The following is a 53,575-nucleotide window of genomic DNA, read 5'->3' as shown; positions in this document are numbered from 1 at the left end:
CCCGAAGGTCACCTTCGACGACGTCGCCGGCGCCGACGAGGCGATCGAGGAGCTCCACGAGATCAAGGAGTTCCTGAAGGAGCCGGCGAAGTTCCAGGCGGTCGGCGCGCGCATTCCCAAGGGCGTGCTGCTCTACGGCCCTCCCGGCACCGGCAAGACGCTCCTGGCGCGCGCCGTCGCGGGTGAGGCCGGCGTGCCGTTCTACTCGATCTCGGGTTCCGACTTCGTCGAGATGTTCGTCGGCGTCGGCGCGAGCCGCGTGCGCGACCTCTTCGACCAGGCCAAGCAGAACGCGCCGGCCATCATCTTCGTCGACGAGATCGACGCCGTCGGCCGGCATCGCGGCGCGGGTCTCGGCGGCGGCCACGACGAGCGCGAGCAGACCCTGAACCAGCTGCTCGTCGAGATGGACGGGTTCGACCCCAAGACGAACGTCATCCTCATCGCCGCGACGAACCGCCCCGACATCCTCGACCCGGCACTGCTGCGCCCCGGGCGCTTCGACCGCCAGATCGGCGTCGACGCCCCCGACCTCAAGGGCCGCCAGAAGATCCTCGAGGTGCACTCGAAGGGCAAGCCGCTGGCGAACGGCGTCGACCTCGAGGTGCTCGCGCGCAAGACGCCGGGCTTCACCGGCGCCGATCTCGCGAACGTGCTCAACGAGGCGGCCCTGCTCACGGCCCGCTCGAACGCGCAGCTCATCGACAACCGCGCCCTCGACGAGGCCGTCGACCGTGTCATCGCAGGTCCCCAGCGCCGCTCGCGCGTCATGAAGGACAAGGAGAAGCTCATCACCGCGTATCACGAGGGCGGCCACGCCCTCGCCGCGGCGGCGATGAACTACACCGACCCGGTGACCAAGATCACGATCCTGCCGCGCGGTCGCGCCCTCGGCTACACCATGGTGCTTCCGCTCGAAGACAAGTACTCCGTCACCCGCAACGAGCTGCTCGACCAGCTCGCCTACGCGATGGGCGGCCGCGTCGCCGAGGAGATCGTCTTCCACGACCCGTCCACGGGCGCCTCGAACGACATCGAGAAGGCGACGGCGACGGCCCGCAAGATGGTCACCGAGTACGGCATGAGCGCGAACGTCGGCGCGGTGAAGCTCGGCCAGTCGCAGGGCGAGGTCTTCCTCGGCCGTGACATGGGCCACCAGCGCGACTACTCCGAGGAGGTCGCCGAGAAGGTCGACCTCGAGGTTCGCGCCCTCATCGAGCAGGCGCACGACGAGGCGTGGGAGGTGCTCAACGCGAACCGTGACATCCTCGACGTGCTCGCGGCCGAGCTCCTCGAGCACGAGACGCTCGACCACAACCAGATCGCGGCGATCTTCAAGGACGTCAAGCGGCTCCCCGAGCGCCCGCTCTGGCTCTCGAGCGACAAGCGCCCGGTCTCCGACCGTCCGCCGATCTCGTTCCCGACCCAGAAGATGCCGATCGACCAGGGTGCCGTCGACGGCGGCGTCGACTCGGGACAGACGCCCGTCGAGGAGCCGGCCGCGTCGCGTGCACCCCGCACGACGTCGCGCCCCGCGACCGCGTAGCCGCCCGCCGACCCGAAGAGGGGGTGCCATGGCCGGTGTCGACACCGAGCGCATCGAGCGCGCCGTCCGCGAGATCCTCCTCGCCATCGGCGAGGATCCCGGCCGGCCCGGGCTCGAGCGCACGCCGAAGCGGGTCGCCGAAGCCTACGCCGAGTTCTTCGGCGGCCTCCAGCTCGACCCGCTGACCCACCTCGCCGACAGCGTGCCGCTCGGCGCGTCGGAGGAAGGCGTGCCGGCCACCTCCGACGCGGTGGTGCTTCGCGACCTCGCGTTCCGGTCGGTGTGCGAGCACCACCTGCTGCCGTTCGTCGGCACGGCGCACGTGGCGTACCTGCCCGGTGACCGGGTCGTCGGGCTCGGCCGCATCCCCGCCGTCATCGACACGCTCGCGGCCCGCCCGCAGCTGCAGGAGCGGCTCGCCGAGGAGATCGCCGACACGCTCGAGGCGGGCCTGCATCCGAGGGGCGTGCTCGTCGTCCTCGACGCGCAGCACCGCTGCGTCACGACGCGCGGGCCGCGGCAGGAACGCAGTTCCACGATCACGATCGCGAGCCGTGGCACCCTCGCCGAGCCGACCGCACGTGCGGAGATCATCGCCCTGATCGGGGCGCGTCCGGATGCCTGAGGAACGAGAGTTCGCTGAGCCTGTCGAAGCGAACGCCGGGGCTCCCTTCGACGAGCTCAGGGGGCCGACGCTCGTCATGGGCGTCGTCAACGTCACCCCCGACTCCTTCAGCGACGGCGGTCGCTGGTTCGACGCCGACGCGGCCGTCGCGCACGGGCTCGAGCTCGTCGCCGACGGCGCCGACATCCTCGACGTCGGCGGCGAGTCCACGCGTCCGGGCGCCGCACGGGTCGAGCCCGACGAGGAGCTGCGCCGCGTCGTTCCCGTCGTGCGAGAACTGGCCGGCCGCGGCATCCGCGTGAGCGTCGACACCATGCGCGCCGCGACCGCCCGCGCCGCCGTCGAGGCGGGCGCCGAGATCATCAACGACGTGTCCGCCGGGCTCGCGGATGCCGCGATGGCACCGGTCGCCGCCGAGACCGGTGCGACCTACGTGGCCATGCACTGGCGCGGGCACTCCGACCGGATGGACGCGCTCGCCGAGTACTCCGACGTCGCGACCGAGGTGCGCGACGAGCTCGCGGCCCGCGTCGACGCGCTCGTCGCAGCGGGCGTCGAGCCCGAGCGGGTCATCCTCGACCCCGGCCTCGGCTTCGCCAAGCGCGGTCGGCAGAACTGGGAACTCCTCGGCCGTCTCGACGTGCTTGCGGAGCTCGGCCTCCCCATCCTCGTCGGTGCGTCGCGCAAACGATTCCTCGGTGCGCTGCTCCCCGGCGAGGCCGCCGTCGAGGAGCGTGACCTGCCGACCTCCGTCGTGAGCGTCCTCTCGGCGCAGGCCGGAGCCTGGGGCGTCCGCGTGCACGACGTTCGCGGCACGCGGTGCGCGCTCGACGTCCTCGGGGCGTGGCAGAGTGGACGACGTGGCTGAACTGCGCAATCGAACACCGGGCGATCGCATCACCCTCACGGGTGTGCGCGTCCGTGCGCACCACGGCGTCTTCGGCTTCGAGCGCGCCGAGGGCCAGGAGTTCGTGATCGACGTGAGCGTCGCGGTCGACCTCGCCGCCGCGGCATCCGCCGACGACCTCGATCGCACCGTGCACTACGGCGAGCTCGCCGAGGCCGTCGCCGCCGCCGTGCGACGCGACCCGGTCGACCTCATCGAGACCGTGGCCGAGCGCGTCGCGGCCGTCGCTCTCGGGTACCCGGCCGTCGAGGAGGTCGAGGTCACGGTGCACAAGCCCGAGGCGCCCATCTCGGTGCCGTTCACGGATGTCGCGGTCACGATCGTGCGGGGGCGGGCATGACGCACGCCGTCATCGCGTTCGGGGCGAACCTGGGCGACCGCGAGGCGACCATCGCGTCGGCGACGCGTGCGCTCGCCGGCACCGAGGGCGTCACCCTCGTGGCGGTGTCGCCGGTGTACGAGACGCCCGCCATCAGAGGCGACGGGGTCGACCACGACGCCCCCGGCTACCTGAACGGCGTCCTCGCCGTCGACACGACCCTCGAGCCGCACGACCTGCTCGACGTGCTGCAGGCGATCGAGACCGAACACGGCCGCGTCCGCGCCGAGCACTGGGGCGACCGCACGCTCGACCTCGACCTCATCGACTTCGGCGGTCGCGTGCTCGCCGACGATCGGCTCGTGCTGCCGCACCCGCGCGCCTGGCAGCGGGCCTTCGTCCTGCAGCCGTGGCTCGACATCGAACCCGATGCGGTGCTCGCGGGTCGCGGATCCGTGGCCGCGTTGCGGCTCGCGGCCCACGACGAGGTGGTGCGCCGATGAAGCGCACACACGCGTCGTCGATCGTCGCCTTCGCGCTGGCGGGTTTCGTCGCCGGCTATCTCGGCGACCTCGCAGCGGTGTCGGCGGGTGGCAAGGCGATCGTGCCGCCCCTGTCCTTGCCGGTGACCCTCGTGGGCGTCGCGGTGATCGTCGTGGCGCTCGCGTGGCCCGTCCGCCGCGCGGTGAAGGGCAAGACGACGAAGCACCTCGATCCGTTCCGGGCGATGCGCACGGCCGTGCTCGCGAAGGCGTGCAGCCTGAGCGGCGCGCTCGTGTTCGGCTTCGGCCTCGGCATCACGATGTTCCTCCTCACCCGGAGTATCGTGCCCGCCACGGTCTGGCTCGCGCTCGCGACCGCGATCGGCGCGGGGCTCCTGCTCGCGGGCGGACTCATCGCCGAGCGCTTCTGCACGCTTCCGCCCGACGACACCGAACCCGAGAAGGAGGAGCAGGCGCATGCCTGAGGTTTTCGACGACGCAGAGCGACATGGGTCGGAGTCCACTGCGCCGGATGCCGCGGCGACGCCCGGGCCCGCCGCGGTGGCGCCCGAGCCCGCCGCCGCGACGCCCCGGCCCGCCGCCGTGACGCCAGGGGCCGACGCGGTGACCCCCGAACCGCCCGCCGCGCCATCCGACACCGGGTGGCTGCGCGTCTCGCCGAAGTACGTCGTCGTCGAGGTCGTCGGGTCGATCGTCGGCATGGCGATCTTCGTCGGTGCGTTCGTGATCGCGTACCTGCTGTGGGGGCAGTGGTGGGCGCTGTGGGCCGCCATCGCGGTCGGCGTCGTCTCGATCGTCGGCATCGCTCTCGAGCCGAGGCGCGTGCGTTCGATCGGCTACCGCCTGCGTGAGGACGACCTGCTCTTCCGTCGCGGCATCATGTTCCAGCGGCAGGTCGCCGTGCCCTACGGCCGCATGCAGCTCGTCGACATCACTCGCGGACCCGTCGCGCGCGCGCTCGGACTGGCCGACCTCAAGTTCGTGACGGCCGCGGCATCCACCGCCGTCACCGTGCCCGGGCTGCCGATGGAGGAGGCCGACCGGCTGCGCGACGAGCTCGTCGCCCTCGCCGAGACCCGCCGGGCGGGGTTGTGAGCGCAACCGTGCGACCCGACCTGGTCACGAACCTCGCCGACGGCGAGTGGCACCGGCTGCATCCGGCGAGCCCACTGCTGCGCGGCGGACTCGTGTTCATCGCGGTGCTCGGCTTCATCATCGCGAACCTCCGCGAGCGGCTCGTCGACATGTTCCTCGTGATCTTCGCACCCGAGGTTCGCGGCGACGTCGACGAACGGTTCGGGGCCTGGCGGGGCGACTGGGCCAACGACCCGATCGGCGGCATCGTCACGCAGGGCCTCGTGGGCTGGGCGATCGCCGGGCTCGCCGTCGTCATCGTCGCGGTCATCGTCGGGTTCTGGCTGTCGTGGCGCATGCACACCTTCCGCGTCACGCACGAGGCAGTCGAGGTGCGCAGCGGCATCCTGTTCCGCTCGCACCGCAGCGCTCGGCTCGACCGGATCCAGGGCATCAACGTCACCCGGCCGGTGTTCGCGCGGCTCTTCGGAACGGCGAAGCTCGAGGTGTCGGTCGCAGGGCAGTCCGCGAACGTGCAGCTCTCCTACCTCGGCTCCGCGCTCGCCGACGGGTTGCGCGCCGACATCCTGCGGATGGCCTCGGGTGCCCGGGCCGAGAAGGCCGAGAAGGCGGCGAAGGCGGCGGATGCGGCGGATGCGGCGGATGCCGCAGGCACCCCGCATGGCGCCGGCGCCGACGAGGCAGCCGCTCGCGAGGGCCGCACGCCCGTGTCGGCGGTGATCGGCCACCGCGTCGACGAGTTCCTCGCGCCCGAGCTCGATCCTTCGCTCGCGCCTCCCGAGTCGGTCGTGCACCTGCCGCTCGGTCGCGTGATCGGCTCGACCCTGCTCGGCGGCTCGACGGTGTGGATCGTCATCCTCATCGCCGTCATCGCGGTCGGCCTCTCGACCGGGCAGCTCTGGGTGCTCTTCTCCTTCGTGCCCGCCGCGATCGGCCTCGTGAGCTACGCCTGGAACCGCATCACGAAGTCGCTGCGCTACTCGATCGCGGGCACCCCCGACGGGGTCCGCATCGGACACGGCCTGCTCTCGACCGGCAACCAGACCATCCCTCCGGGACGCATCCACGCGGTCGAGGTTCGGCAGTGGATCCTCTGGCGGCCGTTCGGCTGGTGGTCCATCCACATCAACGTGGCCGGCCAGTCGGTGTCCGCGTCCAACGACGCAGCCCAGCGCACGCTCGTGCTCCCGGTCGGCACACTCGCCGACGTGCACCGCGTGCTCCGGCTGCTGCTTCCCGATGCGGCATCCGCCGTCGAACCCCTCGTCGACGCCGGACTCCTGGGCGGCGACGGCGACGGCGGCTACTCGCGCACGCCGCAGCGTGCGGCATGGATCCGCCCGTTCTCATGGCGCCGCATCGGCTGGGCGGCCACCGGCGGGGTCGCCCTGCTGCGCCGCGGCTGGCTGCTGCGCAGCCTCACCCTCGTACCGCTCGCGCGCATGCAGTCGGTCGCGGTGACGGTCGGCCCGATCCAGCGGATGCTGCGGCTCGCCGCCGTGCGCATCCACACCGTCACCGGGCCGGTCACGGCCGTGCTCCCGGTCGCCGACCGCGCCGAGGCGGCCGGGCTGTTCGAGCGGCTCGCCGGCGAAGCGGTCGAACGGGCCGCGAACGACACTTCGCACCACTGGGGCGCGGGCGTTCGAGCGGAGTCCGCCGATGCCCGCTGAGCGCGCGGGGCGCCTGGGCGTCGGCACCGTCGGCGCAGGCCGGGTCGGTGCGGTGCTCGCGGCGTCGCTCGCCGGCGCCGGGCACGCTCTCACCGGGATCGCGACCGTGTCCGAGGCGAGCCGCGAACGCGCTGCGGCCATTCTCCCGTCGGTGCCGGTGCTGCCGATCCCCGACGTCGTCGAGCGCAGCGAGCTCGTGCTCCTCGCCGTGCCCGAGGCCGAGCTCGAGGCGCTCGTCGCCGGCCTCGCCGACGCCGGCGTATGGCAGCCCGGGCAGATCGTGCTGCACACCGCGGCGCGGTACGGCACGGGTGTGCTCGGGCCGGCCCTCCGCGCCGGGGCGATCCCGCTCGCGGTGCACCCCGCGATGAGTTTCACCGGAACGAGCATCGATCTCGCCCGCCTGCCCGGCACCTGGTTCGCCGTCACGGCCCCGGCGCCCGTGCTGCCCATCGGACAGGCGCTCGTCGTGGAGATGGGCGGCGAGCCGTTCGTCGTCGCCGAGGGCGACCGGGAGGCCTACGGCGAGGCGATCGACACGGCCGTGTCGTTCTCGAGCGCGATCGTCGATCAGGCGAGCGGCCTTCTCGATGGGATCGGCGTGCGCCGCCCCGGCTCGGTGCTCGCCCCACTGGTGCGGAGCGCCGTCGAGAACGCGCTCTCACGACACGACCCCGGCCCGCTCATCGATGCGACGGGTACGATCGACGAGGCCGGCCCGATCGACGCGGCCGGCACGATCGACGAGGCCGGCCCCGATCGGCCCCTGGGAGGTGGCGTGTGACCGAGGTCGCCGCGGGCACGCGCGTGGTGCCGACGATCGCAGCACTCCGGGCGACGCTCGCCGAGCGGCGTGCGGGCGGGGCATCCGTCGCCCTCGTTCCCACCATGGGGGCGCTGCACGACGGCCACCTCGCCCTCGTGCGCCGTGCGCGCGAGCTCGCCGACGTCGTCGTCGTGTCGATCTTCGTCAACCCGCTCCAGTTCGGTCCCGGCGAGGACCTCGCGCGGTACCCCCGCAGCCTCGACGCGGATGTCGCGGCACTCACGGCGCTCGGGGTCGACACGGTGTTCGCGCCGCACGTCGACGAGATGTACCCGCGCGGAGGCGCCGGCGGCACGACCGTGCACGCCGGTCCGATCGGCTCTCGCTACGAGGGCGCGTCGCGCCCGGGCCATTTCGACGGCATGCTCACGGTCGTCGCGAAGCTCTTCGGCATCGTGCTGCCCGATGTCGCGGTCTTCGGCCAGAAGGACGCGCAGCAGGTGTTCCTCGTCTCGCGCATGGTCGCCGATCTCGACCTGCCCGTGCGCATCGAGACCGTGCCGATCGTGCGCGAGCCCGACGGCCTCGCCCGCTCGAGCCGCAACCGCTACCTCGACGCCGAGCAGCGCCGAGCGGCGCTGGTGCTCGTGGAGTCGCTGCGCGCAGCGGATGCCGCGGCATCCGCCGGCCCGTCCGAGCTGCTCGCCGAGGGGGTCGCCGCGTTCGGCGACCACGACGGGGTGACCCTCGACTACTTCGTCGTCGTGGACCCCGATACCCTCCTGCCCGTTCCCGACGACTACCGTGGCCGCGCTCTCGTGCTGGTCGCCGCCCTGGTCGGCTCTACCCGCCTCATCGACAACGCCTTCGTCGAGATCGGCTGAGCGCCGCTGATCGAGTAGCGCCGCCAGGCGACATCCGGTGATCGAGGAGCGCCGCCGGGGCCCGACATGTATCGGGATCCCCCAGTCGGACTGCCCGCGTCGCCGCACGCTTGTGCAGGACCAGAGCAGGATCACCCCTCCAGCACGCGGTGATCCGGCTCTCATCCTGCGTTCGGTGGGCGGGTTGTCGATGCGGTCGACCGCGATCTTCCGGACGCACCGAACGGAGGGCCGGTGAGACCCGGCTGGGTAGGCTGGTGCACGCACGTTTTCCCGAACCGAGAGTGAAGCATGGCCGAGATCACGACTGATGCCGCAGCCGAGCCGACCGCCGAGGAGATCTCAGAGCAGAAGGCCGTGCGCCTCGCCAAGCGCGAGCGGCTGATCGCGGCATCCGACGACCCGGGGCTCGGAGCGTACCCGGTGCGCCTTCCGATCACGACGACGATCCCGAAGGTGCGCGACCGCTTCGTGGGCCTCGGCGTCGATGAGGCGAGCGGCGTCGAGGTCGGACTCGCCGGCCGGGTGGTGTACTCGCGCAACACGGGCAAGCTCTGCTTCGCCACGCTGCAGGCGGGCGATGGCAGCCGCGTGCAGGCGATGGTCTCGCTCGCCGAGGTGGGCGAGGATTCGCTGGCCGAGTGGAAGGAGCTGGTCGACCTCGGCGACCACGTGTTCGTCGCGGGTGAGGTCATCACGAGCCGCCGCGGCGAGCTCTCGGTCATGGTGAACCAGTGGCGCATCGCCTCGAAGGCGATCCTGCCGCTGCCGAACCTCCACAACGAGCTGTCAGAAGAGACGCGCGTGCGTTCGCGGTACCTCGACCTGATCGCCCGCGAGCAGTCGCGCCGCAACGTCATCGATCGCGCGAAGGTCAATGCGAGCCTCCGCCGCACCTTCGACGGGCTCGGGTTCATCGAGGTCGAGACCCCGATGCTGCAGGTCATGCACGGCGGGGCATCCGCTCGGCCCTTCGTCACGCACTCGAACGCATTCGACACCGAGCTCTTCCTGCGCATCGCACCCGAGCTGTACCTGAAGCGGGCCGTCGTGGGCGGCATCGAGCGCGTCTACGAGATCAACCGCAACTTCCGCAACGAAGGCGCCGACTCGACGCACAGCCCCGAGTTCGCGATGCTCGAGGCGTACGAGGCCTACGGCGACTACCACTCGATCGCCGACCTCACGCAGCAGCTGATCCAGGATGCCGCGACCGCGGTGTCGGGCTCGCACGTCGTGACCTGGGCCGACGGCACCGAGTTCGACCTGGGCGGCGACTGGGAGCGCATCTCGATGTACGACTCGCTGTCGGCAGCCGTCGGGGAGCAGATCACCGCCTCGACGCCCATGTCGCGCCTGAAGGAGCTCGCCGACGTGGAGGGCATCGAGATCGACCACCCGCTGCCGGGCAAGTACGTCGAGGAGCTCTGGGAGCACCACGTGAAGGGCTCGCTCGAGCGGCCCACGTTCGTCATGGACTTCCCGCTCGACACGTCGCCCCTCGTGCGCGGGCACCGCTCGATCCCGGGTGTCGTCGAGAAGTGGGACCTCTACGTGCGCGGCTTCGAGCTCGCCACCGGGTACTCCGAGCTCGTCGATCCCGTCGTGCAGCGCGAGCGGTTCGTCGAGCAGGCGAAGCTCGCCGCGGGCGGCGACCCCGAGGCCATGCGCCTCGATGAGGAGTTCCTGCGTGCGCTCGAGTTCGGCATGCCCCCGTCGGGCGGCATGGGCATGGGCATCGACCGCCTGCTCATGGCGCTCACGGGTCTAGGCATCCGCGAGATGATCCTCTTCCCGCTGGTGAAGTAGCTCGCGTTCCGGGTGCGGGCTCGGCGCGTGCGCCTGTTCTCGTGTCGCTTTCCGAGGAAATCACCGTATTCTGGGGGGACTATGGACGAATTCTGGGCGAACGCGATCTGGTCGCTCGCGCCGACGGTGCTCATCGGGCTCATCTTCTGGTTCGTGATGCGCGCGATCATCCGCGCCGACCGCGGTGAGCGCAAGGCGTACGCCCGGATCGAAGCCGAGGAGCGCGCGAAGCTCGGTCGCGAACGCCCCGCCGGATGACGATCGACATCACGGCGACGCAGCTCACCGCCGTCATCGCCGCCGCGATCATCGTCATCGACATCATCATCCGCGTCATCGCGGTCATCGTCGTACCGCGCAACCGTCGGCCCACCGCGGGCATGGCGTGGCTGCTCGCCATCTTCTTCATTCCGATCATCGGGATCTTCGTCTTCTGGCTCATCGGCGATCCCAAGCTCCCCAAGCGGCGCCGCGAGAAGCAGGCCGAGGTCGACGAGTACATCCGGGAATCGACCCACGGCATCGAGCGCGTGAGCGACAGCGACCGTTGGCCGAGGTGGTTCGAGGGGGTCGTGAAACTCAACCGCAACCTGGGCGCGATGCCTCTCATCGGTTCGAACAGCGCAAGGCTCATCGGCGACTATCAGGGCTCGCTCGACTCGATGACCGAGGCGATCGGCCGGGCCGAGCGCTACGTTCACGTCGAGTTCTACATCTTCGCCTACGACCGCACCACCGCGGCGTTCTTCGACGCGCTCGGGGAGGCCGTCGCACGCGGCCTCGAGGTGCGGGTGCTGCTCGACCACATCGCGTCGCTTCGGGTGAAGGGCTATCGGAAGACGCTGAAGCGGCTCAACCGCATGGGCGTGCGCTGGCAGCTCATGCTCCCGGTGCAGCCGCTCCTCGGCAGGTACCAGCGTCCCGACCTGCGCAACCACCGGAAGATCCTCGTGGTCGACGGCGAGGTCGGCTTCCTCGGCTCGCAGAACATCATCGACCGGTCGTACAACAAGCGCGGCAACATCCGACGCGGCCTGAAATGGAAGGAACTCGTGGCCCGTGTCGAGGGCCCGATCGTCTCGGGCCTCGAGGCCATCTTCGCGACGGACTGGTACCTCGAGACGGGCGAGCCGCCCATGCGCGAGATCGTGCCCTTCGGCCAGGAAGGCGAGGCGCAGAACCTCGACTGCCAGGTCGTGCCGAGCGGCCCGGGCTACCAGAACGAGAACAACCTCAAGCTCTTCCTCGCCCTGATGTACGCGGCTCGCGAGCGCATCATCCTCACCAGCCCGTACTTCGTCCCCGACGAGGCCATGCTCCGCGCGATCAGCGGGGCGACGCAGCGTGGTGTCCACGTCGAATTGTTCGTGTCGGAGATCGGCGACCAGGCGCTCGTCTACCATGCGCAGCGCTCGTACTACGAGGCGTTGCTCAGGGCCGGTGTCAGGATCTGGCTCTACCAGGCGCCGTACATCCTGCATTCGAAGCACTTCTCGATCGACGACGATGTCGCGGTGATCGGCTCGAGCAACATGGACATCCGCTCGTTCGAGTTGAACATGGAGGTCTCGCTCCTCGTGCGCGGTGGCTCGTTCGTTCGCGAGATGCGCGCCGTCGAAGACGGCTACCGTCGCGACAGCCGCGAGCTCACGCTCGACGAGTGGATGCGCCAGCCGATGCACTCCACGGTGCTCGACAATCTCGCCCGGCTCACCTCGGCACTGCAGTAGCGCTCGCTGAGATCGTCGAAGCGAGCGGATGCCGCGGCTATCGCCGGGGCTTCAGCCGCACGGTCGGCAGTTCGGGCGCAGGCAGCGCCGACCCGTCGTAGCCGGCCACGGTGCCGAAGCGGCCGTCGGGGTTGTCGTGGCCGATGACGTCGGCCTGCCACTGGCGGCGGAAGTCGGCGATCTCGTCGTGGGTGCGGCCGATGAAGTTCCACCACATCACGATCTCCTCGCCGAACGGGACGCCGCCGAGCAGGATCGCGCGCGCGGGCTCGTCGCCCGCACGAAGGGCCACCCGCCGCCGGCCCGGCCCGAGGTACGCGAGCTCCGACCACGCCACGTCGGTCGCGGCATCCGCCCCATCGGCCTCGACCGTGATCGTTCCGGAGTCGACGAGCACGCCGTGTTCGAAGGCCGGGTCGACCTCGAGCTCCACGAGCCCGCGGGCGGGCAGGTCGACCTGCGCGCCGAGGAGGGGCGAGAACACCGTGACGTCGACCTCGCCCCCCGCGAGGGAGCCGACGAAGACGCGGAGCGTCGCGTCGCCGACCGCGACGGGCGTGGTCTCGGCGTGCTCGAAGAACGGGCCGATCCCGCGCGAGGCGTCGGGCAGCACGGTCCACAGTTGCACGCCGTGCAGCCGCGTCGTCGCCGGCGTCGACACCTCGGAGTGCGAGATGCCGCGACCGGCGGTCATGAGGTTCACCGCGCCGGGGCGCACGAGTTCGTGGCTGCCTGCGCTGTCGCGGTGCTCGATCTCGCCCTCGAACAGCCAGCTCACGGTCTGGAGCCCGGTGTGCGGATGCGGCGGCACGACCATGCCGCCGGACGCCGCGACGTCGTCGGGCCCGTAGTGGTCGACGAAGCACCACGCACCGATGGTCGTGCGGCCGCGCTGGGGCAGGGTACGGCGCACGTGCATCGCCCGGGGCCCGCCGAGCGGCACCTCGCGCGGCGCGAGCACCTGCACGACCGGGCCGGGCGGCCGCTCGGGCGGGCAGAGGAGCTCCACCGGATCGCGTTCCAGGTTGCTCATGACCGGCATGCTACCCGCCGTGCGTGACGGCGCCCAGACGCGCATCGACGCGAGGACCGGGCCGATCGAAGTGGCGCTCCCGTCGCCGCCGAACCGGGCGCTAGCATGGCGGCATGGCTCACTCCGTGCGTGTTCATCGTGCCGGCCTCGCGGTCGTGGCACTGGCCTCCGTCCTCCTGCTCACGGGCTGCAACCCCGGCGGCGGTGCGGCCGAGAGCTACAGCGGGCTGCCCGTTTCCGACAGTGCTGCCGCGGCCGAGGGCGAGGGCGGCGAAGCGGAGGGCGAAGGCGAGAGCGCGGGTCACGCGGGCGACGCGGTGCACATCGACGAGGAGGCGCTCGCCGAGGGGAAGCCGCAGGTCACGTGGTTGAACGAGGGGACGCAGATCGCCCTCGTCATGGGCGGCAGCTCGTCGTGCCCCCCGGTGGGCGAGCAGATCCGCGTGCTCGACGAGGCGGGCGACGGCAACCGGGTCGCGATCGACCTCGTCCAGCGCCCGGAAGATGAGATCTGCACCGCCGACTTCGTGCCGCACACCACGGTGTTCTGGACCCCGACGTACGTGACCACGACCGAGCCCCTCGAGGTCGAGGTCGCCGGCAACACGGTCACCGTCCCGGTCAAGTAGTCGGCGACCCCTGAGCCGCCCCTCTGCGCACCACGAGCAGGTCGCCGACCTCGCAGTCGAGCGCGTCGCAGATCGCCTGCAGGGTCGAGAAGCGGATGGCGCGTGCCCGATCGTTCTTCAACACGCTGAGGTTCACGACGCTCACGCCGACGAGTTCGGCGAGCCGGGTGAGCGTCATGCTGCGTGCCTCGAGGAGTTCGTCGAGCCGGCAGTGGAGATCGGATGCCTCGTCGGGCTCGGCCGGCGCCATCAGACGAGTCCCTCGGTGTCGCGCTGCAGGCGCTCGCCGATCGCGAAGACCGTGCCCATCAGGGCGACGACGAAGGCCGCGAGCACGAGCACGAACGGGTCGAGTGTCATGATGACGTTGTCGAACGTGTGGTCGCTGAGCGCCGCGAAGGCGCCATTCGACGCCATGTTGCCGAAGAACGGCACGGCGAAGTACCCGAGCAGGCCGACGATGCCGGCGGTGGACACCAGCACCGTGTTCGTGCGGGAGAACACGACACCTCGTGCCACATTGCGGCTGAGCCAGATGAGGGCGGCGACGACCGCGACCACGGCCACCACCAGCACGACCTGCTGGATGGCGATCGCCCACACCGACGCGATCGGGAGTTCGGGTACCGTCAGCACCGCGTGGTCGAGTTCGACGGTGACCGGCGCGCCGTCGGGGCCGATCGGCGCCTCGGCGAGCGTGTTCGCGAAGGGGGCGAGCACGGCGACGTCGCGACCCGGCAGCACCTCGATGATGCGGACCACGGCCGTCCACGTGACCCACACGGCGATGGCCGCGCCGGCGGCCATGAAGAGCCAGAGGCTCGCCGCGTCGGCGCGTTTGATCGAATGTGCGGAGGTCGGATGCGACGCTGTGGTCATTGCTGGGATCCTAACGATTATCGATAATAACGATAAACGATACGTTACGGATGCCGCGGCGCGCTGTCAACCGCGAGCGCCGCGCCGCGGCATCCGTCACCGAACGAATCGTCAACCCCTGCCCGCAGCGCTGCGCCCACGGCGAACACACGCCCATGCGGCATCCGCAGTGTTTACGCTCGATGTATCGACGCCCCTCACCAGCGGGGTCGTGAGGAGTAGAGCATGTTCGAGAGATTCACCGACCGAGCCCGTCGGGTGGTCGTCTTGGCACAAGAAGAAGCCAAGATGCTGAACCACAACTACATCGGCACCGAGCACATCCTGCTCGGTCTCATCCACGAGGGTGAGGGCGTCGCCGCCAAGGCGCTCGAGTCGCTCGGAATCTCCCTCGACGCCGTGCGCGAGCAGGTGCAGGACATCATCGGCCAGGGCCAGCAGCAGCCGACAGGGCACATCCCGTTCACGCCGCGGGCGAAGAAGGTGCTCGAGCTCTCGCTCCGCGAGGCGCTGCAGCTCGGCCACAACTACATCGGCACGGAGCACATCCTGCTCGGCCTGATCCGCGAGGGCGAGGGCGTCGCCGCCCAGGTGCTCGTGAAGCTCGGCGCCGACCTCAACCGGGTGCGCCAGCAGGTCATCCAGCTGCTCTCGGGGTACCAGGGCAAGGAGCAGGTGCAGGTCGGCGCGAACGAGCAGACCGGGCAGCAGGGCGGCTCGCAGATCCTCGACCAGTTCGGCCGCAACCTCACGCAGGCCGCGCGCGAATCGAAGCTCGACCCCGTGATCGGGCGCGAGAAGGAGATCGAGCGGGTCATGCAGATCCTCTCCCGCCGATCGAAGAACAACCCCGTGCTCATCGGCGAGCCCGGCGTCGGCAAGACCGCCGTGGTCGAGGGGCTCGCACAGGCCATCGTGAAGAACGAGGTGCCCGAGACCCTGAAGGACAAGCAGCTCTACTCCCTCGACCTCGGCTCGCTCATCGCCGGCAGCCGCTACCGCGGCGACTTCGAGGAGCGGCTGAAGAAGGTCACCAAGGAGATCCGCACCCGCGGCGACATCATCGTCTTCATCGATGAGATCCACACGCTCGTGGGCGCCGGCGCCGCGGAGGGCGCCATCGACGCGGCGTCGATCCTCAAGCCGCTGCTCGCCCGCGGCGAGCTGCAGACCATCGGCGCGACCACGCTCGATGAGTACCGCAAGCACTTCGAGAAGGATGCCGCGCTCGAGCGCCGTTTCCAGCCGATCCAGGTGCAGGAGCCGTCGCTGCCGCACGCGATCAACATCCTCAAGGGCCTGCGCGACCGGTACGAGGCGCACCACAAGGTGTCTATCACCGACGGCGCGATCGTCGCCGCGGCGAACCTCGCCGACCGGTACATCAGCGACCGCTTCCTGCCCGACAAGGCCATCGACCTGATCGACGAGGCCGGCGCGCGGCTGCGCCTGTCGATCCTGTCGTCGCCGCCCGAGCTGCGCGAGTTCGACGAGAAGATCGCCGTCGTGCGCGCCGCGAAGGAGACCGCGATCGAGGAGCAGGACTTCGAGAAGGCCGCATCGCTGCGCGACGAGGAGAAGAACCTGCTCGGCGAGCGCCTGCGCCTCGAGAAGCAGTGGAAGTCGGGCGACGTGAAGACGACCGCGGTCGTCGACGAGGGCCTGATCGCCGAAGTGCTCGCCCAGGCCACCGGCATCCCCGTGTTCAAGCTCACCGAAGAGGAGAGCTCGCGGCTGGTGTTCATGGAGAAGGCGCTGCACGAGCGCGTCATCGGCCAGGAGGAGGCCATCTCGGCACTCTCCAAGACGATCCGCCGCACACGCGCCGGCCTGAAGGACCCGAAGCGCCCCTCGGGCTCGTTCATCTTCGCCGGGCCCACGGGCGTCGGCAAGACCGAGCTCGCGAAGGCCCTCGCCGAGTTCCTCTTCGACGACGAGGCGGCGATGATCTCGCTCGACATGTCGGAGTACGGCGAGAAGCACACGGTCTCGCGCCTGTTCGGCGCCCCTCCCGGATTCGTCGGCTTCGAGGAGGGCGGCCAGCTCACCGAGAAGGTGCGCCGCAAGCCGTTCAGCGTCGTGCTCTTCGACGAGATCGAGAAGGCCCACCCCGACATCTTCAACTCGCTCCTCCAGATCCTGGAGGAGGGCCGGCTCACCGACGGCCAGGGCCGGGTCGTGGACTTCAAGAACACCGTCATCATCATGACCACGAACCTCGGCACGAAGGACATCTCGAGCGGGCCGGTCGGCTTCTCGATCGAGGGCGACACCCGCACGGGCTACGACCTGATGAGCGGCAAGGTGAAGGAGGAGCTGAAGAAGCACTTCAAGCCCGAGTTCCTGAACCGCGTCGACGAGATCATCGTGTTCCCGCAGCTCTCGAAGCCCGAGCTGCTGCAGATCGTCGACCTGTTCATCAAGCGGCTGAGCGAGCGCATGCTCGACCGCGACATGACGGTCGAGCTCACGGTTCCTGCGAAGGAGCGGCTCATCGAGGTCGGCTTCGACCCGGCGCTCGGCGCCCGGCCGCTGCGCCGCGCGGTGCAGCACGAGGTCGAAGACCGCCTGTCGGAGAAGATCCTGCACGGCGAGCTCAACTCGGGCGACCATGTGCACGTCGACTTCAAGGACGGCGAGTTCGTGTTCACCACGACGCAGCGGGCACTGCCCGTCGGCGTCGGCGTGAACACGAGCGCCGCGATCGGCACGGGTCCCACGACGCCGGATCTGGCGGCGTCGGGCCAGTAGCCCCCTCGCGGGACGGACGGCGGATGCTGCGGCATCCGCCGTCCGTCATTCCGCCCCTGACTGTCGCCCTGACGTGCTACCGGATTCGGGGACTCGGGCGACACGCCGGATCGACCGCGACCGTGGTCGGCATGTCGCGCAGAATCCCCGAATCCGGCAACAGGCGAGCGCGCAATACGATGAACGGATGACCGACTTCTCGGTGCGCCCGGCGCGCACGAGCGATGTGCCGAAGATCATCGCGCTCGTGGAGCCGCTGGTGTCGCGACGCATCCTGCTCGGCAAGGAACGCGTCGACCTCTACGGTTCGGTGCAGGAGTTCCGCGTCGCCGAGGCATCCGACGGCCGGCTCATCGGCGCGGGCGCGCTGCACGTCATGTGGGAGGATCTCGGCGAGGTGCGCACGCTCGCGGTCGACGACGCATGGCTCGGCCATGGCGTCGGGCATGCCCTGCTCGAGAGGCTCGAGCACGACGCCCGCGAGCTCGGGCTCAACCGGCTGTTCTGCCTGACGTTCGAGGTCGCGTTCTTCGGGCGGCACGGCTTCGAGGACATGGGGGCCGAGACCGTCGATCCCGACGTGTACGCCGAGCTCGTGCGCTCGCACGACGAGGGTGTCGCGGAGTTCCTCGACCTCGCACGCGTGAAGCAGAACACGCTCGGCAACACGCGCATGCTGAAGCTCCTCTGACCAGGCACCGGCACGCCGAGCGGATGCCGCGGCCGGGCGTCCTCGCGGCCGTACCCTGTGTGCATGTCGATGAACACCGCACCGGCACGGCGGCAGTCGCCGCAGGTGTACCGGCGTCGTCGGCTCCTCGTGCTCCTCGGACTTCTCGCGGTCGCCATCGCGATCGTGCTCGTCATCGTGCGACCCGGGTCGAGCGAAGGCGGTGAGCCGGACGCCGCGGGCGCGACCATACCGTCGGCGTCGCCGGCCCCGACCGACGGTGCCGGCACCGCGCCGACCGTGACCCCGAGCGAGCAGACCTCGATTCCGACCGAGCCCGCCGTCGCCGACGGCGACCCCTGCGCCGAGCGGGACGTCACCGTAGAAGCGGTCACGGACAAGAGCGTCTACGAGGCGGCGGAGCAGCCGCAGCTCTCGGTCACGATCACGAACACGGGCAAGAACGTCTGCGTGCTGAACGCCGGCACGAAGGCGCAGGTGTTCACGATCACGAGCGGCGACGAGGTGTACTGGCTCTCGACCGACTGTCAGTCCGAGCCGATCGACGCCGAGGTGTCGCTCGCCCCGGGCACGCCGATCAGCTCGAGTGTGCCGATCGTCTGGGATCGCACACGCTCGAGCGCCGACACCTGCGATGGCCCACGTGAGGCGGTGCCGGCCGGCGGGGTGTCGTACCACCTGTCGGTCGCGGTCGACGGATTCGAGGCGAATCCGACGAAGCAGTTCCTGCTCTACTGACGTCGGCGGTGCCGACGGCCTCGTCGGGATGGCGGGTCGCCGCGGCATCCGCTCGATACGCTTGAGCCATGGCGCAGCGCAAGAGACCGGGCAAGCCGAACGAACCGGTGGAGTTCCGCTCGCAGGCCCTCGCCGAGGCGCTCGAGCGCCAGGACATCGCGGCGGTGGCGCTCGCGCTCCGGCACGGCAATACGGTCGTGCCCCTCGTGAAGCCCGGGCCGCGCGACAAGCCGCTCGACGGCGGCGAGGTGTGGACGTACCGCGATCCCAAGACCGGGGAGGTGGCCCTGCTGCTCTTCAGCGACGCCGCGAACAAGCCCGCGAACCTGCCGCCCGCGGTGGGGTTGCAGAGCCCGGCCTGGCTGCGGTCGTTCCTGAAGCGCTACGAGTCGACGATCACGACCGTGTTCCTCGACATCGCCGGCCCGCACCCGATGCAGGCGCCCCCGGCCGAGTTGCTGCGGGCGCTCGAGGCGTAGGTACGGACTGATCCGCGCGCGGGCGCTCGAAGCGCCGGCGTCAGAACGCGGCGTCGAGTTCGCGCTCGCGGGCGCTCGACGAGGCGATCATCGCCCGCTCGACGGCGGCGCGCACGCTGCCGGCCTCGACGTCGAGGATCGTCGTGTAGCCCAGGCGGCGCGCCTCGCTGCCGCGCTGCTTCGCCGAGGCGACCGGCCGCACTTCGCCGGCGAGGCTGATCTCGCCGAACGCGGCGAGCTCGTGCGGCACGGCCCGATCGCGCATGGCCGACGCGATCGCGACGGCGATGGCCAGGTCTGCGCCGGGTTCGACGAGTCGCATGCCGCCGACGGTCGACACGTACACGTCGTGCTCGCCGAGCCGGCCGAGGCCCGCACGGCGCTCGAGCACCGCGAGGATCATCGCGACCCGCGACGGGTCGACCCCATTGACGACGCGGCGCGGTTGCGGCGCCTTCGTGGCGACGACGAGCGCCTGCACCTCGACGGGCAGCGCACGCCGGCCTTCGAGCGCGACGGTGACGCACGTGCCGCTCACGGCGTTGCGTGATCGGCTGAGGAAGAGACCGGAGGGATCGGGCACCTCGGCGATGCCGTCGCCGGTCATCTCGAAGCATCCGACCTCGTCGGTGGGCCCGAAGCGGTTCTTGAGGGCGCGCACGAAGCGGAGCGCGGTCTGCCGGTCGCCCTCGAACTGGCACACGATGTCGACGAGGTGCTCGAGCAGGCGGGGGCCGGCGATCGTGCCGTCTTTCGTGACGTGCCCGACGAGGAGCACGGGCAGCTGCCGCTCCTTCGCAATGCGGATGAGGGTGGACGCCACCTCGCGCACCTGGGTCGGCTGGCCGGGCAGCCCGTCGGAGAGGGAGCTCGACACGGTCTGCACCGAGTCGACGATGAGCAGCTCGGGTGAGACCTGGTCGACCTGCCCGAGGATGGTGGCGAGGTCGGTCTCTGCGGCGAGGTACAGCTCGCCGTGCAGCGCACCCGTGCGCCCGGCACGCAGTCGTACCTGCGCGGTCGACTCCTCGGCACTCACGTAGAGCACACGGCGGCCCGTGGATGCCACGCGTGCCGCGACCTCGAGGAGCAGCGTGGACTTGCCGACGCCGGGCTCGCCCGACAGGAGGATCGCGGCCCCCGCGACGATGCCGCCGCCGAGCACCCGGTCGAACTCGAGGATGCCGCTCGGCCGGTGCGCGGCGTCTTCGGTCTGGATCTCGGCGATGGGCCGGGCGGCGCGGGCGAGGCTCGGGGCCACCGCCTGGAGCGTGCGCACGATGCCGGTCGGCTCGGCGACGTCGACGACCGTGCCCCACTGCTGGCACTCGGCGCAGCGGCCCACCCACTTCGCGGTGCTCCACCCGCACTCGGTGCACCTGAACGTGGACGCGGGGCGGGGCATGGGTCGAGGCTAACGCGCGCCGCCGACATCGGGCGAGCGGCACCCCGCGTGCGAGCGGCATGCGCCCCGTGGCATCCGTCGCCGGCGTTGGCAAGGGGCTTCTGCGACGTCGCACGCCGTGCTTGATTGTAAGAGTGCATCGAGCGCGAGAGAGGGGAGTATCGCCATGACCAGCCGGAATCGCTCACGTCTCGGGGCCGTCGTCGTCGGCGTCGCGCTCGCCGTCGGGCTGGGCGGATGCAGCTTCGTGACCGCGCCACCCGTGCCGTTCGACGACCGCGAGGCGGTCGCCGTCGGCACCAACATGGACGTGGGCGAGATCAAGATCCGCAGCCTGCTGCTCGTCACGACAGGCGAGGGGCAGCCCGGGCGCTTCCTTGGCTCGATCTTCAATCCGACGGATGCCGCGGTCGAGGTCACCATCGCCGACGACGACGATTCCGTGACCGTCACCGTGCCCGCTCGCGACGTGCTCGGGTTCGATGAGGAGGAGACCGTCATCGATTCCGTTGCAGAGATACCGGGCTCCTACACTCCCGTGACCGTGACCGCGGAGGGCGTCGAGGTGGAAGACCGGATTCCGGTCGTGGACGGCAGCCTCGACTGGTATCAGCCGTACGTTCCCGGCGGCTCCTGACGAGCGTCCCGCTCAGGCGGATGCCGCGGGCACGCGCCCTCAGGTGCTCGCGCCGGCCGCCACCGTCGCGCACCGCTCGGCGAGCCGTGCCGCGACTGCGGGCCGGAACGCGTCCGCCCACACTCGGTAACCGTGGTCGTTCGGGTGGAACATGTCGCTCGCGAACTCGGTGAGGATGCCGCGCAGGCCTCGGCGTTTCGTGAGCTCGTGCAGCGGCACGACGGTGAGTCCGTGCTCGCGGGCGATGGCACGCAGCATCCGGTTCGCATCGGCGACCTTGCGCTCGTTGTGCCGCAGGTGGAAGCACGGCAGGTCGGCGACGATCGCGTGCGAGGGCAGTTCGGCGAAGATCGAGCGGATGTTGCGCTCGAACGCCGCGGGATTCCAGTCGGCGATGTCGTTCGCACCGATCGCGACCGTGACGAGATCGGGCGCGAGCGCGCGGAATCGGGGAAGCTGGTCGCGCACGGCGAGTTCGGTCGTCGCACCTGAGACGCTGAGATTCACGACCCGGATGCTGCGACCGGATGCCTCGCCGGCGTGCTCGGCGATCAGGCCGACGTAGCTCCGGCCCGGGCTCGAGGCGCCGATGCCCTGCGCAGCGCTGTCGCCGATCGCCACGTAAAGAAGCTCGCCCTCGCCAGTGCCGTGGTCGCGCCACCACTTCGAGTGCACGGGCAGCGTGTCGTTCAGCGTCGATCGTCGTTCGAGCACGCGCTCGCGGAACGGCCGCACACCGAGGCTGCCGAGCACCGTCGACGCCGCCAGCAGCGAGCCGGCGGCGAGCGCGGGCGCCGACGATCGCACCGCGCGGAGCGGTGCGGCAGAGTCGGTACGAACGGCGGTCATGGGGCGAACCTATCCGCGGCCGCTTCGAGGCGGCTGCGCGGCGGCTGGGTGCGCGCTGGGTACGCGCGCTCATTTTGGCCGTTGCGTGCGCGTCGTCTAAGATCGTCCTCGGTACCGTGTCCGAGCGGCCGAAGGTGCAACTCTCGAAAAGTTGTGTGGGTGAAAGCCCACCGTGGGTTCAAATCCCACCGGTACCGCCACGTGAAACGCCCCGCGATCCCAGTACATGAAAGGGATTCGGGGCGTTTCTCTTCGTTCCTGCTCACTACTTCCGACGGAAGTAGTCCTGGATCGAGTAGCCCGACGGGCGGCGAACCGTCTTCTGCTTCTTGCCGAATCCGTACGGCTCCTTCGTGACTGCCGAATCACGGAGCTTGATGTGGACGTATTCGCGAGACTTGGCGTTCGTTCGCCGCGCACGAGATCGGGTCGAACCGGATTGCTTCGACTGACGAAGAAGAGCTTCGACATCGGTGGATCGGACCTTCGATGCTTCGCCTTCGCGGCCCAGGTCGTCGAGGTACTCGGCGCGCAGGTTCAGCAGCGCTTCGACGAGCTCTCGGTCTGCATCACGCACGTTATCGTTCCCCTTACTTCTTCTTCGATTCTCTCACCACTTGATCGATAGCGTCATCGAGAGCGCCTTGGATCAGCTCGTTGTCCTCCTTGGTGAGCCAACCCGCGCCACGCGTGGTGGTGAGGATTCTGATGCCTTCCTGCTTCGTTCGCTTGTTCTTGCTCTCCAGGTAACCGATAGCGGTGGTGTAGCTCAAGAATCCGCGTTGCTGGTCGTGGAACACCTGCGCCTGCTTCTGCTGCTGCTCATGGATCTCGCGGGCCTGCTCCTGCTGCTCTTCGTGCAGCGCCTTCACCTGTTCGTCCTGCTTGCTGAGCCGACGCGATTGAAAGATCCAGGCCATACCCGAAACGACCGCAGCGACGAGTGCGGCAGCAAACGCTCCATCCCACGGAATACCCCACAAGGTGACCTGCTGTGAAGCATGAAGCATAGAAGTGAGGGTAGAGCACCGAGCCGAGGTTGAGACGAACCGACGCGGAGCCGTTCCGATCCGAGTCGACCCTCACTCCACGATCTTCCAGAACGAGTCCTTGCGGGTGATCTTGCCGCCGTCGTCGAATTCGAGCAGGTCGACGCCGCGCACCTCGATCCGCTGACCCGAGGTCGACGTTCCGGTGAGCGTCCACTCCGACACGCCGAACCCATCGCCGACCCAGTGCCGGTCATCGCCGTAGTGCACGTCGGGAATCCCCTCGAATCGCTTCGCGAGCCCGGCCCGCACCTCCGTTTTGCCGGTGAACCGGTCGCCGCGAGGCTTTGCGCCGCGCGGCATGTAGAAGACGCAGTCGTCGGCGAAGTAGCCCATGATGGCATCGAGGTCGTGCTCGTTGAACGCCTCCAGGAACCCCTTCAGCACGTCGCGGGTCAATTTCTCTCCCATGTCGATCGGCTCCTCTCTGTCTCGTTCGACTGTCTCTCTCGGTCGGTGCAGGCGGTCGGTGCGCGGTGATTCACCAGCCGCTGCGCGTCGGCGTGTGCCCATCGCGAGCATCCTCGGGCATGGTCATCTCCGCGCGCAGGCCGAGCAGGCGGATGGGTCGCTCGGGTTCGAGCCGGTCGCGCAGGAGTTGGATCGCCCGCTCCACGACATCGTCTCGATCGAAGGTCTCGGCGATCTTGCGCTGGTAGGTCTTGGTGAAGAACGGGGCATAGCGCACCTTGAGCGTCAACCCGATCACGGGACGCCCCTCGGCGGCGACATCCTCGAGCACCCGGGCGGCCAGCTCCCGAACGGCCTCCTCGACTTGCGACGGTGACGTGAGGTCCTGTTGGAACGTCGTCTCACGGCTGTGGCCGCGGGCGACCCAGGGCGTGTCGTCGACCACCGTTGCCCCGTCGCCGCGGCCGAGCAGGATGTACCACGGACCCATCTTCGGTCCGAACTCGGCCGCGAGAACCGTCGGGTCGGCGGCGGCGAGCTCCGCGACGGTGGTGATGCCGTGCCCGGCCAGGCGCTGGGCGATCTTCGTGCCCACGCCCCACAGGGCGATGGAGGGCCGCTCGCCCATCACGTCCAGCCAGTTCTCGGCCGTGAGCCGGAACACGCCGCGCGGCTTGCCGAATCCCGTGGCGACCTTGGCGCGCACGAGCGTGTCGCCGATACCGATGCTGCAGTGCAGACGGGTGCGCTCGAGCACGGCCCGCTGCACGCGGCGGGCGTACTCCTCGGGGTCGTCGGTTCGCACCCCCACGAAGGCCTCGTCCCAGCCCAGCACCTGCACGGTCGCCCCGGGTTGCGCACGAAGGGTCCCCATGACCTCGTCGGATGCCGCGGAGTATGCCTCCGCGTCGACCGGCAGGATGATGGCGTCAGGGGCCTTGCGCGCGGCGATGCGCAGCGGCATCCCGGAGCCGACGCCGAACTCGCGCGCCTCATAGGAGGCAGTCGAGACAACCGCCCGTTCGGTGGGGTCGCCACGCCCGCCGACGATCACGGGCAGGCCCGCGAGCTCGGGGCGCCGCAGCACCTCGACGGCCGCGACGAACTGGTCGAGGTCGACGTGCAGCACCCACGAGTCGCGAGGTCGGCTCACTCGACCAGTCTGCCCCGCCGGGGCGCCGGAGGAACAGCGCACCTACCGCGATTCCGACACGCGCATCAAGGGGTTGCGGCGAATTCACAGCGTGTGGTTTCGTGAGTCACCCTGAAACGAAGGAGCACCAATGGGTTTCCTCGCATTTCTCATCCTCGGCCTCATCGCGGGGGCCATCGCCAAGCTGATCCTGCCCGGCAAGCAGGGCGGCGGGTGGCTCGTCACGCTGCTGCTCGGCGTCGTGGGCGCGTTCCTCGGCGGCTGGCTCGGCAGCCTCATCTTCGGGGTCGGCCTCGAGGAGTTTTGGGATCTGAGCACCTGGCTGCTGGCGATCGCCGGCGCGATCATCGTGCTGCTCATCTGGGGTCTCATCACGCGCAACCGGAGCCGGTCGGCGACCTGACCGGCATGACCGGATCGGGCGGATGGCGGAACTCCCGTCATCCGCCCGATCGCGTTCCGGGGGCCCGATCGCGTTCCGGTGCACGATCGCGTTCGGGGGCACGTCGAGCCGGGCGCCAGGCGCCGAGGCCCGTCGACCGCGCGGTGCTAGCGTGGGTCTCGTCGACGGATGTCGGCTGAGAACCCCACGGAGACCACGTGATCGAGCTGCTCACCGCCCTGCTGCGGTACACGCAGGCCTCGCTCGAGATCGCGCTCGCCTCGAACGCGCAGGTCACCGTGCTCCTCGTCGGCGTGCTGGGCGCCGCCGCCGTCGCGCTCGTCGTGACCGCGTGGCGCGCGATCCCGGGCCTCGTCGCCGCCGATTCCAGCGGCGCGTCGACCCGGCTCCGGCAGACCGCGGATCCTGGGCGTCTCACCGCGCAGAGCGACCCCGACGCGGCAGGGCGCCCCCGCCCCAGGGCGCCCGGACGCGGCATCCCGGCCGCGTAGCGCAGCGACATCCGACCGACAGCCGCACCTCCCGTCGTGGAGGCGAGTCGGTCGACGCATCCGCCCTTCGCGGCCAGACGGATCCCGCATCCCTCGACCGCAAGGACACCCACACCCTCATGGATCTCTACGCCTTCCCGCCCATCGCCGCGCTGCTCGACGGCGCGCAGGACATGCTCATGGCACTCGTCGGCCTGCTCGAACCGCTTCTCGGCGTCTCGAGCGCGGCCGCCGCCATCGTGCTCGTCACGCTCCTCGTGCGCGCGGCCCTCATTCCCGTCGGCATCTCGCAGGCGAAGGCCGAGCGCACCCGCGCCCGGCTCGCGCCGAGGCTCGCCGAACTGCAGCGCAGGCACCGCAAGAACCCCGAACGTCTCCAGCGCGAGATGATGGCGCTCTACGCCGACGAGGGCGCCTCGCCGCTCGCGGGCTGCCTGCCGATGCTCATCCAGGCGCCGATCGTGGGCGTCATCTACGCGCTCTTCGTCCTGACCACGATCGCGGGCCATCCGAACGCGCTGCTCGAGCAGACGCTGGCCGACGTGCCGCTCGGCACGAGCTTCGCCGGGTCGATCGCCGCGGGCACCCTCACGCCGGATTCGCTCGTCGTCTTCGGCGTGGTCGTGGTCTCGATCGCGCTGGTCGGCGAGGTGACCCGCCGCGCCTTCCGCATACAGCCTGCGAACCCGGCGGATGCCCCGGTCGCATCCCCGCTCGCAGCGCCGGGCGTGGCCCGCAAGCTCGGATTCCTGCAGTTCATCACCGCGGTGATCGCGATCTTCGTGCCGCTCGCGGCCGCGCTCTACCTGCTCGTGACGGTCGCGTGGTCGCTCGGTCAGCGGGCCGTGCTGCGTCGCCGGTATCCGCCGCACCCGCCGCAGCAGGGCCTCAGCGCCGCGCCGGCGTGACGGGTCACGCGTCGGCGAGCTCGGCGAAGCGGCGGAGCATCCGCTGCGGTTCCGTGACGGATGCCGCGGCGAGACGCTCGCTCACCGCGCGAAGCTCGCTCGCCGGGAAGTAACCGTGGTGCCGGTACACCCGAGCGCGCGCGACGAAATCGTCGGCCGAGACCTCGGGGTGGAACTGGGTCGCGTAGACGCGGCGGCCGACGCGGTAGACCTGCACGGGGCATCCGCCCGACGACGCGAGCAGCACCGCGCCACGCGGGAGCCGTTCGGTCGCCTCCTTGTGCCCGACCAGCGCGTCGAACCGCTCGGGCAGCACGCCGGTGAGCGGGTCGGCGAGGCCGTCGGGGGTGAGGGTGATCTCGACCGCTGAGGCCTGCTCTCCGTGCAGCGTGCCGACCGTGCCGCCGAGCACGCGGGTGAGCACGCCGATGCCGTAGCACGTGAAGAGCAGCGGGAGGTCGCGTTCGAGGGCCGACTCGGCCAGGCGGGCGAGGTCGGCCTCGACGCGGCGCTGCACCGGGTGCTTGTGCGCGTCGGGCGTGGTCACGTTGTAGGGGCTGCCGCCGACGACAACGCCCGCCACGTCGAGGCGCACGTCGTCGAGCGATTCGGCGTCGAGCCGAAGGAGCTCGAGCCGACCCGCGTCGACACCCATCGCGCGCCGGACCGACTCGTACTCGGGCCCGACCGCGTCGACCTCGGGCCGCGCCGAGAGGAACAGGAACGGCTTCATCGGCCGCGCCCGCCGCGCTTGCGCACCGAACGGCCGGTGCGAGCGGATGCCCCGCGGCGCGGCTTCCGTGCTGCCGCCGACTTCGCGCGGGTGTTCGGCTTCGCCGGCGCCGACTCGGCGTCGTCGGCGGCGCCGCGTGAGCTCCGCGCCGTGCGACCGCGCACGATGCCCACGAACTCCTGGATGTCGTCGTCGTCGCGCGCGACGCGCCAGACGAGCGCGATGCGCGTGGTCGGGGCATCCGTCACCGGAACCGCGACGACGTCGCGACGGTGGTGGAGGCGCGCGACGCCGTGCGGGAGGATCGCGTACCCGGTGCCCGCGGCGACGAGCTCGACGGTCATCGCGGCATCGGCATGCACGGGGGCGAGGGGGTCGGCGTCGAGGTCGGCGAGGGTGAGCGTCTCGGCCTCGGCGAGGGCGTGTTCCTCGGGGAGCACGGCGACGGCGACCTCCTCCCACAGCGGGATGGAGTGCAACCCCTCGAGGTCGATCGGGAGCCGCACGAACGCCAGGTCGACATCGCCTGCGATGAGCTCGGCGAGCTGCTCGGCCTGATCGACGCGAGCCGCTTCGAGCGGCAGGTCGGGGCGCCGCTCGTTCCAGACGCGCAGCCACTTCGCCGGACTCACCCCGGCGACGTAGCGCAGCCTCAGCGTCACCCGGCCCCCGTTCGGCCGCCGAGCGGCGGCTGAGATCAGGCTATCGGCTACGGTGTGAGGGTGAGCCAGTCCCAGTCGATGAAACCGCAGTCCATGAAGGCCGAGACCGCGGCCAGGAAGCTCGGCATCCTCCTCGACGCGGCGCCCGAGGAGTTCCGCGATGGCGTCGTCACGCGGGACGAGCTGAACGCGCTCATCGCCGACCCGCCCGAGTGGCTCCAGGTGCTCCGTCGCGAGGGGCCTCACCCGCGCAGTGTGGTCGCCGCGAAGCTCGGCGTCTCGAACTCGGGCCTCGCCCGCGGCGGGGTCACGGAATCCCTGACGACCGACGAGATCAAGGCGCTCCTCGCTGCGCCGCCGCAGTGGCTCGTGCAGGAGCGGGCGACCCAGGCCTCGGTTCGTGCCGAGAAACGCCGCATTGCCGAGCGCGACGCCGAGCGCCGAGCGCGCCCTTCGACCGGCTCAGGGACCAGCGGCGGGGGAGGCGGCGGCACTGGCGTGTGATCCTCGAGGTGCTGCGGTGATCTACGGGGCAGATTCTTCAGCGACGAAGTCGAAACGCTGCTTGAGGCTGTGACCCCACGCGTAGTCACCGGTCTCGCGTTGCGCGCGGCCGAGGACGATGCCCGGTGCGACGCCGAGTTCATCGGCGAGCGCTCGGACAGCAGCGAGATCGCGGCGACGGGGGAGGCGAGCAAGATACGCGGGTGGGATCAGGGCGTCGGCGGCGAACTGATCTGCTTCCTCCTCGGGCGTGCCGGCGTCGCCCGTGAGGTACAGGCCGTTCTGGCTGTGAAGCAGGATGTGGCCGAACTCGTGGAATAGCGTGAACCAGAGTTGGTCATCGGTCTTTTGGCGGAGCGACAGCTGCACGATCGGTCGGCCGCGAACCCATCGGGTCGCTCCGTAGATGCCGAGCCCCGGGATCGGCGGGACGAAGCGGAGTGCGACGCCGACTTGCGCGAGCGACCTCACGCACTCCGGGATATAGCTCGCCGGGTCGGTTCCGCTGAGTACCCGAAGGTCGGGAAGCAATCGTTCGAGGCCGGGCCGATCGAACTCCTTGAGCTCGCCGTAATCGACCGTCCGCTCGCCGAGTGTGAGCCAGGTCTCCAACTCCGGCGCAGCCTCCCGCGTCACGGCAACACGCCGGTAGGCGACGCTGCCTTCGGCCCAGGTCGTCTCCAACGCGTCGAAGCTGGCCACGCCGAACAGTGCCAGAAGTTGGCTGACCGTGCCCGCCTTGTCGCCGCGTTTCGCGTGGATGTATCCGAACTTCCGAAGGTACGCGAGTGGATATGCCGTGGCACTGTCGTACTGCGCAGCGAATGCCGTGTCGGCGTCGAGGCGGGCGAGGTCTTCGCGGTAGAGCGCCTCTTACTGGTTCCAGATTCGAGCGCGGATGCCGGTGACCTCCTCGAGCGAGATGGCCGTGCCACGAGTCAGCGGTGCTCTTCCGTTCAGCAACTCGCTGACGTGCTTGCGTGACGTGCCCAGGCGCCGGGCGAGCTCGGCCGCGATCACGTCATTGTCGTCCATCCACTCGGCGAGGTGGTCCCCGGTCGAGACGACATAGTCGGGTTCGCTGCTCATGGTCTTCTCCTGGACCTGGTGGTAGTCGACGAGTTCGATGATCATCACTTCGGTGGTCGTCTCTTCGTGCACGACGAGACGCCGGTTCTTCGTCAGCCGGGCAGACCACTGACCCGCCCGATCTCCGACGAGTCGTTCCCAGCGGCCCGTTCCCAACAACAGGTCATCCACATTCTCTGCTGCGCGCAGCTCACCGATACGTAACTTGAGAGCCCGGCATACCGTTGCGTCGTAGGCCTTCTTCATTTCTCGCTCGACGGTGCAGGTGCGCTCGAGCTTCGTCAAGGAAACGCGAACCTTCACCGCGGATTGTTACCTATATCGCAACAACGATGGTCTGGCGTGGTCAATGGTCGTGGGCATCGCTCTCCTCTTCCGTTTCGAGGACACTATTGGGAGCCGCCGATACTCGGGCGGTTCACGAGACGCATCGCCCTTCGGCGGCGTTCCTCGACATGCGGCGCGCTGTGCGCTCAGGCGCCGTAGCGCGCCCGCAGGAACGCCGCGACATCCGCGAGCTCCTGCTCCGAGACGGAATGGCCGAGTCCCTCGTAGATGCGTTCGTCGAGCGTGGCATGCGCGGGCAACCACTCCTGCGTGCCTGCGACGAACGATCGGTCGATGACCTGGTCGGCCGTGCCGCGGCCCCAGAACACCGGCGGAGCGGTCTCGGCGAGGCGTTCGTCGCCCTCGCGCTCGCCGGGGAGCGCGAAGCCCGCGAGGCTCACCGCGAACGCGAACCGGTCGGGTGCACGCCTCAGGAGCTCGAGCGCCATCGCGCCGCCCTGCGAGAAGCCGAGCACGCCGACGGAACGGCTCTCGGGTGCCACCCGGTCGAGCCAGTCGATGATCGCCCCGGTCGCGGCATCCGCTGCCGTCATCGCCGACTCGACGCCGTCGGCCATGAGCGGGAACCAGGCATAGCCGTACCCCGTGTGGCTCGGGGCGCGCAGCGACGCGATCGCGGGCTCGAGCGGCAGGTAGGGCGCGAGGCCGAACAGATCGCCCTCGTTCGAGTTGAACCCGTGCAGCAGGAGGAGCAGGGGCCGCCCCGCGCGGTCGGCCTCGGACGCCGACCAGAGCACGGCCTCATCGTCGATCTGCGCAGGGAGCATGGGTCAACGCTACCCGGTGGGGCAGAATCGAGGCATGAGCGTGCGCACGCCGGACCCCGACTGGAACCCCGATGACGACCCCGCCGTGCGTCCGCCGGCGAACCCGGGCTGGCTCACCGATCTCGAGCTCGCCGAGGTCCGCGGCCGGCTGCCGCTGCTCTACGTCGAAGCGGTGCCCGTGCGGGTCGACGGCATCGGCCAGGTGACCGAGGCCGGCGTGCTCCTGCGTGCGAACAGCGTCGGCGAGATCACGCGGACGCTGGTCTCGGGCCGTGTCATGTACGGCGAGACGATCCGCGACGCGCTGTTCCGGCATCTCGAGAAGGACCTCGGGCCGATGGCCTTTCCGCTGCTGCCCGCGAGCCCGGTGCCGTTCGCCGTGGCCGAGTACTTCCCGTTGCCCGGCATCTCCCCGTTCACCGACGAGCGGCAGCACGCCGTGTCGCTCGCGTACGTGGTGCCCGTGACGGGTACCTGCGAGCCGCGCCAGGACGCGCTCGAGGTGACGTGGATGACACCCGAGGAGGCCGTCTCCGCGGGCGTCGCCGCCGAGATGGAGGGCGGCCGCGGCGTGCTGCTCACGCAGGCGCTCGCGTCGGTGGGGGCGATTCGCTGAGTGATGCCGGTGCTTCGTGCGCCGACGACCCGGCCGGTCGCTCAGCCCAGGCCCAGCGTGTCCAGGAACAGGCGCGCGATCCGCGGCGCATCGACGTCGAGGGCGATCTCGACGTTCGCCCATTCATCGGCGCCGCCATGCAGCATCTCCTCGCCGGGGAACCGGCGGAGGTCGACGAGGGTCTGCCCGCGCCCGTATCCGGCGAGCTCGACGCGCACTGGTCGCACCTCGGTGCGGAGCGCGAGCGGGTCGACGAGCGAGCACACCGCGCCTGCGTCGCCGATGAGTCCCGTGTACTCGGCGGACTCGTCTGCGGAGAGCTGGATGCGGTGGCCGAGCAGCGTGCCGACCACCCGGCCGAGGGCATCGTCGCCGCGCTCGAGCGACACGGCGACGTCATGGTCGATCGCCACGCGGTTGAAGACGTCGAGGCCGTACATATAGGTCCGCACGTCGGAATCGAGCACGATCGCCGCCGCCTCCGGGTCGTGCCAGACGTTGAACTCCGCGACGGCGGTGGCGTTGCCGACACTGGCCGATCCGCCCATGACGACGATGCGCTCGATGCGGCCGGCCACCTCGGGGTAGGTGCGGAGCAGGAGCGCGAGGTTCGTCTGGGGAGCCAGCGCGACGAGGGTCACGGGCGCGTCGTGGTCGAGGATGAGCCGGCGCAGCAGCTCGACCGCGCCGACCGATTCCGCCCGGCGCCGGGTGGGCGGCAGGGAGATGCCGCCGAGGCCGTCGGCGCCGTGCACGTGCGATGAGGCGCGAGGGTTCTCGAGGAGCGGCCGCGCGGCCCCGGCGGCGACCGGAATCTCGGGAGCGCCCGCCGCGTCGAGGATGCGCAGCGTGTTGTCCACGACCTGGGCGAGCGGCGCATTGCCCGCGACGCACGAGACGCCGAGCACGTCGATGGCCGGATGCCGCACCGCGAACAGGATGGCGAGGGCGTCGTCGATGCCGGTGTCGACGTCGAGGATCACGGGAATGCTCATCGACTCACGCTAGCGCGCCCGCCTCGTCGCCGCCCTCCCGTCGGCTCGCTCCGTTCGACTCGACTCACACGAAGTCGCGGTTGCCGCGGAAGCGGTTCTCGGGGTCGACGGTTGCCTTCACGCGCGCTGCCCGCGCGACGTCGGATTCCGCATAGGCGCCCGAGTACCCGACGTCGGGTGCGAGGAACGTGCAGAACGTGCGGTCGGATGCCGCGACGCCGAGCGCGGCGTCGAGCGCGGCGAACCCCTGCTGCGCGGGTTCAGCGGCCCCCGGCACGCCGATGGCATGGCCGCTCACGATGTGGCCCTCTCGCACCGCCCCGGCGATTCCGGGCCGCGCAGTCGGAGCGGCGAGCGCACCGCCGAGCACACGGAATGCGAGGCCCATCACGGGCTGCCCCTCGGGTGACTGCCACGCCTCGACGAGTCGGTCGATGCCGGCGTCGTCGAGGTCGGCGAGCGCCGACCAGCCGTACCCGGCTGACGGGTCGGTGGGCTCGTCGGAGATGGCGGTGAGTGCGGGCGCGTCGATGCGGCCGACCGAGTCGAGCACGACGGTGCCCGCAGCGCGGATCGTATCGAGCGCGGTGCGCCCGGCCTCGGTCTCGCCGAGCTCGACGGCCTCGACAGCCACCATCGTGGTGCCGCGCAGCTCGGCGGGCGCCTGCGGCACGTCGGGGATGCGTACGACGCCCGCGTGCAGCGCGAGCGTGTCGGGAGCGGTGCGGCCGGCGGCGACCGTCGCGCGGAATACGGCCGCGACATCCGTGGCCTCGAAGAGGATGCGCCCGCCGGTCAGCACCGGAGCCGGATGCAGGTCGACCTCGATCGCGGTGACGACGCCGAACGCGCCGCCGGCTCCGCGCAACGCCCACAGCAGTTCGGGATCGTCGGCGTCGCGCAGCCAGCGGTGCCGGCCGTCGGCGGTGAGCAGTTCGACCGCGCGGAGCGAGCTCGATCCGAACCCGTACGAGCGCGCGAACCACGAGTGCCCGCCGCCGAGCGTGAACGCCGTGAAGTTCACCACCGGGTTCGAGCCCGTCATCGCGACGAGCCCGGTTCCCGCGAGCGCATCGAGCAGGCCGCCCGTGCGCACGCCGGCGCCGATGCGGGCGACGCGGGCGTCGGCGTCGACCTCGAGCCGGTCGAAGGCCGCCGTGCGCACGAGCACGGCGCCGTCGAGCGTGCCGGATGCCCCATGGCCCGACGGCTGCGCCGCGAGCTGCAGCCCGTCGGTGCGGGCGGCGGTGAGGAGCGCTCGGAGCTCCTCGACGTCGGCGGGCGCCGCGACCGCGGTGGGATGCTGGTCGATCGCGAGGTTCCAGGGGGAGCGCAACGCGTCCCAGCGGGGGTCGCCGGGGAAGGCGAGCCGGTCGCCGAAGCGGCCGGCGAGGGAGTCGAGTGCGGGGTGCGCGGCAGGGTCGGTCATCGAGGGTCCTCTCGTGGCATCCGTCGGCTGAGGCCGACCCTCGTCACGCTAGCGACGACCGCCGACAGCGGAAACCCCCACGCTGCGGCCCTGCGCCGAAACCAGGCGCCGGGCCTCAGCGCACCAGGCGCACCTCGAGGACCTCTTCGCCGAGGAACGGCTGCAGCTGCTCGGCGCCGTCGGCGACGAATCCGTTGCGCGCGTAGAAGCGGTGCGCTCGGGGGTTGTCCTTCGCGACCCACAGGTAGCCGGGCCGATCGCCGCAGGCGGCGTCGAAGAGCTTCTGGCCGATGCCGGTGCCGTGGTACGCGTCGAGGAGGTAGATGAAGTAGAGCTCGCGCTCGCGCGGCGGGTTCTCGTCGCGTGCCGGGCCCGAGCCGACGAATCCGACGATCTCGCCGTCGACGAGCGCGGCGAACTGGTTGTACTCCTCGCCGCGGGCGGCCATGTGGGTCCAGAGTTCGGCCATGCGGCGGGGGGAGAGGTGCTCGAAGGCGGCCGCGCTGATCAGGTGGTCGTAGGTCTCGTGCCAGCAGGTGGCGTGGACGCGGCCGAGGGCCTCCACGTCGGAGTCGCGGATGGGGCGGATCACGACGTCGGCAACAACTTCGGTGCTCATGTCCAGAGACTAAGCCAGCGCGCGCCAGCCCCCAAATCGACGCGGGCGGGGTGCGCCTGCCGTGTCACACCGGCGGTCGCCGCTCCGGGACAACACCGGGACGGGGGTCAGGGGAGGCGTCACCCCAGTCCGGTGGCAACCCGGTGCTGCCGCATACCCGCACCGCCATACGTTCGTGATCATGTCTGAGAACTCCACCAGGATCATCGCGCTCGCTGGCGCCGCGGCCGTCGCCGCGACCCTTGCGGGCTGCGTCCCCACCGCCGCCGCCAACGGCCCCGTCGGATTCGACGGCGTGCAGTCCGCGACCATCCAGCTCGAAGCCGTCGGCACGTTCGTGTCGCCCGAGGAGGGCGGCTACGAGGCCGCCGGCCGCGGCTCCGGCTTCATCATCACCTCCGATGGCCTCGCCGTCACCAACAACCACGTCGTCACCGGCGCCGGCACCCTCAAGGTGTGGCGAGGCGGCGACACGACCAACGAGCTCTCCGCGAAGGTGCTCGGTTCCTCCGAGTGCCTCGACCTCGCCGTCGTGCAGCTCGAGAAGGGCAGCTACCCGTTCATGGACTGGCGCAAGGGCGACATCGAAACCGCACTCGACGTCTACGCCGCGGGCTTCCCGCTCGGCGACCCGACCTTCACCGAGACGAGGGGGATCGTGTCGAAGGCGAGCACGAGCGGCGAGACGCCGTGGGCGTCGATCGACGGGGTGATCGAGCACGACGCGCGCATCCGCGGCGGCAACTCGGGCGGCCCGCTCATCGACTCGAAGGGCGCCCTCGTCGGCGTGAACTACGCGGGCAACGACGAGCTCGACTACAACTTCGCGATCCACCGCGACGCGGTGCTCGATGTCATCAGCGATCTCGTGGACGGCGAGGACGTGCTGAGCCTCGGGATCAACGGCGAGGCACTCGTCGGCGAGGACGGCGCCGGACTCGGCGTCTGGGTCAACTCCGTCAAGTCGGGTTCGGCCGCCGACAAGGCGGGCGTCGAGCCCGGTGACCTGCTCACCCGCATGGAGGGCGTGAGCCTCGCGGCCGAGGGCACCATGACCGAGTACTGCGACGTGCTGCGCACCCACGGCCAGGACGCCACGCTGGCGGTCGAGCTCTATCGCCCGGCCGAGGACGCCTACTACCGCGGCCAGTTCAACGGCGACGCAGTGACGGCCGTTCCGGTCGTGGGCGGGGGCACGGGCGAGCCGGCCTCGGGCGAGTTCGTCACGATCACGGATGACTCGAACGCGATCAACGTCGAGGTGCCCGCGGGCTGGAGCCAGGTCGACGGCGCCGCCGTCACCGACGCGAACGGCACCGTGTGGGACTCGGTCTCGGCGGCCCCCGACCTCGCGGCGTACCAGGGATCGTGGTCGACGCCGGGGGTGTCGGTGTACGCCTCGCAGGCGGCGGCGGGCATGGCACCGGATGCCGCGGCCGACCTCGTGGCCGGCGATCTCGCCTCGCAGGGCTGCGTGTCGACGGGCCGTGAGCCCTTCGACGACGGCATGCACACGGGCGTCTGGGAGATCTTCACCGGATGCGGCGGCCAGGCGACCTACGTCGTCATCGGCGCGAACGACTACCCGGGCACCTATTCGGTCGTCGTGGCGGCGCAGGCGATCGCCGACACCGACTTCGACGCCGTCGATCGCGTGATCGGCAGCTTCTACGCCGCCTACTGACCTCGCCGCGGACTGCGCAGAAAGGGCGAAGCCCCGCCGTCGACCATCGGGTCGTCGGCGGGGCTTCGGTGTCGGTGCGCGGGGTCAGCCCTGGGCGCGGCGGTTCGTGCGGGTGCTCCGCGACGGCGAGACGAGGCTGCCGACCCGCAGCGGCTGCTTCGCACCGTGGCCGGATGCCCCGCCCTTCGACGAGCTCAGGGACCGGCTCGCGCCCGTCGTCTGGGCGCCGCGGCTGTGGCCCGCGCCCTGCTTCGGCGCGTGCGCCTTCGCCTCGGCTGGACGACCGGAGCGATCGCGGCGAGGCGTGGACGGCGCGACATCCGACTGGCCGCGTCCGCGTCCGCGACCCTGACCGGAACGGCCCTGCACGGGGCGGCCCTCGCCGGAGCCGGCGCGCTCATCGCGAGCGGCGCGCTTGCGCTGCGCGTTGGCGCCCTGCGACGCGCCCTGACCCTGTCGCATCGGTCGACCGGCGCCGCCCTGCGGCTGCGCGGCCTTCGGCGCGGGCTTCACGTACGCGGCGACCTCGCCGACGAGCGACGTCACGGCGGGCGACGACGCGGTCACGCGCTGGGGGGCCACGGTGATCGCGGCCTTGCGCAGCAGCGTCTTCAGGTCCTGCTTCTGGCCGGGCAGGCAGATGGTGACGACGTCGCCCTCGCTGCCGGCGCGCGCCGTGCGGCCCGAGCGGTGCAGGTAGGACTTGTGCTCCATGGGCGGGTCGACGTGGATGACGAGTTCGACGTCGTCGACGTGCACGCCGCGCGCCGCGACATCCGTGGCGACGAGCACCTTGACCGAGCCGTCGCCGAACGCGGCGAGGTTGCGGTCGCGCTGCGGCTGCGACAGGTTGCCGTGCAGGTCGACCGCGGGGACGCCCTGCTCGGTGAGCTTCTTCGCGAGCTTCTTCGCGTGGTGCTTGGTTCGCATGAAGAGGATGCGGCGGCCGGTGCCCGACGCGAGGGTTCGCACCAGCTCGTTCTTGGCGTCGACGTCGTCGATCTCGAACACGTGGTGGGTCATCGCGGCGACGTGCGAGGTGGCCTCGTCGACCGAGTGCAGCACCTCGTTCTGCAGGAAGCGCTTGACGAGCTTGTCCACGCCGTTGTCGAGCGTGGCGGAGAAGAGCAGGCGCTGGCCGCCCTGCGGAGTCTTGTCCATGATGCGCGTGACGACCGGGAGGAACCCGAGGTCGGCCATGTGGTCGGCCTCGTCGAGCACGGTGATCTCGACGGCGTCGAGCGTGACGTGGCCCTGCTTCATGAGGTCTTCGAGGCGGCCCGGGCAGGCGACGACGATGTCGACGCCGGCACGCAGGGCGTCGACCTGGCGCTTCTGGTTGATGCCGCCGAAGATCGTGGTGGTCTTCATGCCGTACGCAGCGGCGAGCGGCGCGAGCACCGCGTCGATCTGCGTGGCGAGCTCGCGCGTCGGTGCGAGCACGAGGCCGAGCGGGCGACCCGCGCGGCGATTGCCGCCGGCGAGCTTGCCGCCCAGGCGCGCCGCCATGGGGATGGAGAACGCGAGCGTCTTGCCCGAGCCGGTCTTGCCGCGGCCGAGCACGTCGCGCCCTGAGAGCGTGTCGGGCAGGGTATCGACCTGGATGGGGAAGGGCGAGCTCTTCCCGTCGGCGGCGAGGGCCGCGACGAGGGGTGCGGGCACGCCGAGCGTTGCGAAGGTGATGTCGGTCACTGGTGCCTTTCAGGCAGGGAACCATCGCCGGTCGAGGTGGCCGCGGAGCAGCCGTTCCGGGACCCGGCGGTGGGCATTGGCGAAGACGCCGGTCGGCGAATCCGTTCGCCGTATGAGAGTCATCGGGCGCCCTCTGGAAGAGGCCCTGCCCGGAAGCGTTTCTACGACGCAGGCGGCGGTTGTGTCGCGCCCTTCGACAGGGGCTCAGGGACCGTCGCCGTGACCACTGTAGCGGATGCCCCTGCGCGTGTGCTGTGCGAGGGGTTCAGGTCGCGGGGGGCCGGGTCTCGTTGCGGCGCTGGCCGCGGCGCCGGACTCCTCAGATTCGAGTTTCCGGGTAGTGCTCGAATGAGGAACTCACTGTTCGGTGAGGCTGGTTCTGTTGGATGAATGCCCACACTCGAGTTTCCGTTCTCTCGTATGCCAGTTCCGCCTCATCGATGAGGTGTGAAGTCTCATGACCTCGTAGACACTCCTGTCTCGGGACCTCGTGAACAGTGTGTCTCACGACCTCGTGGACAGTTCAATGAGGGGGAACTGGCATACGGGGAACGGGGAACGACTTCCGTGGCGGCTGCTGACTACTGGCTGCGAACGAAGCGCTCCCTGCCGTGATCCGAGGGATCCGTTCCGGAGGCGGCTTCCGCGTCGGCCGTGCCCGGCGGATCGTACGACCAACCCGGGGCGAGCTGCCGCAGCCGCATGCCCCGCCACTGCCAGAACGCCCACGTCGGATACCACGCAACGAGGTCCCACGCCCCCGCCCCGGCGAGCAGCTGGTCGCGGTAGAGCGTGCGCCCGTCGGGCAGCTCCGAGACCGCCATGCGGTGGTCCCACCGGTCGAACACCGAGAGCGGGCCGGTGAGCACGCCGCCGCCGTCGCGGAGCATGCGCACGCCCGTCGGGAGCCCGCCGGGATAGCTGACGTCGACGATCTCCTCGCCGGCCGGGAAGCGGCGGAACGCGAGGGCGCGCACGCGGTGCGGTCCCTCGGGCCAGGTGGTCGGCAGTCCGCCGGCTTCGAGGGAGGAGAAGTCGAGCCACGGTGCGACGACCTCGCGCAGCAGGGCGGGGCTGCGGAGGGCCCGCCACGCGGCATCCGGCGTGCAATCGAGCGTGAGTTTCAGGAGCACCCGCATCTGCCGAGAGTAGGACGGCCGGATGCCGCTGCCAAGCCCCCTATACTCCGCTCATGGCCGACGGACTCTGGTGGTTGCCCTCCCTCCTCGTCTTCGGTGCCGCGGCCGTCGCCCTCGTGGGCGGCGTGATCGGATTCCGGCGACTCGGCGCGGGCCGCGAACGCGCCGCCCTCGAGTCGGCTCGTGAGCTCGAGGTGCGCGCGAAGGGGCTCATCGTGCGGGCCGACACGGCCGTGCGCGAAGCCGACCGGGAGGTGGCGTTCGCCGAGGCGCAGTTCGGTGCGGCGGTCGCCCGCGACGTGCGGGACGCCCTCGAGACCGCGCGTCGACGCCTGCGCGGGGCGTTCCTGCTGCAGCAGCGGCTCGACGACGCCGAACCCGACACCGCGGGCGAACGACGAACCTGGAGTTCGCGGATCGTCGAGCTCTGCGAGTCCGCGCTCGACGCACTCGACACCGCCGAACACGGACTGGCGACCCGCCGGCGCGCCGAACGCGGGGCCGTCGACTCGGTTCCCGCCCTGCGCGAGGAGGCGGCGCGGCTCGAGCGCCGTCGCGACGAGGCCGCCTCGGCGTTCGACCGTCTCGCCACGCGATTCGCGCCATCGGCGCTCGGCGGGGCGCACGGGGCATCCGTTCGCGTCGATGCGGCGCTCGCGGCGGCATCCGCCTCGCTCGACGAGGCCGAGCGGCGCCTCGCCCGGGCCGAGCCGACGGCCGAGCTGCTCGCCGACGCGTCGGACTGGCTGGGTCGCGCCGGGCGCGACCTCGCCGAGATCGAGGGGATCGAACTCGACCTCGCCGCCGCGCAGACGGACGCAGCCGAGGCTGCCGCGGCGCTCGACGGCGAGCTCGTGGCGGCGAGGCACGAGCGCGACGGCCAGGACGACGCCGACGCGCAGTCGGCCCTGGGCGCGGCGATCGGGGAGGCCTCTGCGGTGATGGCGGCGCGTGCGGATGTCGCGGGCGACCCGTTCGCCGATCGCGACCGGCTGCGCGCCGCGCGCGATCGCCTCGAGGTGGCCCGTGCCGCGGCCCGGAACGCCCAGGGTCGTATCGACGGTGCTCGGGGGGCCCTCGGCGGCGCGATCGCGATCGCCGAGAGCCAGGCGCGTGTCGCCCGCGCCGCCATCGAACGCGGCGGTGCCCGGATCGGGGCCGACGCGCGCACGCGTCTCGCCGAGGCCGAGCGGCAGCTCGTGATGGCGCGGCAGGAGCCCGACCCCGTGTCGGCGCTCGACGCGGCACGACGCGCGGCGTCGCGTGCGAGCGACGCGGAGGCGCTCGCCGCCTACGACGCGATGGGAGACGGGCGTTAGCCTGTCGCAGTGAGCGATTCTGTGGCGCCCTGCGGTCAGGCGAAGTACCAGGTCCGGTTCGACTGGGGCGTCGCGGGGGCCGAGCGTATCCTGCCGGGCGCGCACGTCGTGGTCGTCGTCGACGTGCTGCCGTCGACCGGCGGCGAGGCGAGGGGCGAGGTGAGCGGCGAGGCGATCGCCGCCGGGCTGGCCGACCGCGACGTCGTCGTGCTCGCCGCGTCGCTTCGCAACCGCACGGCGGTGGCCCGCCGCATCCTCGAACTGCAGGAGCAAAGCGGCGAGCGGCTTCTCGTCGCGATCATCGCCGCGGGCGAGGCCGGCGGCGACGAACTGCGCTTCACGATCGAGGATCAGCTCGGTGCGGGTGCGGTGGTGGACGCACTCATCGCGCTCGGCATCGACCACACCTCGCCCGAGGCGGCCGTCGCGTGCGCGGCGTTCGAGGGCCTTCGGCACGCCGCCACTCACCTGATCGGTGCGTCGGGCAGCGCCGTCGGGCTCGTCGAGCAGGGGCGTCGCCCAGAGGTTCGGTCGGCCACCGAGATCGACGTGTCGACCGACGTGCCGGTTCTCGGCGACGGCGACGGCGGGCTGGGCGGATGACCGACGGCCCCATGGACCGGCGTCAGGCCGCCGCGGGCCGGCCGGACCTGCGCGCGCGGGCGCGGTGCGCGCGCACCTTGGCCCGGTTGCCGCAGCGCTGCATCGAACACCAGCGGCGGGTCGCCGCCCGCGAGGTGTCGAGGTAGACGATCGTGCAGTCGCTGCCGTTGCATTCCCGGATGCGACCCGCATGCGCCGGGTCGAAGAGGTCGACGGCATCGCGCGCGATCGTCGAGAGCGCCTGGCCGACGGTCTGCACCGATCGACCGGCCTGACGGGATCCGCCGGCGAGTGCGGGCGGGATGTCGGGCGTCGCCGCGTAGAGGTTCACGAGATCGATCTCCTGGACACGTGCGGGCTCGCCGCGAGCGGCCGATCGCGCCATCCGTCCGATCGCGTCGCGCAGCGAGATCGCGTCGAACAGTTCTCGGGAACGGGCGGCACCCACGGCGACGGGGAACCGCTCGCGGAGCCAGGCCGTGAGGTCGTCGGGCACGTGCAGGAGCTCCCGTGCGGGGTCGCCGCCGATCGGGCCGGTGTAGACGAAGTCGAGCGCGAACGAGCCCGAGTCGAACCACCAGCGCGTGCCGTCGGTCGTCAACCACTGCCCGACCGGGATCGAGACGGTGGAGACGGGCACGCAACCACTCTAGCCGGTTAGGTTGCCGCATCACTCGGCGGCCGCGCTCGCGCCCCCGCCGGGCTCACTCGGCGGCCGCGCTCGCGGCCCGCCGCCGCACCGCCGAGGTGATCTCGCGATGATGCCAGACGATGAGGTTCGCCAGGTCGAAGCCGCGGCGGCAGATGCCGCAGCTCAGCGGGCGATGCGGTTCACGGTAGCGGAAATGCTCGTGGCCCGCCGGACACCGGCCCACCCATGACGCGAGCTCGTGCGCCATCTCGCCGTCGTGCGTGCGACGGCCCACGTAGCCGAGATCGGCGGCGATCGTCGCCCACCGGGGGCCGTGACCCGCGCGGGGGCCCGACAGCGCGTGCGCCACCTCGTGCAGGAGGATCTGGTAGATCTCGTCGTCGTCGTATCGCGCCGCGAGGTAGCGCGACACGGAGATGCGATGCGCGGTGTAGTTGCAGAGCCCCGCGCGCTTCTTCGCGTTGTCGAAGCCGAAGCTCCAGATCGCCGGATCGAGATGCAGCACGATGAGGGCCTCGGCCCACCGTCGCACCCGCTCGAGATCCGCCATGGGATGAGGATAGACCCGCCCGACGACACGCAGGTGGCGGCGCGGATCAGGCGGCGGGCGCCTGCGCGATCCGGACGGTGTTGCCCGACGGGTCGCGGAACGCGCAGTCGCGCGGTCCCCAGCCCTGGTCCATCGGCTCCTGCAGCACCTCGGCGCCCGAGGAGCGCAGGGTCTCGAACGCCGCGTCGAGGTCGTCGGAGCGGAACACGAGCAGCGGCAGGGAGCCCTTGGTGAGCAGCTCCTGCAACGCGTCGCCATCGGCCTGCGAGCGGCCCGCGTGCGGCACCGAGAGCACGATGCCGAGGCCGGGCTGGGCATCGCTGCCGAGGGTGACCCAGCGGAACCCGCCGGAGGACACGTCGTTCTGCACGTCGAGGCCGAGCGCATCGCGGTAGAAGGGAAGCGACTCGTCGACGTCGTTGACGGTGATGTTGAGGTACTGGAGTGCGATGGTCATGTCGGCGACGTTACGCGGGTGCCCGACCGGCCGCTTCTCAGATCCTGCTCGATGCGTTCCCGCTCGACGTGCTGCGCGCCGGACGCGTGAGCGTCTTCGCGACGAACGGAGGCATGGCCATGATCGCCTCGTGCTCGTGTCTCCGGTACTCCGACGGGGTGATGCCGACGATCTCGGTGAACCGCGAGCTGAAGGAGCCGAGCGAGGTACAGCCGACGGCCATGCACGCGTCGGTGACGCTCATGCCCACCCGCAGCAACGCCATCGCACGTTCGATGCGGCGAGTCATCAAGTAGCTGTAGGGCGTCTCGCCGTAGGCCGCCCGGAACTGGCGCGAGAAGTGCGCGGGCGACATGAGCGCCTTCTCGGCCATGGTCGGCACGTCGAGCGGCTTCGCGTACTCCCGGTCGATCAGGTCGCGGGCACGCCGCAGGTGCGCGAGGTTCTCGAGCTCCAGCGGGGTCATGGTCCGACGCTAGCACCGGCGTGCAGGCTATGCCGGGGCGAGCGGCACGCGGTAGAGCCGATCGTCGCCCGGCGTCGGCGATCCGCGTCCGTCGGTGTTGTTGGAGATGAACCAGAGCTCGCCGTCGGGGCCGGCCGTGACATCCCGCAACCGCCCGAGCTCGCCGGTGAACCACGGCGCCGCCGAGAGCGGGCCGCCCGCCGTCGCCGGGGCGACCGACCAGAGCCGCTCGCCACGGAGCGCGGCGAGGAACAGCGTGTCGCCGACGATGGCGAGGCCGCTCGGGCTCGCCTCGCTCGTCGACCACTGCATCACGGGGTCGACGAACCGCCCGTCGCCGGCCTGCCCCTCGACGACCGGCCACCCGTAGTTCGCGCCGCGGCTGATGCGGTTCAGCTCGTCCCACGTGTTCTGCCCGAACTCCGCCGCCCACAGGTCGCCCGCGGCATCCCATGCGAGGCCCTGCGGATTGCGGTGCCCGAACGACCAGGTGAGGTTGCCGAACGGGTTGTCCGGCGCGGGCCGCCCTTCGGGCGTCATCCGCAGGATCTTGCCCGAGAGGGAAGCCGGATCCTGCGCCGCATCCCGGTCGCCGGCGTCGCCGGAGGTCGCATAGAGGAACCCGTCGGGGCCGAACGCGATGCGACCGCCGTTGTGGTTGCCGGCCTTGGGGATGCCCGTGAGCAGCTCCTCGGGCGCGCCGAGGCCGAGCGACCCGGGGGCGCCGGCGAGCGGCATCCGCACGATCCGGTTGTCGGATGCCGCGGTGAAGTACGCGTAGACGTAGGCGGGCCGCTCCCCGTCGGCGGCGAGGAACGCGAGCCCGAGCAGGCCGCCCTCGCCGCCGGGCACGACCCCGGGCACGACCCCGGGCACGGTGCCGGCCACCCGCAGCGAGCCGTCGCCCCGCACCTCGACGACGTTCGCGGTGTCGCGTTCGCTCACCAGCACGCCGCCGCCCGGCAGTCGCAGGATCGACCACGGCGCGTCGAGGCCCTCGGCGATCACCTCGGGCCCGCCGGCGGGCAGCAGCACGGCCGGCGGCGTCGTCGGCGTCGCGGGAGCGGGGGTCGCCGGGGTCGGCGCCGGCGTCGACGGCAACGGGGTCGGGGTGGGGATGGGCGCCTGCGTGCAGGCGGCGAGCGCGACGACGGCGGCGGCGATCGCCAGCGCGGATGCCGCCCGCCGGCCGGTCGCGCGGCGGGGCGCGGCCCCCGTGCTCGTCGCTCGTGGCATCCGGCCTCCCCGTCCCAGTCTGCAGGGCGCTCGGCCAGAATGGGAGGATGAGGCCTGCGATCGACCTGAACAGCGACCTCGGCGAATCGTTCGGCCCGTGGCGCGTCGGCGACGACGAGGCGATGTTCGCGCTCATCACCAGCGCGAACGTCGCGTGCGGGTTCCACGCCGGCGACGCCGTCACGATGGCGGCCAGCGCGCAGCTCGCCGTGCGCAACGGCGTTTCGCTCGGCGCGCATCCCGGGTACCGCGACCGCATCGGCTTCGGCCGGCGTGCACTCGACACGAGCCCCGCCGAGCTCGCGGCCGAGCTCCTCGTGCAGCTCGGATCCCTCGAGGCCCTCGCCCGCGTCGCGGGCACGCGGGTGCGCTACGTCAAGGCGCACGGCGCGCTCTACCACCGGCTCGCGGCCGACGAGGCCGCGGCGCACGCGTACGCTGAGGCGGTCGCCGCCTACGACCCGGGCCTGCCGATCCTCGGCCCGCCGGCGAGCGCCATCGAACGGGCAGCGGATGCCGCGGGCCTCCGCTTCGCCCGCGAGGCGTTCGTCGACCGGGCGTACGCGCCCGACGGATCGCTGCTCGCCCGGGGCGAACCCGGCGCCGTCATCGGCGACCCGGCCGCCGCGGCCGAGCGTGCACTCGAACTCGCCGAGACCGGGGGGATCGCCGCCGTCGACGGCGCGCGCGTCGACCTCCTCCCCGACTCGCTCTGCCTGCACGGCGACACCCGCGGATCCGTCGAGATCGCGCGGACCGTGCGCCGCGCCCTGGAGGGCACCGTCGAGCTCAGGCCGTTCGCATGAGCCGCCGGCTGCTGCCGAGCGGCGAGGCCGCGCTCCTCGTCGAGTGCGACTCGCTCGACGAGGTGGTCGCGCTGCACGACGCGCTCGCGGCCGACCCGCGGCCCGGCATCGTCGAGCTCGTGCCCGCCGCACGCACGATCCTCGTCTCGATCGATCCGGCCGTGCTGCCCCTCGAGTCGGCCGCCACCTGGGTTCGGCGCATCCCGGCCGAGGCCGGCTCGCGCACCGCGGGCGCGAGTGCCGAGCCCGTGACGATCCCGGTCGCCTACGACGGCGACGACCTCACCGCCACGGCGGGCCTGCTGCGGGTCTCCGACGAGGCGTTGGTCGCCCGCCACACGTCGATCGAGTGGCGGGTCGCGTTCATCGGCTTCGCGCCGGGATTCGGCTACCTCGTGAGCGACGGCTGGCCGTTCGAGGTGCCGCGCCTCGACGCGCCCCGCACGCGCGTGCCCGCCGGCGCGGTCGCGCTCGCGGGCGCGTTCGGCGGCGTCTACCCGCGGCAGAGTCCCGGCGGCTGGCGGCTCATCGGCCGCACCGATGCGGCGCTCTGGGACCCCGAGGCCGACCCGCCCGCGCTCCTCGTGCCGGGTCGGCGCGTGCGATTCGAGGCGATCGGCGCGGGATGATCCGCCTGAACGTCGAGCAGCCCGGAGCGCTCGCGCTCGTCGAGGACCTGGGGCGGCCGGGGCTCGCGCACCTCGGCGTCCCGGCATCCGGCGCGCTCGACCGCGGCGCGCATGCGCTCGCGAACCGTCTCGTCGGCAACCCCGACGGCGCGGCCGCGCTCGAGTTGCTCATCGGCGGGTTCCGTGCCCGCTTCGAGGGCGAGACGTGGTTCGCGGTCACCGGGGCGTGGGGGAGCGTCGTCGTCGACGGGCGCGCCGTCGCGCCTTACACGGCGGCCCGGGTCCGAGACGGATCGGTGCTCGAGATCGGGGTCGCGGAGCGCGGCATCCGGTACGTGCTCGCCGTGCGCGGCGGACTCGACGTGCCGCGCGTGCTCGGCTCGCGTTCCCGGGACACGCTCGCCGGGCTCGGCCCCGACCCGGTCGTCGCCGGGCAGATGCTCGCGATCGGGGCGGAGCCCGAGACATCCGTGCCGCTGATCGACCAGGACGTCGCGTTCCCGCCGCCGCAGGGCACGGTCACGCTCGCGCTGCTTCCGGGCCCACGGGCCGACTGGTTCACGGATGCCGCGGGCGCGACGCTCTTCGAGGCCGCATGGCGCCTCTCGGAGCAGGCCGATCGCATCGGGGCACGCCTCCTGGGCCCCGCCCTCGAGCGGCGCCGCGCGGGCGAGCTCGCGAGCGAGCCGACGGTGCCGGGGTCGATCCAGGTCTCGGGCGACGGCCGGCCGACGATCCTGCTCGCCGACCGCCCGGTGACGGGCGGCTACCCCGTGATCGCGATCGTGGCGCCGCAGTCGCTCGACGCGGTCGCGCAGCTCCGGCCCGGTCAAGCGGTGCGCTTCCGGCACGTGTGAGCGGTCGATCATGCGTCTGCCCACCACGGGAGTGAGCATGGCGCAGCCCACCGCGACGGACGCGCACAGCCGACGGCAAGCGATTGTCAACTGGGTTGCTGCATGCAATACGCGAAACGGAGGCCCGAACTCAGATTGTCGTGAAGAATATGTGGCAACCGGTTGACAACCTCCGCTACTCGTTGTTCAATGGCCATGTCGATCTCTCACTCCCGTGGGAGGTCGGGCATCTCAGACAAAGGAGTTCAGATGCGTGCCACGCGATCGCAGCACCAGGGTCGGGCAGGTTTCCATGCGTAAGCCGCTCGACGCCACCCAGGCCCAGGCCACCTACGGAACCAACACGGCCGCAGTTCCTCGCGTCGAAAAGGTGAAGGGCCGAGGCGGCGGCCTTGTCGCCCTGGCCTTCGCAAGCATCGTCGACGGCTTCGAAGGCGGTCTGGTCAACACCCTGTTCCCCGTCATCCGCGACTCCCTCGGGCTGCAGACGAGCGCCCTCGGCATCCTGACGGCGATGAGCCGCTTCGCCCGCATGCTCTTCGGTCCGATCTGGGCGGGTCTTGCCGACCGGTTCGGGCGCAAGAAGATCCTCTTCATCGCCACCGGGCTGTGGGGGCTATGGACCATCGCTGCCGGCTTCGCGCAGGACTCGATCCAGCTGTTCATCCTGTACGGAATCGGCGTGATCGGCACCGTGGCCAGTGAGCCGATCGCGAACGGCCTGATCGTCGACATGTACGGCCGCAAGGAGCGCGGCAAGGCGTTCGGCATCCTGCGGACCATCGCCACGTTGGCGTCCGTGGTCGCGACCCCACTCATCGGCCAGTTCGCCAACGTCGAGGACGGCTGGCGCTACGGCATGTTCGCGATGGGCGGCATCAGCGTGCTCTCCGGCATCCTGATCCTCCTATTCGTTCACGAACCGAGGCTGCACACCCCGGTCGGGGCGATCGACCCCGAGGCGATGAAGTTCAACTTCCGCGACGCGGTGGGGCTGCTCAAGAACCGCACGATTCTGTTCATGGCGATCCAGGTCATGCTGACGACAAGTCTCGTGCTGTTCGCGTTCTTCGTCGTGTTCTGGGTCGACGAGCGCGGCTGGACGACGGCGGATGCCGCCCTGCTGCTGGGTGTCTTCACACTCGGTGCCGTCATCAGCGGGCTGATCGGCGGATTCCTCGGCGACTGGTTCGACCGCAGGTTCGGGCCGCGCGGTCGCGTCATGATGATGCAGGGATACCTCGCCGCCTACGCCGTCGGCACGCTGCTGCTGTTCCAGATCGACTGGGGCCACGGCATCGCGGCCTACGTCGCGGTGTTCGTCATGGGACTGATCTCGTCGATCGGCCACCCGGGGGCGGTGCTGCCCATCGTCGGATCCGTCGTGCACAAGAGCGTCGTGGCGACCGCCTACGCCCTGATCTTCTCGTTCGTGCAGGGTCTGTTCGCGGCGCTGCTCAGCCTCGCATTCGGCTTCCTCGCGGACTCGCTGGGACTTCAGACGCTGATGTTCTGGATCATCTCGGTACCGTACGCGATCAACGCGGTGCTGTGGACGATCATGTACCGGATCTACCCGCCGGATGCCGCGCGGCAGCGTGCGCTCGACGAAGCCGAAGCAGAAGCGCTCGCCGCCGAGCAGGCGCAGGAACATGAGAGCAAGGCATGACGTCGACGGGAACCGTGACCGCACAGCCCGAACTCGGCTCGCGCTCGAAGGCGATCATCGAGGTCGACGGGCTGCGGTTCCGGGATCTCGACGGCGACGGCGAACTCACTCCATACGAAGATTGGCGGCTGACCCCTCGCGAACGCGCCGAGGATCTTCTGACGCGACTGAGCGTCGAGCAGAAGGCGGGGCTGATGATCATCGGCTCCCACTACATGCACGGGTCGCCGTTCGTGGCCGAGAATGGAGGGCTTCCCGACTTCCGATCGGATCCGTCGGTGCTCACCCGCAGACCGGTCGCCGACGCGTCGGGATCGTTTCTGCGCGCGGAGGACGGCTACTCCACTCGGCAGACGATCACCGGCGAGCCGCTGGCAGAGCCGGCGCTGCACGCGGCGAGTTCGCGCGGCGCGATCCAGACGCGCCACCAGCGCCGTCTCATCGTGCGCGACAATCCCACGGCGGCCGATCTCGCGGCCTGGTCGAACCAACTGCAGGAACTCGCCGAGGACACCGAATTCGGCATCCCCGTCATGCTCACCTCGAACCCGCGCAACCACGCGGGGAACACAGCGGTGATGGGCATCGAAGAGGCATCCGGCGTGTTCTCGGAGTGGCCGGGCGAACTGGGCCTTGCCGCCCTCATGGACGAAGAGGCCGTCGAGGAGTTCGCACGCGTCGCCCGCCGCGAGTGGCGGGCGTCGGGGCTGCATAAGATGTACGGCTACATGGCGGATGTCCCCACCGAACCGCGGTGGAGCCGGTTCAGTGGGACGCTCGGTGAGGATCCCGCACACGTGGGAGCGTTGATCGCGGCGATGGTCCGCGGTTTCCAGGGCGAGACGCTCGGTCGGGATTCGATCGCCCTCACCGTCAAGCACTTCCCTGGCGGCGGCGTGCGCACGGACGGCCACGACCCCCACTTCGCGTGGGGGCAGGACAATGAGTACCCGACGGCGGGAAGCCTGGAGAAGTACCAGCTGCCGCCCTTCGAGGCTGCGATCGACGCAGGCGTCGCATCGGTCATGCCGTACTACTCCAAGCCGGTGAACTCCTCTGCGGGCCAGCTGTCCGATGACCTGCGCGGCGACGACGAGCAGTTCGAGGAAGTGGCCTTCGCCTACAACACGGCGCTGCTGACCGGGTTGCTGCGTGAGAAGCTCGGCTTCAGCGGTTACATCAACACCGACTCCGGTGTGCTGCACGGGATGGCGTGGGGTGTTCAGGAACTCACCTCGGTCGAACGCTGGGTGAAGCTCGTGCGAGCCGGGAGCGATGTCGTCAGCGATGAACTCGACCCAGCGAACCTCGTCGCGGCGCTTCGCGCCGGTGCGCTAGAGGAGCATGAGCTCGATCGTCCGATCACCCTGCTGCTGCAGGAGATGTTCGCCCTCGGCCTGTTCGAGAACCCGTACGTGGATGCCGAGAAGGCGGAGACCGTCACGACGGATCCGGTCGCCCGTGCGGCAGCCGAGGCGGCCCAGCGCCGGTCGGTCACGCTGCTGCGCAACGACCGCGGTCTGCTGCCGCTCACCGATGACGGCACGCGCATCTATGTCGAGGCGTTCGCCCGCATGGGGGCGGAGGGCTTGACCCGGACGCTGCGGACGGCGCTGGCCGATCGGATGGGCGCGGACCGGATCGTCGACGATCCGAGCCAGGCGGATGTCGCAGTCGTGTGGGTGCTCCCAGTCATCTCGCTCTTCGGCGGCGACGACCGACCCGGAGCCCCGATCTCGGTGGAGCTCGCCGACCGTGGGATCGATGTGGAGCGAGTGAAGGCGATCGAGGATGCCGTTCCCACGGCGCTCGTCGTCAGCTTCACCAATCCGTGGGTGATCGCCGATGTAGAACCCGGCGCGGCTGCGGTCCTCGGAACATTCGGCATCACGTCGGCGAACCTCGCCGCGGTCCTCACGGGCGAGGACGCCCCCGGTGGGCGCCTGCCGCTGACCGTGCCGCGTGATGCGGCCGCGGTGGCGGCGTCGCCGCGCGATGTCCCCGGCATGCAATGCGGCGACGACTACGTCTATGTCGACAGTGCCGGCAGCGCGTATGCGTACGGTTACGGTGTCCTCGGCGAGAACGGGAGAGCATGGTGAACCTCGCCTGGAACCTCTCGGGCTTCGGCGACGAGATCGACCCAGACCCGGTCGTGCAGGCCGCCGTCCTCACGGCCCTGGGTGCTCGGCACATCGAGGTGCGCTCGGCGTGGGGGGTGAACGTCGTCGATCTCGACGATGATCAGCTCACCCGCCTGCGCGACATCCTGAACCGCGCCGACATGCGGGTTTCCGCGGTCGCCTCGCCCATCGGCAAGGTGGACGTCGCCCTCGATGCCGATCTCGAAGTCCAGCGTCTGCGCCGCATCATCCGGGTGGCGCAAGCGCTTCAGACCCGCAGCATCCGGGTCTTCTCGTTCTTCCGCGGTGAGGGCGTGCCGGTAGAGGCGATCCGCGACGACGTGCTGGCGCGGATGAGGCTGCTCGCCGACGAGGCAGAGCGTGAGAGCGTCGTGCTGCTGCACGAGAACGAGAAGGACATCTACGGCGACACCCCCGAGCGGGTGCTCGACCTCGTCGAGTCCGTCGGCTCGCCCGCGCTGCGCCTCGCCTGGGACAATGCCAATTTCGTGCAGGTGGGCGTGCGTCCCTTCACCGACGGGTACCGGATGCTGCGCCCGTACGTCGACTACCTGCAGGTCAAGGACGCGATAGCCGACACCGGCGAGGTCGTGCCGGCGGGCGACGGCGACGGCGAGCTCCGCGAGACGCTCGCCGCCCTGCGCGACGACGGATACGCCGGATTCGCCTCGCTCGAGCCGCACCTCGCCTCGGGATTCGCGCTCGGCGGCTTTTCCGGTCCCGAGGCGTTCGGGCGCGCGGCGCGCGCGTTCCGGCGCCTCACCGACGACCTCGGCGTGGATCTGGCATGAACCGGCCACTTCGAGTCGCGGTCGTCGGCTGCGGCGATATCTCGGTCGTCCACCTCGACGCGATCGTCCAGGCCCCCGAAGCCGAGCTGGTGGGAGTGAGCGACACCGACCAGGGCCGCCGCGAAGCCGCGGCGGCCGCGCACGGCGTCGTCGGCTACGCCGATCACCTCGAGCTGTTCGCGCAGGTCCGGCCGGACGTCGTTCACGTGTGCACCCCGCACGCCGAGCACGCCCAGGTCGCCGTCGACGCGCTGGAGCGCGGCATCCACGTGCTCACCGAGAAGCCGCTCGCGGCGACCCGCGAGGACGGTACACGCATGGCCGAAGCGGCCGCGCGCAGCACCGCACAGCTGGGCGTCTGCTTCCAGAACCGGTACAACACCGCCGTCCGGCGGGCGAAGGAGATCCTCGACTCCGGTGAGCTGGGCGATGTGCACGGCGCCCGTGCCTCGGTGCTGTGGCATCGCGCAGCCCCGTACTACCGTTCGCGCCCGTGGCGCGGCACGTGGGCCGGCAGCGGGGGCGGGCTGCTGATGAACCAGGCGATCCACACCGTCGACCTGCTGCAGTGGCTCGTGGGCGACGTCGCTGCCGTCACCGGCAGCGTCGCCACCCGCGTGCTCGGCGACGTCATCGAGGTGGAGGACACCGCCGAGATGGTCCTCGAGCACGCGAGCGGCGCGCGAAGCGTGCTGTTCGCCACTCTCGCCCACATCGAGAACGCCCCCGTCGAGATCGAGGTCGTCGCCGAGAACGGGCGCCTCCTGATCCGCGGCGACCTCGTGGTGACCCGTGCCGACGGTTCGACCGAACACGTCGTGGAGGACGCGATGGGAAGCGGCGATCGCGCGTACTGGGGCGGCGCGCACGTGCGTCTCATCCACGACTTCTACCGGTCTCTCGATGGCCCTGTGCCCTTCTGGATCGACGCCTTCGAGGCGCAGAAGTCTCTCGAAATCATCCAAGACGTGTACGAACAGTCCTATCCCGAACGGTTCGCGCCCTCACCGGCGCCAGCAGAATGGAGCACCACCTCATGACCGGAAAGATTCGCCTCGGCATCATCGGCCTCGGCGCCCAGGGCGGCATCTACGCGCAGCTGATCCAGGCCGGACGCGTGCCCAACATCGAGGTCGGGGCGATCTGCGACCACGACCCGGCCAAGGCGGACGAGGCCGAGAAGCTGTGCCCCGGCATCCCGTTCTTCACCGACTATCGCGAGATGCTCGAAAGCGGCACCGTCGACGCGGTCGTGACCACAGTGCCGCACTACCTGCACCCCGAGATGGGGATCGCCGCGATCGAGCAGGGCATCCACGCCCTCGTCGAAAAGCCTGCGGGGGTCTACTCCAAGCAGGTCGCCGAGCTCAATGCCGTAGCCGCCGCGCACCCCGAGGTAACGTTCGCGCTCATGTTCAATCAGCGCGCGAATCCCCTTTACGTGCGCCTGAAGGAGATCATCGACGCGGGCGAGATCGGCGACATCCTGCGCAGCAACTGGATCATCACCACGTGGTGGCGGCCCCAGGGCTATTACGACCAGAGCCAATGGCGCGCCACCTGGGGCGGCGAAGGCGGCGGCGTCCTCGTGAACCAGGCGCCGCACCAGCTGGATCTGTGGCAATGGCTGTGCGGGGTGCCCAAGACGGTCTACGCCAAGGCCGCATTCGGGTTCCGCCGCGACATCGCCGTCGAGGACGAGGTGACCGCCCTCGTGGATTACGGCAACGGCGCCACCGGGGTGTTCGTCACCGCCACCCACGACATGGTCGGCACAGATCGCCTGGAGATCCTCGGCACCGCCGGCAAGATCGTCGTGGACGACAGCAAGACCGCCACCGTCACGCGCCTGACCAAGCCCGAGCGGGAGCTCAGCGCGAGGATGGACATGCAAGACGTCATGAAGCTGTTCATGGGGCAGGGCGACCCCACCGAGTTCTACACGCAGGAGTCGATCGAGTTCGACTCGCCGTGGGGTGCACAGCACGCCGACGTGCTGCAGAACTTCGCCGCCGCCATCCTCGACGGCGCCGCGCTCATCGCCTCCGGCGCCGAGGGCATCCGCGGCGTACGGCTGGCCAACGCCATCCACCTGTCCAGTTGGACGGGCCGGGAGGTGCCGATCGACTTCGACGAGGACGAGTTCCTCGCCGAGCTGAACGCGCGCATCCAGACCGAGGGACGCTACGCCGCGCGCGGCTGACCGACCCGCAGAGCAGAACCGACACGAGGAGACGACATGGCGAAGATCGGTGTTCAGGCGATGATGCTGAAGGACAGCTTCGGTGAGATCGGGGTGTTCGACACGCTGCGGGCCGTGCGTGACATCGGCTACCGGGCGGTGGAGGTCTCGCAGCTGCCGATGACCCCCGAGAACGTCGACCAGCTCGAACAGGCGCAGGACGAGCTCGGCATCGAGATGGCGGCGCTGTCGGCGATGCTCGCCATGCCGGCGGGAATGCCGGGGGAATCACTGACGACAGACTTCGACAAGATCGTGGCCGACTGCGAACGACTGAATGCCACGTATCTGCGGATCGGCATGCTGCCCTTCGACGCGATGGCCTCACTGGAGAAGGTGCTCGACTTCTGCGACGCGACGGAGCAGGTCGCCGAGCGCCTGGCGGATCACGGCATTCGGTTGTACTACCACAACCACCACATCGAGTTCGCGAAGTACGACGGGAAGTACCTCCTCGACATCATCGCCGACCGTTCGCCGAGCGTGGGCCTGGAGGTCGACGTGCACTGGGTGG

General features: G+C 70.7%; 60 protein-coding genes and 1 tRNA gene (2 of these 61 cut by a window edge). 37 read left to right on the top strand and 24 right to left on the bottom strand.

All coding sequences use genetic code 11. The annotated features are described in order from the left end of the window. The 13 genes from ftsH to cls form a co-directional block, all read left to right on the top strand. Positions 1-1,546: the 3' portion of an ATP-dependent zinc metalloprotease FtsH gene (gene ftsH, locus ACFWN7_RS10235; RefSeq protein ID WP_376938699.1), read on the top strand. It extends 473 nt beyond the left edge of the window; the window shows 1,546 of its 2,019 coding nt (coding positions 474-2,019); its start codon lies beyond the left edge, outside the window; it ends in the stop codon at positions 1,544-1,546. Between the two features lie 28 nt (positions 1,547-1,574). Further along, positions 1,575-2,171 (top strand): GTP cyclohydrolase I, encoded by a 597-nt coding sequence (gene folE, locus ACFWN7_RS10230; RefSeq protein WP_376938698.1) that lies wholly within the window; start codon positions 1,575-1,577, stop codon positions 2,169-2,171. 76 nt (positions 2,172-2,247) lie between these two features. Continuing rightward, positions 2,248-3,039, top strand: a complete 792-nt coding sequence (folP, locus tag ACFWN7_RS10225) for a dihydropteroate synthase (RefSeq protein WP_376938719.1) — start codon at positions 2,248-2,250, stop codon at positions 3,037-3,039. Beyond that, positions 3,032-3,418: a dihydroneopterin aldolase gene (gene folB, locus ACFWN7_RS10220; protein ID WP_376938697.1), complete on the top strand. Its 387-nt coding sequence runs from the start codon at positions 3,032-3,034 to the stop codon at positions 3,416-3,418. Before folP ends, folB begins: the two co-directional genes overlap by 8 nt. Beyond that, positions 3,415-3,900: a 2-amino-4-hydroxy-6-hydroxymethyldihydropteridine diphosphokinase gene (gene folK / locus ACFWN7_RS10215; RefSeq protein WP_376938696.1), complete on the top strand. Its 486-nt coding sequence runs from the start codon at positions 3,415-3,417 to the stop codon at positions 3,898-3,900. The genes folB and folK overlap by 4 nt, the downstream gene beginning before the upstream one ends. Further along, positions 3,897-4,364, top strand: coding sequence for a DUF3180 domain-containing protein (locus tag ACFWN7_RS10210; RefSeq protein WP_376938695.1), 468 nt, complete (start codon positions 3,897-3,899; stop codon positions 4,362-4,364). The genes folK and ACFWN7_RS10210 overlap by 4 nt, the downstream gene beginning before the upstream one ends. 118 nt (positions 4,365-4,482) lie before the next feature. Next, complete coding sequence (locus ACFWN7_RS10205) at positions 4,483-4,995, top strand: PH domain-containing protein (protein WP_376938718.1); 513 nt, start codon at positions 4,483-4,485, stop codon at positions 4,993-4,995. After that, positions 4,992-6,668: a PH domain-containing protein gene (locus ACFWN7_RS10200; RefSeq protein ID WP_376938694.1), complete on the top strand. Its 1,677-nt coding sequence runs from the start codon at positions 4,992-4,994 to the stop codon at positions 6,666-6,668. Before ACFWN7_RS10205 ends, ACFWN7_RS10200 begins: the two co-directional genes overlap by 4 nt. Beyond that, entirely contained in the window at positions 6,658-7,452 is a 795-nt protein-coding gene (locus ACFWN7_RS10195; protein WP_376938693.1) for a Rossmann-like and DUF2520 domain-containing protein, read from the top strand. Before ACFWN7_RS10200 ends, ACFWN7_RS10195 begins: the two co-directional genes overlap by 11 nt. Further along, positions 7,449-8,318, top strand: coding sequence for a pantoate--beta-alanine ligase (gene panC, locus ACFWN7_RS10190; RefSeq protein ID WP_376938692.1), 870 nt, complete (start codon positions 7,449-7,451; stop codon positions 8,316-8,318). Before ACFWN7_RS10195 ends, panC begins: the two co-directional genes overlap by 4 nt. A gap of 291 nt (positions 8,319-8,609) precedes the next feature. Continuing rightward, positions 8,610-10,127 (top strand): lysine--tRNA ligase, encoded by a 1,518-nt coding sequence (lysS, locus tag ACFWN7_RS10185; protein ID WP_376938691.1) that lies wholly within the window; start codon positions 8,610-8,612, stop codon positions 10,125-10,127. Between the two features lie 81 nt (positions 10,128-10,208). After that, positions 10,209-10,385, top strand: coding sequence for a hypothetical protein (locus ACFWN7_RS10180; protein WP_376938690.1), 177 nt, complete (start codon positions 10,209-10,211; stop codon positions 10,383-10,385). Next, on the top strand, positions 10,382-11,857 hold the full coding sequence (gene cls / locus ACFWN7_RS10175) for a cardiolipin synthase (RefSeq protein ID WP_376938689.1): 1,476 nt from the start codon (positions 10,382-10,384) through the stop codon (positions 11,855-11,857). The genes ACFWN7_RS10180 and cls overlap by 4 nt, the downstream gene beginning before the upstream one ends. 37 nt (positions 11,858-11,894) lie before the next feature. Here the strand turns inward: cls and ACFWN7_RS10170 are convergent, their stop codons facing one another. Then, a complete protein-coding gene (locus ACFWN7_RS10170; protein WP_376938688.1) occupies positions 11,895-12,890 on the bottom strand; it encodes a pirin family protein in 996 nt (331 codons plus the stop codon). 113 nt (positions 12,891-13,003) lie between these two features. Between ACFWN7_RS10170 and ACFWN7_RS10165 the strand changes: the two genes are divergently transcribed. Next, a complete protein-coding gene (locus ACFWN7_RS10165) occupies positions 13,004-13,519 on the top strand; it encodes a hypothetical protein (protein WP_376938687.1) in 516 nt (171 codons plus the stop codon). Here ACFWN7_RS10165 and ACFWN7_RS10160 read toward each other — a convergent pair. Both ACFWN7_RS10160 and ACFWN7_RS10155 read right to left on the bottom strand, forming a co-directional pair. After that, on the bottom strand, positions 13,512-13,769 hold the full coding sequence (locus ACFWN7_RS10160) for a helix-turn-helix domain-containing protein (protein ID WP_376938686.1): 258 nt from the start codon (positions 13,767-13,769) through the stop codon (positions 13,512-13,514). The genes ACFWN7_RS10165 and ACFWN7_RS10160 overlap by 8 nt on opposite strands. Then, positions 13,769-14,398 (bottom strand): DUF2975 domain-containing protein, encoded by a 630-nt coding sequence (locus ACFWN7_RS10155; protein WP_376938685.1) that lies wholly within the window; start codon positions 14,396-14,398, stop codon positions 13,769-13,771. Before ACFWN7_RS10155 ends, ACFWN7_RS10160 begins: the two co-directional genes overlap by 1 nt. 225 nt (positions 14,399-14,623) lie before the next feature. On the opposite strand from ACFWN7_RS10155, the gene ACFWN7_RS10150 reads away from it, so the two are divergent. The 4 genes from ACFWN7_RS10150 to ACFWN7_RS10135 all read left to right on the top strand — a co-directional run bounded on the left by ACFWN7_RS10150 (position 14,624) and on the right by ACFWN7_RS10135 (position 19,057). Then, entirely contained in the window at positions 14,624-17,149 is a 2,526-nt protein-coding gene (locus tag ACFWN7_RS10150) for an ATP-dependent Clp protease ATP-binding subunit (protein WP_376938684.1), read from the top strand. Positions 17,150-17,336: 187 nt separating this feature from the next. Then, complete coding sequence (locus ACFWN7_RS10145) at positions 17,337-17,840, top strand: amino-acid N-acetyltransferase (RefSeq protein WP_376938683.1); 504 nt, start codon at positions 17,337-17,339, stop codon at positions 17,838-17,840. 63 nt (positions 17,841-17,903) lie between these two features. Next, positions 17,904-18,578 carry a hypothetical protein gene (locus ACFWN7_RS10140; protein ID WP_376938682.1) on the top strand — a complete coding sequence of 225 codons (675 nt, stop codon included), beginning with the start codon at positions 17,904-17,906 and terminating at the stop codon, positions 18,576-18,578. 68 nt (positions 18,579-18,646) lie between these two features. Further along, a complete protein-coding gene (locus ACFWN7_RS10135) occupies positions 18,647-19,057 on the top strand; it encodes a dehydrogenase (RefSeq protein WP_376938681.1) in 411 nt (136 codons plus the stop codon). A gap of 40 nt (positions 19,058-19,097) precedes the next feature. Here ACFWN7_RS10135 and radA read toward each other — a convergent pair whose 3' ends face one another. After that, positions 19,098-20,462, bottom strand: coding sequence for a DNA repair protein RadA (radA, locus tag ACFWN7_RS10130; RefSeq protein WP_376938680.1), 1,365 nt, complete (start codon positions 20,460-20,462; stop codon positions 19,098-19,100). A gap of 166 nt (positions 20,463-20,628) precedes the next feature. On the opposite strand from radA, the gene ACFWN7_RS10125 reads away from it, so the two are divergent. Next, on the top strand, positions 20,629-21,099 hold the full coding sequence (locus ACFWN7_RS10125; protein ID WP_376938679.1) for a hypothetical protein: 471 nt from the start codon (positions 20,629-20,631) through the stop codon (positions 21,097-21,099). Positions 21,100-21,138: 39 nt separating this feature from the next. Here ACFWN7_RS10125 and ACFWN7_RS10120 read toward each other — a convergent pair whose 3' ends face one another. Further along, positions 21,139-21,948 (bottom strand): SGNH/GDSL hydrolase family protein, encoded by an 810-nt coding sequence (locus ACFWN7_RS10120; RefSeq protein ID WP_376938678.1) that lies wholly within the window; start codon positions 21,946-21,948, stop codon positions 21,139-21,141. A 110-nt stretch (positions 21,949-22,058) separates the two neighbouring features. On the opposite strand from ACFWN7_RS10120, the gene ACFWN7_RS10115 reads away from it, so the two are divergent. Next, positions 22,059-22,148: transfer RNA gene (locus ACFWN7_RS10115), tRNA-Ser, on the top strand. A gap of 65 nt (positions 22,149-22,213) precedes the next feature. On the opposite strand, the gene ACFWN7_RS10110 is transcribed toward ACFWN7_RS10115, so the two are convergent. The 4 genes from ACFWN7_RS10110 to ACFWN7_RS10095 form a co-directional block, all read right to left on the bottom strand. Further along, positions 22,214-22,525, bottom strand: a complete 312-nt coding sequence (locus ACFWN7_RS10110; RefSeq protein WP_376938677.1) for a hypothetical protein — start codon at positions 22,523-22,525, stop codon at positions 22,214-22,216. A gap of 13 nt (positions 22,526-22,538) precedes the next feature. Next, positions 22,539-22,958 carry a hypothetical protein gene (locus ACFWN7_RS10105; RefSeq protein WP_376938676.1) on the bottom strand — a complete coding sequence of 140 codons (420 nt, stop codon included), beginning with the start codon at positions 22,956-22,958 and terminating at the stop codon, positions 22,539-22,541. A 72-nt stretch (positions 22,959-23,030) separates the two neighbouring features. Next, complete coding sequence (locus ACFWN7_RS10100) at positions 23,031-23,408, bottom strand: nuclear transport factor 2 family protein (RefSeq protein WP_376938675.1); 378 nt, start codon at positions 23,406-23,408, stop codon at positions 23,031-23,033. A 70-nt stretch (positions 23,409-23,478) separates the two neighbouring features. Continuing rightward, on the bottom strand, positions 23,479-24,537 hold the full coding sequence (locus tag ACFWN7_RS10095; protein WP_376938717.1) for a DNA polymerase IV: 1,059 nt from the start codon (positions 24,535-24,537) through the stop codon (positions 23,479-23,481). A 154-nt stretch (positions 24,538-24,691) separates the two neighbouring features. Between ACFWN7_RS10095 and ACFWN7_RS10090 the strand changes: the two genes are divergently transcribed. From ACFWN7_RS10090 to ACFWN7_RS10080, 3 genes are all read left to right on the top strand, one after another. Next, positions 24,692-24,964, top strand: a complete 273-nt coding sequence (locus tag ACFWN7_RS10090; RefSeq protein WP_376938674.1) for a GlsB/YeaQ/YmgE family stress response membrane protein — start codon at positions 24,692-24,694, stop codon at positions 24,962-24,964. A 197-nt stretch (positions 24,965-25,161) separates the two neighbouring features. Continuing rightward, positions 25,162-25,455, top strand: coding sequence for a DUF6412 domain-containing protein (locus ACFWN7_RS10085; RefSeq protein WP_376938673.1), 294 nt, complete (start codon positions 25,162-25,164; stop codon positions 25,453-25,455). A gap of 119 nt (positions 25,456-25,574) precedes the next feature. After that, positions 25,575-26,363 carry a YidC/Oxa1 family membrane protein insertase gene (locus tag ACFWN7_RS10080; RefSeq protein WP_376938672.1) on the top strand — a complete coding sequence of 263 codons (789 nt, stop codon included), beginning with the start codon at positions 25,575-25,577 and terminating at the stop codon, positions 26,361-26,363. A 4-nt stretch (positions 26,364-26,367) separates the two neighbouring features. Here the strand turns inward: ACFWN7_RS10080 and ACFWN7_RS10075 are convergent, their stop codons facing one another. Both ACFWN7_RS10075 and ACFWN7_RS10070 read right to left on the bottom strand, forming a co-directional pair. Further along, positions 26,368-27,096 carry a glutamine amidotransferase gene (locus ACFWN7_RS10075; protein WP_376938671.1) on the bottom strand — a complete coding sequence of 243 codons (729 nt, stop codon included), beginning with the start codon at positions 27,094-27,096 and terminating at the stop codon, positions 26,368-26,370. After that, positions 27,093-27,758 carry a LysR family transcriptional regulator substrate-binding protein gene (locus ACFWN7_RS10070; protein ID WP_376938670.1) on the bottom strand — a complete coding sequence of 222 codons (666 nt, stop codon included), beginning with the start codon at positions 27,756-27,758 and terminating at the stop codon, positions 27,093-27,095. Before ACFWN7_RS10070 ends, ACFWN7_RS10075 begins: the two co-directional genes overlap by 4 nt. Positions 27,759-27,836: 78 nt before the next feature. Between ACFWN7_RS10070 and ACFWN7_RS10065 the strand changes: the two genes are divergently transcribed. Further along, positions 27,837-28,262 (top strand): DUF5997 family protein, encoded by a 426-nt coding sequence (locus ACFWN7_RS10065; protein WP_376938716.1) that lies wholly within the window; start codon positions 27,837-27,839, stop codon positions 28,260-28,262. A gap of 21 nt (positions 28,263-28,283) precedes the next feature. On the opposite strand, the gene ACFWN7_RS10060 is transcribed toward ACFWN7_RS10065, so the two are convergent. From ACFWN7_RS10060 to ACFWN7_RS10050, 3 genes are all read right to left on the bottom strand, one after another. Next, positions 28,284-28,964: an ImmA/IrrE family metallo-endopeptidase gene (locus tag ACFWN7_RS10060; protein ID WP_376938669.1), complete on the bottom strand. Its 681-nt coding sequence runs from the start codon at positions 28,962-28,964 to the stop codon at positions 28,284-28,286. 171 nt (positions 28,965-29,135) lie between these two features. Further along, positions 29,136-29,636, bottom strand: coding sequence for a helix-turn-helix domain-containing protein (locus ACFWN7_RS10055; protein ID WP_376938668.1), 501 nt, complete (start codon positions 29,634-29,636; stop codon positions 29,136-29,138). A 188-nt stretch (positions 29,637-29,824) separates the two neighbouring features. Next, complete coding sequence (locus tag ACFWN7_RS10050) at positions 29,825-30,466, bottom strand: alpha/beta hydrolase (RefSeq protein WP_376938667.1); 642 nt, start codon at positions 30,464-30,466, stop codon at positions 29,825-29,827. A 34-nt stretch (positions 30,467-30,500) separates the two neighbouring features. Between ACFWN7_RS10050 and ACFWN7_RS10045 the strand changes: the two genes are divergently transcribed. Further along, positions 30,501-31,082 (top strand): NUDIX hydrolase family protein, encoded by a 582-nt coding sequence (locus tag ACFWN7_RS10045; RefSeq protein WP_376938666.1) that lies wholly within the window; start codon positions 30,501-30,503, stop codon positions 31,080-31,082. A gap of 41 nt (positions 31,083-31,123) precedes the next feature. Here the strand turns inward: ACFWN7_RS10045 and ACFWN7_RS10040 are convergent, their stop codons facing one another. From ACFWN7_RS10040 to ACFWN7_RS10030, 3 genes are all read right to left on the bottom strand, one after another. Then, entirely contained in the window at positions 31,124-32,077 is a 954-nt protein-coding gene (locus tag ACFWN7_RS10040) for a nucleoside hydrolase (RefSeq protein WP_376938665.1), read from the bottom strand. A 64-nt stretch (positions 32,078-32,141) separates the two neighbouring features. Beyond that, positions 32,142-33,506 carry an FAD-binding oxidoreductase gene (locus ACFWN7_RS10035; protein WP_376938664.1) on the bottom strand — a complete coding sequence of 455 codons (1,365 nt, stop codon included), beginning with the start codon at positions 33,504-33,506 and terminating at the stop codon, positions 32,142-32,144. 115 nt (positions 33,507-33,621) lie between these two features. After that, positions 33,622-34,125, bottom strand: a complete 504-nt coding sequence (locus ACFWN7_RS10030; protein ID WP_376938663.1) for a GNAT family N-acetyltransferase — start codon at positions 34,123-34,125, stop codon at positions 33,622-33,624. A 181-nt stretch (positions 34,126-34,306) separates the two neighbouring features. Between ACFWN7_RS10030 and ACFWN7_RS10025 the strand changes: the two genes are divergently transcribed. Next, positions 34,307-35,809: a S1C family serine protease gene (locus ACFWN7_RS10025; protein WP_376938662.1), complete on the top strand. Its 1,503-nt coding sequence runs from the start codon at positions 34,307-34,309 to the stop codon at positions 35,807-35,809. 84 nt (positions 35,810-35,893) lie between these two features. On the opposite strand, the gene ACFWN7_RS10020 is transcribed toward ACFWN7_RS10025, so the two are convergent. Both ACFWN7_RS10020 and ACFWN7_RS10015 read right to left on the bottom strand, forming a co-directional pair. Continuing rightward, entirely contained in the window at positions 35,894-37,501 is a 1,608-nt protein-coding gene (locus ACFWN7_RS10020) for a DEAD/DEAH box helicase (protein WP_376938661.1), read from the bottom strand. A 581-nt stretch (positions 37,502-38,082) separates the two neighbouring features. Then, complete coding sequence (locus tag ACFWN7_RS10015) at positions 38,083-38,640, bottom strand: hypothetical protein (RefSeq protein WP_376938660.1); 558 nt, start codon at positions 38,638-38,640, stop codon at positions 38,083-38,085. Between the two features lie 53 nt (positions 38,641-38,693). On the opposite strand from ACFWN7_RS10015, the gene ACFWN7_RS10010 reads away from it, so the two are divergent. Together ACFWN7_RS10010 and ACFWN7_RS10005 are read left to right on the top strand one after the other, a co-directional pair. Next, positions 38,694-39,959 (top strand): hypothetical protein, encoded by a 1,266-nt coding sequence (locus ACFWN7_RS10010; RefSeq protein WP_376938659.1) that lies wholly within the window; start codon positions 38,694-38,696, stop codon positions 39,957-39,959. Positions 39,960-39,968: 9 nt separating this feature from the next. Continuing rightward, positions 39,969-40,562, top strand: coding sequence for a 2-phosphosulfolactate phosphatase (locus ACFWN7_RS10005; protein ID WP_376938658.1), 594 nt, complete (start codon positions 39,969-39,971; stop codon positions 40,560-40,562). 22 nt (positions 40,563-40,584) lie between these two features. Here the strand turns inward: ACFWN7_RS10005 and ACFWN7_RS10000 are convergent, their stop codons facing one another. From ACFWN7_RS10000 to ACFWN7_RS09980, 5 genes are all read right to left on the bottom strand, one after another. Beyond that, entirely contained in the window at positions 40,585-41,202 is a 618-nt protein-coding gene (locus ACFWN7_RS10000) for a CGNR zinc finger domain-containing protein (protein WP_376938657.1), read from the bottom strand. Positions 41,203-41,266: 64 nt separating this feature from the next. After that, positions 41,267-41,764 (bottom strand): SprT-like domain-containing protein, encoded by a 498-nt coding sequence (locus tag ACFWN7_RS09995; RefSeq protein ID WP_376938656.1) that lies wholly within the window; start codon positions 41,762-41,764, stop codon positions 41,267-41,269. A 46-nt stretch (positions 41,765-41,810) separates the two neighbouring features. After that, positions 41,811-42,221, bottom strand: a complete 411-nt coding sequence (locus tag ACFWN7_RS09990) for a VOC family protein (RefSeq protein ID WP_376938655.1) — start codon at positions 42,219-42,221, stop codon at positions 41,811-41,813. A 37-nt stretch (positions 42,222-42,258) separates the two neighbouring features. Further along, on the bottom strand, positions 42,259-42,687 hold the full coding sequence (locus tag ACFWN7_RS09985; protein WP_376938654.1) for a helix-turn-helix transcriptional regulator: 429 nt from the start codon (positions 42,685-42,687) through the stop codon (positions 42,259-42,261). A gap of 27 nt (positions 42,688-42,714) precedes the next feature. Next, on the bottom strand, positions 42,715-43,923 hold the full coding sequence (locus ACFWN7_RS09980; RefSeq protein ID WP_376938653.1) for a PQQ-dependent sugar dehydrogenase: 1,209 nt from the start codon (positions 43,921-43,923) through the stop codon (positions 42,715-42,717). 47 nt (positions 43,924-43,970) lie between these two features. On the opposite strand from ACFWN7_RS09980, the gene ACFWN7_RS09975 reads away from it, so the two are divergent. From ACFWN7_RS09975 to ACFWN7_RS09935, 9 genes are all read left to right on the top strand, one after another. Continuing rightward, positions 43,971-44,729, top strand: a complete 759-nt coding sequence (locus ACFWN7_RS09975; protein ID WP_376938652.1) for a LamB/YcsF family protein — start codon at positions 43,971-43,973, stop codon at positions 44,727-44,729. Continuing rightward, positions 44,726-45,358, top strand: coding sequence for an allophanate hydrolase subunit 1 (locus tag ACFWN7_RS09970; RefSeq protein WP_376938651.1), 633 nt, complete (start codon positions 44,726-44,728; stop codon positions 45,356-45,358). Before ACFWN7_RS09975 ends, ACFWN7_RS09970 begins: the two co-directional genes overlap by 4 nt. Then, positions 45,355-46,215 carry a biotin-dependent carboxyltransferase family protein gene (locus ACFWN7_RS09965; RefSeq protein ID WP_376938650.1) on the top strand — a complete coding sequence of 287 codons (861 nt, stop codon included), beginning with the start codon at positions 45,355-45,357 and terminating at the stop codon, positions 46,213-46,215. The genes ACFWN7_RS09970 and ACFWN7_RS09965 overlap by 4 nt, the downstream gene beginning before the upstream one ends. A 292-nt stretch (positions 46,216-46,507) precedes the next feature. Continuing rightward, positions 46,508-47,884, top strand: coding sequence for an MFS transporter (locus ACFWN7_RS09960; protein WP_376938649.1), 1,377 nt, complete (start codon positions 46,508-46,510; stop codon positions 47,882-47,884). A 14-nt stretch (positions 47,885-47,898) separates the two neighbouring features. Then, positions 47,899-49,986 carry a glycoside hydrolase family 3 protein gene (locus ACFWN7_RS09955; RefSeq protein WP_376938648.1) on the top strand — a complete coding sequence of 696 codons (2,088 nt, stop codon included), beginning with the start codon at positions 47,899-47,901 and terminating at the stop codon, positions 49,984-49,986. Next, positions 49,980-50,819 carry a sugar phosphate isomerase/epimerase family protein gene (locus ACFWN7_RS09950; RefSeq protein WP_376938647.1) on the top strand — a complete coding sequence of 280 codons (840 nt, stop codon included), beginning with the start codon at positions 49,980-49,982 and terminating at the stop codon, positions 50,817-50,819. Before ACFWN7_RS09955 ends, ACFWN7_RS09950 begins: the two co-directional genes overlap by 7 nt. Then, on the top strand, positions 50,816-51,859 hold the full coding sequence (locus ACFWN7_RS09945; RefSeq protein ID WP_376938646.1) for a Gfo/Idh/MocA family protein: 1,044 nt from the start codon (positions 50,816-50,818) through the stop codon (positions 51,857-51,859). The genes ACFWN7_RS09950 and ACFWN7_RS09945 overlap by 4 nt, the downstream gene beginning before the upstream one ends. Beyond that, positions 51,856-53,022: a Gfo/Idh/MocA family protein gene (locus ACFWN7_RS09940; protein WP_376938645.1), complete on the top strand. Its 1,167-nt coding sequence runs from the start codon at positions 51,856-51,858 to the stop codon at positions 53,020-53,022. The genes ACFWN7_RS09945 and ACFWN7_RS09940 overlap by 4 nt, the downstream gene beginning before the upstream one ends. Before the next feature lie 36 nt (positions 53,023-53,058). Continuing rightward, on the top strand, positions 53,059-53,575 hold the 5' portion of the coding sequence (locus tag ACFWN7_RS09935; RefSeq protein ID WP_376938644.1) for a sugar phosphate isomerase/epimerase family protein. It continues 368 nt past the right edge of the window; only the first 517 of its 885 coding nucleotides appear in the window; it begins with the start codon at positions 53,059-53,061; its stop codon lies beyond the right edge, outside the window.

The organism is Agromyces sp. NPDC058484, from assembly GCF_042720415.1.
GTDB lineage: Bacteria > Actinomycetota > Actinomycetes > Actinomycetales > Microbacteriaceae > Agromyces.
Note: the sequence above shows the minus strand (reverse complement) of the source record. Positions and strands in the feature narration are given on the sequence as shown.

Excerpts from the sequence above, each read along its gene's own strand:
- ACFWN7_RS10045 (WP_376938666.1), top strand. The coding sequence starts at position 30,501 with ATGAGCGTGCGCACGCCGGACCCCGACTGGAACCCCGATGACGACCCC.
- ACFWN7_RS10100 (WP_376938675.1), bottom strand. The coding sequence starts at position 23,408 with ATGGGAGAGAAATTGACCCGCGACGTGCTGAAGGGGTTCCTGGAGGCG.
- folP (WP_376938719.1), top strand. The coding sequence starts at position 2,248 with ATGGGCGTCGTCAACGTCACCCCCGACTCCTTCAGCGACGGCGGTCGC.
- ACFWN7_RS10195 (WP_376938693.1), top strand. The coding sequence starts at position 6,658 with ATGCCCGCTGAGCGCGCGGGGCGCCTGGGCGTCGGCACCGTCGGCGCA.
- ACFWN7_RS10150 (WP_376938684.1), top strand. The coding sequence starts at position 14,624 with ATGTTCGAGAGATTCACCGACCGAGCCCGTCGGGTGGTCGTCTTGGCA.
- ACFWN7_RS09975 (WP_376938652.1), top strand. The coding sequence starts at position 43,971 with ATGAGGCCTGCGATCGACCTGAACAGCGACCTCGGCGAATCGTTCGGC.
- ACFWN7_RS10170 (WP_376938688.1), bottom strand. The coding sequence starts at position 12,890 with ATGAGCAACCTGGAACGCGATCCGGTGGAGCTCCTCTGCCCGCCCGAG.
- ACFWN7_RS10145 (WP_376938683.1), top strand. The coding sequence starts at position 17,337 with ATGACCGACTTCTCGGTGCGCCCGGCGCGCACGAGCGATGTGCCGAAG.
- ACFWN7_RS10080 (WP_376938672.1), top strand. The coding sequence starts at position 25,575 with ATGGATCTCTACGCCTTCCCGCCCATCGCCGCGCTGCTCGACGGCGCG.
- ACFWN7_RS09980 (WP_376938653.1), bottom strand. The coding sequence starts at position 43,923 with ATGCCACGAGCGACGAGCACGGGGGCCGCGCCCCGCCGCGCGACCGGC.
- ACFWN7_RS10075 (WP_376938671.1), bottom strand. The coding sequence starts at position 27,096 with ATGAAGCCGTTCCTGTTCCTCTCGGCGCGGCCCGAGGTCGACGCGGTC.
- ACFWN7_RS09985 (WP_376938654.1), bottom strand. The coding sequence starts at position 42,687 with ATGACCCCGCTGGAGCTCGAGAACCTCGCGCACCTGCGGCGTGCCCGC.
- ACFWN7_RS09970 (WP_376938651.1), top strand. The coding sequence starts at position 44,726 with ATGAGCCGCCGGCTGCTGCCGAGCGGCGAGGCCGCGCTCCTCGTCGAG.
- ACFWN7_RS10010 (WP_376938659.1), top strand. The coding sequence starts at position 38,694 with ATGGCCGACGGACTCTGGTGGTTGCCCTCCCTCCTCGTCTTCGGTGCC.
- ACFWN7_RS09965 (WP_376938650.1), top strand. The coding sequence starts at position 45,355 with ATGATCCGCCTGAACGTCGAGCAGCCCGGAGCGCTCGCGCTCGTCGAG.
- ACFWN7_RS10065 (WP_376938716.1), top strand. The coding sequence starts at position 27,837 with ATGAAACCGCAGTCCATGAAGGCCGAGACCGCGGCCAGGAAGCTCGGC.
- cls (WP_376938689.1), top strand. The coding sequence starts at position 10,382 with ATGACGATCGACATCACGGCGACGCAGCTCACCGCCGTCATCGCCGCC.
- folK (WP_376938696.1), top strand. The coding sequence starts at position 3,415 with ATGACGCACGCCGTCATCGCGTTCGGGGCGAACCTGGGCGACCGCGAG.
- ACFWN7_RS10030 (WP_376938663.1), bottom strand. The coding sequence starts at position 34,125 with ATGAGCACCGAAGTTGTTGCCGACGTCGTGATCCGCCCCATCCGCGAC.
- ACFWN7_RS10155 (WP_376938685.1), bottom strand. The coding sequence starts at position 14,398 with ATGACCACAGCGTCGCATCCGACCTCCGCACATTCGATCAAACGCGCC.
- ACFWN7_RS10140 (WP_376938682.1), top strand. The coding sequence starts at position 17,904 with ATGTCGATGAACACCGCACCGGCACGGCGGCAGTCGCCGCAGGTGTAC.
- ACFWN7_RS09990 (WP_376938655.1), bottom strand. The coding sequence starts at position 42,221 with ATGACCATCGCACTCCAGTACCTCAACATCACCGTCAACGACGTCGAC.
- ACFWN7_RS10165 (WP_376938687.1), top strand. The coding sequence starts at position 13,004 with ATGGCTCACTCCGTGCGTGTTCATCGTGCCGGCCTCGCGGTCGTGGCA.
- ACFWN7_RS10180 (WP_376938690.1), top strand. The coding sequence starts at position 10,209 with ATGGACGAATTCTGGGCGAACGCGATCTGGTCGCTCGCGCCGACGGTG.
- radA (WP_376938680.1), bottom strand. The coding sequence starts at position 20,462 with ATGCCCCGCCCCGCGTCCACGTTCAGGTGCACCGAGTGCGGGTGGAGC.
- ACFWN7_RS10040 (WP_376938665.1), bottom strand. The coding sequence starts at position 32,077 with ATGAGCATTCCCGTGATCCTCGACGTCGACACCGGCATCGACGACGCC.
- ACFWN7_RS10035 (WP_376938664.1), bottom strand. The coding sequence starts at position 33,506 with ATGACCGACCCTGCCGCGCACCCCGCACTCGACTCCCTCGCCGGCCGC.
- ACFWN7_RS10090 (WP_376938674.1), top strand. The coding sequence starts at position 24,692 with ATGGGTTTCCTCGCATTTCTCATCCTCGGCCTCATCGCGGGGGCCATC.
- ACFWN7_RS10025 (WP_376938662.1), top strand. The coding sequence starts at position 34,307 with ATGTCTGAGAACTCCACCAGGATCATCGCGCTCGCTGGCGCCGCGGCC.
- ACFWN7_RS10135 (WP_376938681.1), top strand. The coding sequence starts at position 18,647 with ATGGCGCAGCGCAAGAGACCGGGCAAGCCGAACGAACCGGTGGAGTTC.
- lysS (WP_376938691.1), top strand. The coding sequence starts at position 8,610 with ATGGCCGAGATCACGACTGATGCCGCAGCCGAGCCGACCGCCGAGGAG.
- ACFWN7_RS10105 (WP_376938676.1), bottom strand. The coding sequence starts at position 22,958 with ATGCTTCATGCTTCACAGCAGGTCACCTTGTGGGGTATTCCGTGGGAT.
- ACFWN7_RS09950 (WP_376938647.1), top strand. The coding sequence starts at position 49,980 with ATGGTGAACCTCGCCTGGAACCTCTCGGGCTTCGGCGACGAGATCGAC.
- ACFWN7_RS09945 (WP_376938646.1), top strand. The coding sequence starts at position 50,816 with ATGAACCGGCCACTTCGAGTCGCGGTCGTCGGCTGCGGCGATATCTCG.
- ACFWN7_RS10120 (WP_376938678.1), bottom strand. The coding sequence starts at position 21,948 with ATGACCGCCGTTCGTACCGACTCTGCCGCACCGCTCCGCGCGGTGCGA.
- folE (WP_376938698.1), top strand. The coding sequence starts at position 1,575 with ATGGCCGGTGTCGACACCGAGCGCATCGAGCGCGCCGTCCGCGAGATC.
- ACFWN7_RS10210 (WP_376938695.1), top strand. The coding sequence starts at position 3,897 with ATGAAGCGCACACACGCGTCGTCGATCGTCGCCTTCGCGCTGGCGGGT.
- ACFWN7_RS10015 (WP_376938660.1), bottom strand. The coding sequence starts at position 38,640 with ATGCGGGTGCTCCTGAAACTCACGCTCGATTGCACGCCGGATGCCGCG.
- ACFWN7_RS09995 (WP_376938656.1), bottom strand. The coding sequence starts at position 41,764 with ATGGCGGATCTCGAGCGGGTGCGACGGTGGGCCGAGGCCCTCATCGTG.
- ACFWN7_RS10125 (WP_376938679.1), top strand. The coding sequence starts at position 20,629 with ATGACCAGCCGGAATCGCTCACGTCTCGGGGCCGTCGTCGTCGGCGTC.
- ACFWN7_RS10160 (WP_376938686.1), bottom strand. The coding sequence starts at position 13,769 with ATGGCGCCGGCCGAGCCCGACGAGGCATCCGATCTCCACTGCCGGCTC.
- ACFWN7_RS09940 (WP_376938645.1), top strand. The coding sequence starts at position 51,856 with ATGACCGGAAAGATTCGCCTCGGCATCATCGGCCTCGGCGCCCAGGGC.
- ACFWN7_RS09960 (WP_376938649.1), top strand. The coding sequence starts at position 46,508 with ATGCGTAAGCCGCTCGACGCCACCCAGGCCCAGGCCACCTACGGAACC.
- ACFWN7_RS10050 (WP_376938667.1), bottom strand. The coding sequence starts at position 30,466 with ATGCTCCCTGCGCAGATCGACGATGAGGCCGTGCTCTGGTCGGCGTCC.